The organism is Corynebacterium sp. MSK035 (assembly GCF_030232615.1).
GTDB classification, from domain to species: domain Bacteria; phylum Actinomycetota; class Actinomycetes; order Mycobacteriales; family Mycobacteriaceae; genus Corynebacterium; species Corynebacterium jeikeium_D.
On record NZ_JASPJP010000001.1, the window covers coordinates 57,672 to 115,342 of the forward strand.

Genomic DNA, 57,671 nt, shown 5'->3' on the forward strand with positions numbered 1-57,671 from the left:
CTCACGGACATCGGCGACAATGCCGTCCGGGTGAGTTTCGGCGCGTCCAGAAGCGGAGCCGAAGCGATCGGTCTTCCAGTGCATCAGGCAGATGGGCACATCGGCATCGGCGCAGACTGCGTACATGTTGGGGTCTGCGAGACCGCCGGAGACATCGTTGATGAACACCGCGCCCTCGGCGATTGCTGCCTCTGCGACACTTGCGCGCATAGTATCGACGCTGATCAGGTGCCCGTCTGCCGCGAGCTCACGGACCACCGGCACGACTCGGGCAATTTCCTCATCCTCGGAAACGCGGTGTGCGCCGGGGCGAGTGGACTCGCCACCGATGTCGAGAATATGTGCGCCTTCAGCGAGCAGCTCGTGCGCATGGGCAATCGCCGCGTCGAAGGTCTTGTACAGGCCGCCATCGGAAAAGCTGTCCTCGGTGACGTTGACAATGCCCATCACTTTGCAGAGCTGATTCTCGATACCCATCTCCGCCGGCTGTCCTGCCTGCGCTTGCAAGGGGGATTCAGTCACCTTGTTGTCCAGCCTTTCCAATCGACCATTTAACTGTTGCGTTAGCTCTTGCGGATGAGCGCCATTGCCTCTGCGCGCGAACGGGCATCCGTCTTGAAGCCACCGCGGACGGCTGAGGTCACCGTGCGCGCACCCGGTTTGCGGATACCGCGCATGGCCATGCAGAGATGCTCCGCTTCAATGACGACGATCGCCGAGGCCGGATCCAGCCGCTCCACCAAGGCATCCGCAACCTGACTGGTCAGACGTTCCTGCACCTGCGGGCGCTTCGCATAGCCATCGACCAGACGAGCGAGCTTGGACAAGCCCGTCACACGACCGTCCTTGCCCGGGATGTAACCAATGTGGGCAACGCCGAAGAACGGCACCAAATGGTGCTCACAGGTGGAGTAAATCGGGATGTCCTTCACCAAAACGAGTTCTTGATGATCCTCGTTGAAGGTCTTTGCCAGCACCTCAGACGGATCTTCAAACAGGCCCGCGAAAACCTCACGGTAGGCTCGCGCCACTCGCGCCGGTGTCTCCTTCAGGCCTTCCCTGTCGGGATCCTCACCGACGGCAATCAACAGTTCACGAACCGCAGCCTCGGCCCGCCCCTGATCGAATTCGCGCTCCATGATGTGTACTTATCGCTCCTCGTTGGTGTCCGGCTTGTCCTGCCAGGCGCTGTTGTCTTCGTTTCGCTTGACGACGCCGTCCTTATCCGAATCGTGCATCTGTGCCCCCTTGTCATCGGAATTGTCGGCGTTCTTCGGGTTTTCCGGACGTTCTGTGTGTTCCGGCTGCTCGTTATCCGGCAGGCGGAATCCGCGCAGCTCCTGCTGTTGTCCTGCCGACGGCATCACCGTAGTCGGGGTGGCATCGCTGCCAGAGTTGTCCTGGCGGTGACGTCCGCCCTGCCTGTCCCACGGCATCTTCGGAGGGGCAGGGATATTCGCGGGGCCGTTGCCACCGTTACTACCCGTACCGGTTGCCTTCGAGCCGAAGTCCGGCGCACCTGCCGGGTAGTTAGCAGTGCCCGGGTGCTGGCCACGCGCGTTGCCCTGGCCTTCCTGCGAACCCGGCTGGTTCTGCCCATCAGGGCGAGGAGTCGGCGCAGGCGCCGGTGCCGGTGCGGGAGCCGAACTGTGCGTGCTGCCGGTATCCTTCGGCGGCCAACCTGGAGCGGTCCAACCAGCCGGCGGTGGGGTGCCACCGTAAACCGGAACATTCGGTCGGTCCTGCTGGGCGCCCGGCAAACCCGGGACACTAGCATTACCGGCACCAGCGGAGCCTGCCGGCCCCTGACCATTGCCGTTGTTGCCCGCGTCCTGGTTCTCCGGTTCGCGGCGGCGCACCGGCGCGAAGATGTTGACACGCTTCGGCGGTTCCTCGCCGCGCTCGATTGCCAACTCCACCGGTGTCTTCACCGGCTCGCGGCCATCGGCCGGGTGCTTAGTGTCGCTATCGAAGAAGTTCAGGCGCTCACGGGGAACGACATCGGTGAAGATAACTTCCAGATCCGGACGACGCAGAGTCTCCTTCTCCAGCAGTTTCTCAGCCAGAACATCGAGAGTGTCGCGGTTTTCCTTCAAGATGGCGTAGGCCTCGTCATGAGCCTTATTGATCAGCAAACGAACCTGCTGATCAATGGTTGCTGCCACCTCCGGAGAGTAGTCCAAAGAGCCGCTGCCACCGCGGCCGACGAACGGGTCGCCCTGCTCCTCCCCGTACTTCACCGGGCCGAGCTCCGGCGACATGCCGTACTCGGTCACCATGGCGCGAGCAATCTTGGTGGCCTGCTCGATATCGGCAGAAGCACCGGTAGTCGGCAATCCGAACACCAGCTCCTCGGCAGCGCGACCACCCATGGCGAAGACCAGACGGGCAAAGAGCTCTGGCAGGTTATACATGCCCTTGTCGTCCTCGGGGACGGTCAGCGCATGTCCACCAGTGCGACCGCGAGCCAAGATGGTGACCTTGTAAACACGCTCAATGTCCTTCAGCGCCCACGCAGCCAGGGTGTGGCCACCCTCGTGGTAGGCGGTGACCTTCTTCTCCTGCTCGGAAATCACCTTGGAGGTACGGCGCGGACCGCCGATAACTCGGTCGACTGCCTCTTCCAGCGCATCCGCAGTAATGATGTTGCCGTTGACGCGAGCGGTCAGCAGCGCAGCTTCATTCAGCACGTTCTGCAGATCAGCACCGCTCATACCGGCGGTGCGCTTCGCCAGCGACGTCAGATCCGCATCCGGTCCAAGCGGCTTGTTCCGGGCGTGGACCTTCAGAATTGCCTCGCGGCCCTTCAGGTCTGGTGCGCCCACCGGAATCTGTCGGTCAAAACGGCCCGGACGCAGCAGCGCCGGGTCGAGAATATCCGGACGGTTGGTCGCAGCCATGATGATCACACCCTGACGATCACCAAAACCATCCATCTCCACCAGCAGCTGGTTCAGGGTTTGCTCACGCTCATCATGGCCGCCGCCCATACCGGCACCACGCTGGCGACCGACGGCGTCAATCTCGTCGATGAAGATAATGCACGGGCTGTTTTCCTTGGCCTGATTAAACAGGTCACGGACACGAGAGGCACCGACACCGACGAACATTTCAACGAAGTCCGAACCCGAGATGGTGTAGAAAGGCACTCCTGCCTCACCAGCGACGGCGCGGGCCAGCAAGGTCTTACCGGTACCGGGAGGACCGTAGAGCAGAACACCACGCGGAATCTTCGCGCCGAGCTCTTCGTAGCGAGCTGGGTGCTGCAGGAAATCCCTAATCTCGTCGAGCTCCTGGACGGCCTCATCGGCACCAGCAACATCCTCGAACGTATTGGTCGGGGTCTCCTTGTTCAGCAGCTTGGCGCGGTTGCCACCAAAGCCGAACATGCCGTTCTTGCCGCCTTGCATGCGGCTGAAGAAGTACATGATGACGAAGAAGAAGATCACCATCGGCAGCAGGAAGCCCAAGGTGGACATCAGGAAGGAATCCTGCGTGACCTTGGTATCGAACTTCTCCATACCCTTGGCGGCGGTGACCTTGTCAAAGACTTGGTCGGTCGCACGCGCTGGGTACTTGGTCATCACCTTCGTGACGTCCTCAGTACCTTCGACCTCCACGCCCTTCTTCAGGGTGAGGCGAATTCGCTGTTCACGATCGTCAATCTGAGCTTCCGTGACATTGCCCTTATCCAACTGGGTCAGGGCAACGGACGTATCCACCTCGCGGTATTCCCGGGAATCATCCGCCAGCTGAGTAATAGCAAAGAGGATAATCAGGATGATGCCGGCAACGGTGGCAAACCGGAACACCTTTTTCTTGTCCATACAGTGGGTTCGCTTTTCGCTCTCTACATCTATTAGTTGCTTTTATTAATTGTACGCATCAACGAGTTCTTCTCGAAGACACATCAATGACACAACGTGGGGCCAGGGCTCATGGCACCTGACCCCACAGTAGGCATAACGCATCGCAACCGAAAAAAGTTTCCAACTCCTACTTTTCACAGCTAGAAGACAGCTAGAACTGCGGGAGGGTAAGCGCGCAATGCCCGTCGTCAAGCATCGGCACTGTGCAATAAGCGCCGAAGACAGACCTAGCCCTGGTAAACGCGCGGGTGAAGCGTGCCGACGTACGGCAAATCGCGGTAGCGCTCGGCGTAATCCAGGCCGTAACCGATGACGAACTCGTTCGGAATGTCGAAGCCAACATCCGCAACATCCAGGCTGGTGCGCACAGCCTCTGGCTTACGCAACAGCGTAATGACCTCCAGGGAGCGCGGATTACGGTTGCGCAGGTTCTTCATCAACCAGGACAGGGTCAGGCCGGAGTCAATGATGTCCTCGACAATCACGACATCGCGTCCCTCAATATCGCGATCCAGGTCCTTCAAAATACGCACCACGCCTGACGACGAGGTGGAGTTTCCGTAACTGGAAACCGCCATGAACTCCATCTGGCTGGGAATGCTGAGCTGACGAGCAAAGTCAGTCAGGAAGAACACCGCACCCTTGAGCACTGCGACCAGAATCAGATCGCTGTCGGCATCCTTGTACTTCTCATTCACACGATGCGCCATCTCGGCAATGCGAGCATGCAGCTCCTCTTCGCCAATGAGAACTGCCTCTACCTCATCGCCGTAGGGGTTTGCGGGGACGTTGAAATCCTTCACATCATGCATCGCATTTCCTTTCCGCACTTCTATGGCGGCGTGTCGATGGAGCGTAACTGCCCCAGTGCAAGTTCAGGGTTATGGCAACCGATTGTTCTCAGCCGCCGGAAGTTGGATTGCGGCACCCTTCTTAAGGCACCGCGGGACGATTCATTACCAATTGTAGAGTGCCATCTTTTCGCTCAACGACCAACCTGGCATTTCTGTCAGCACCATCGCGACCGCGGGTCACCGGCACTTCGCCCTGGCCGTGATAGCGGTGCACGAGCGCCATCACCATGTCGATCTGTTTACTGCTGGGCTCCGCACCCGCCTGCCGCAACCAACGTGCGAGGACACGCACCGCGATGGCATCGTCAAGCTCAGCCACCCCTCGCACAGACAGGCTCCCGCTTGCCGACGCCTCTTCCTCCCCCAGCAGCGCATGCAGAGCCGAATCGGCGTGAGCGTCCAAAAAGTCATTGTCGACTGCTGCAATCGCCGCAGTCTTAGCGAGATTTTCCGCAACTCCCGGACCCAGCTCCTGCTCCAGCAGCGGCAAAATCGTCTTTCGAACCCGGACGCGGGCGTAATGGTCGTCATGGTTGTGCGGGTCGTGCCACACCTTCAAGCCCAGCTCTTCGCAGCAGAGCTGAGTATCTGAGCGTCGCACACCGAGCAGCGGGCGCAGAATCCGAGTCCCGTCAGACCACGTGAGGTTGTCGCGGATGGCGGACAGCGCTTGCGGACCGCCTCCCCTGGCCAGCCGCAGCAAAACTGTTTCCGCCTGGTCGTCCAAGGTGTGGGCGAGCATCAGCGCCGCACCTCGAGATTGGGCGACCTCCCGTAGCACTGCGTGTCGTGCCAAACGCGCCTCATATTCGGGACCACGGTCGGAATTGTTGTTGATATCGACCGCGATAACCTCGGCCGTAGCCCCCATCCCCCGAGCAATGTGGGCGGCGCGCTCGGCAACTTTTGCAGAGCCCTGCTGAAGCTGATGATTAACTACGACGGCGTGGACTTTGCGGCCGGCCAGCGCACCCTTGGGCCCGAGAGCTTCCGCACAGGCCCCGGCGGTCAGGGCCAGCGAATCCGCACCACCGGAAAGCCCAATGACGACACCGCTGCCCAATTCCTGCCCCACCTGCTGCACTATCGCGCGGACAGCTTGCCGAATGATGAGGAAATGAGGGCTGCGGTCCGGCCAAAAAGGTCTAGCCAACGCGCCCACCACTTGCGATGGTTTCCATCGCGGTAAGCAGAATTCGCTCCTGGGTCGGGCGCGCAATCAGTTGCACCGGCAACCCAGAGGTCGGTTCCACAACGATGCCAGCCGGGAATCCCAGGTAATTCCACGTCGAGACGTAGGGAGTGAAACGCAGATTGGACAGCAGGTTCACAATCCAGGGCATGCGATGCCACGCGCGGATTCGCGGTGGGTTCTTGGCCAGAGCCGGGGTAATCAAGATGGTGTCACCCGGTAGCTCACGCTCGATGCGAGCGCCATCGCGTGCCACTTGGCGGCCATTGATTGTGAAACGCAGCAAGCGACCAATGCCGGCGTGGACTCGATTGCGCCACTCCAGGTGATCAGGGCGCGGCTCGTCGCGAAGCTGATCCGCCACCCCCGCAGTCCAGCGCGCGAGCATCGGCAGTGGGTTCAGCGGGTACGGCATGTTCTTTTCCGAGACGGCAAAGCCCTTGTCCGCGAATACTCTCGCCGCCTGTTGCGCCGCATCGACGTACTCCGGTGCAGCCTTCAAACCGAATACGGGCGCAGTGGTGTCCACGCTGACTGCGAAGTTTTCAGGCAGGGTCTTCGCCGGGTCCTCCGCATCCACTATGCCATTTGTGAGGATCTTGGTGATCAGGCGCAAGTCATCGTTATTGACTGTGAGCACCCCTTGGACAGACATTCCGTACCAGTCATTGCCGCCCACGCGCCCCGGCATTGTTCCCGGGGTCGCCTTCAGAGTCGATAGCCCGCAGCACGCTGCAGGGATACGAAGTGACCCCATGCCGTCGTTGCCCTGCGCAAACGGAACCATCCCAGCGGCGACAGCCGCTGCGGATCCACCGGAGGACCCACCGGGAGTGTGCCCCGGCAGAATCGGATTGTCGACGGCCAGTCCCGGCAGCGTCGTCGTCCCCCACGTACAGAACTGCGGATTCACCGTAGTTCCCACCGCGATTGCACCGGCGCTAGTCAACTGCTGGACAAACGGGTTCTCTAGAGCGGTGTTTTCCTTCAGCGCAAATGGCACACCTGCGAGCGGCAACTCCGAGAGTTTCTCGCTTTGCTCGAGTTCCCGCGCAGCCTGCAGAGCCCTATCCGTCCACACTTCACGGAAGGCATGAATCCCTCCATCCAGTCTGGCGATAGCGTCGAGACTGCGCTGCACGCTGTCCACCGGGCTTAGCTTTCCCTCGCGAACCTGTGCGGCAATCTCGTGAACGGTTGGCAAGTTCCTAATCGCGGAAGTGTGAGAGGCCATTGCGGATTCATCTCCTCAAATTATTTTCAGTGGCAAATGAATCTCAGTTTAGATATCCGCAAGGGCGCTCGCTGCCTTATCGGACGCAGCTCTTGCCGGCAACAGGCTCGCCTCGTTGGAAATCAGTGCGAACGTCAGTACCTGTCCCGACTTCGTCACCACATATCCCGCCAACGCCGAGGCTTTATTCAGCGTGCCTGTCTTCGCACGGACGATGCCCGCCCCGGACTGACCAGCAAAGCGCGTCGCCAGAGTGCCGGACACCGCCGCCACTGGCAAGCTATCCAACAGTGGGCGCAACCGCAACGCAGTGCTTTCCGACGACTCCTGCGACTCCGCCAGTCCCCCCTGCTCGGCCGATTCCACCGGACCCGCGGCCGAATTGAGCACCTCGGAGAGATGCTGCGGAGAAATACGGTTATCCGTGCTCAGGCCGCTGGAGTCCGACAGCACCGCGCCATCGAGAGGAAAACCGTGCTCCGAGAGAGCGTCACGCACGGCACGTGCGGCCCCCTCAAAGGTCGGCGGCAGGCCGCGAGAGATAGCCACCTCACGGGCAATGGACTCGGCGAGCACGTTGTCACTGTAGTTCATCATCTCGTGCACACGGGTAACCAGCGGGGCCGACTGCACGAGCGCGACGGGGTCTGGATCCAGAGGCAGTGACTGACCATCCTTGGCCGCATCCCTCAGGCTGCCTCCGTTTTCCGCACCAAGCGCCTGGGCCAGTGCATCAGCGGCATCCGCGGCGGGCGTGGCGCTGCGCTGCGATTCTTCATTCGTCGGATCGATACGACCGGCGTCCATCATCACCGACTCCACCGGTGCGATGTAGCCGTCCTCCAGCCCCGCACGCTCCCAGGTCTCGTGGAAACTCTCGGTGAATAGAGAGTTGTCGAGATAAACCTTGCCGACCCCCTCCGGAATGACCACGGAAATCTTTTTCGCCAACTCAGCGATTGAAGCCGAGTCCTGGAAGAACCCTTCCCCGTCCTTGCTTAAGGTGGGGTCACCCCCGCCGTGCAAAACGATGTCATTAGTGCCCGTGACCCGGGAGACACGGGTGGAAACCCGATGATCTTCACCTAAGTCCAACAGTGCGGCAGACGCAGTGAGAATCTTCATGCTGGACGCCGGCATGGCCACCGCGGTGTCATTGATCCCCCACAGCTTCTGGCCGGTCGTAGCATCGCTAACAATTCCATGCAGCTCACCGAAGGCTGGATCGGCCGCAGCAGCGTCCATGATGGCGCTGACTTTTTGGGCCAGAGCGCCGTCGTCAAGCGAAGACTGCGCCGCCGTCACAGGAGCAGAGACATGACTGACCACGGGCGGTGCATCGACAACAATCTGACGATTGTTATTGACGACAACCGCTACGCCGCTGCCCGCTGCGATAACGAGAACACCGGCGATGGCACCGCCGATTTTCAGTCCGCGCGATTTCTTGGATGTGCCGGATTTTACGGAACTGGGCGATTTTTGCGTGCCCTTAGCGGCGGTTTTGGAGCTGTCAGAGTCGGTACTACCCACGGTCACAAACACCTTCTTCCTGGAAACAAAACCTCACTTAAGGTGCACAAATAAACGGTTTTGAGCGGGTTTCGCATAAGATAGCCGTCAGAGAAGTGTACACCGATTATAAGGAGTCATCGCCGTGAGCGTTGAGGTCACTATTGAGATCCCGAAGGGTCAGCGCAACAAGTACGAAGTCGACCACGAGACCGGCAAGGTCTACCTCGACCGCTACCTGTTCACCCCAATGGCCTACCCGGCCGACTACGGCTTCATCGATGAAACCCTCGGCGAAGATGGCGACCCGTTGGACGCTCTCGTGATCCTGCCGGAGCCGGTTTTCCCGGGCGTTATTGTCAAGGCTCGTCCGCTCGGCGTTTTCAAGATGACCGACGAGGCCGGCGGCGACGACAAGCTGCTGTGCGTCCTGGATGATGTCCGCTTCGACCACTACCAGGACATCGATGATGTTTCCCAGTTCACCAAGGACGAGATTGAGCACTTCTTCGTCCACTACAAGGACCTGGAGCCGGGCAAGGAAGTTTCCGGTTCGGGCTGGGGCGACAAGGCTGAGGCTGAGCGCATCCTGACTGAGGCTATCGAGCGCCACAAGTAAGAGCCACAAGTAAGAATTGCGCTAGCCAACCTCCCTTCCTGGGGCTCGCACCTTTGACGCAGTTCCTGTGATTCAGCGCTACGGCCGTCGGAGTTTTCCTCCGGCGGCCTTTGTGCTTCCGGCGATAAGGCCAGATTGCGTATAGTGCGCACTATGGAAACCGTAAACGTATCTGAAGTACCCGAAGACGCACAGATCATTGATGTCCGCTCACAGATGGAGTGGGATGACGGCCACGCCACCGGCGCCGTTCACATCCCCATGGAAGAGATTCCGTCCCGCTACGGCGAGCTAGATTTGGATTCCGACATTTACCTGATGTGCCGCTCCGGTGGACGTGCCGCTCAGGTTTCTTCCTGGTTGGAGAAGAACGGTATCGACACCATCGTCATCACCGGCGGCATGATCGACTGGGAGCACTTCGGCCGCCCAATGGAGAAGGCCAACTAAATCAACTACAACTGCCCTGCCTACCTGCAGGGCAGTTTTTCTTTTATCTACCCACCCCAAAGCACCGACCTTCTAACAATCCGCAGGCAAACAGGGACATTATTAGTTGGCCATGTCCCATTATTGATGGTTCCCCAGATTGTCTAGTATGGGAAGTATGTCTGATTCATCCGTACTTTCCTCGGCGGACTCAGCCGACACCAGCGGTGGTGTGGCACCCGACGTAGACGCGAAGGTGCCTGCTGTCGACGCACAGAGCAGCACCAAGGCGAAGAAGGCTCGCAAGGGAGCGAAAGCGAAAAACAAGGCCAGCGCTAAGTCCAAGTGCAAGCCCGGCTCCGCAAGCGAACTCGCCGTCACACCGGCCGCCCTGCGCAAATCCGCGTCCTGGTGCCTGGCACAGCTCGATGCGGCTGTCCGCGCCAGTGTCAACGCGGCTCTGGGCCGCACTCAGATTGAGTCGATTTCCATCCGCGGGTATTGGGTTCTGGAGGCTATCGCCGATGGCGGCGACATGGCTCAAACCGAGCTGAGCGCGCTGCTCGGCATGGACCGCTCTGACATGGTTCGCCTGATTGACTCTCTGGAGTCGGCAAATCTAGTCGAACGCACCCGAGACTCCAAGGATCGACGCCGCCAGCTCATCGCGCTGACAGAAACGGGCAACACCACCCGCGCATCTCTGCGACGCTCACTCCGCAGAGCCGAACGCGCCGCCGTCGCCGAATGCGCACCCGAGGTACGCGCGCTGCTTGCATCGCTTGCCGACGACTCCGCTGCAAGCCCCGAAACCGATGCCGGCGCGAAGAACCCCGAGACCACTACCCCAGAGGTCACGGCCACTGAGACAGACACCAAGGACATGGCGGAGAATAAGACGCAGGCGACGTCGTCAAGCGATGCCCCGCGTCCTAAACGTAAGAAGTCGAAGAAGAAAAAGCGCAAGAAGAAGAATAAGAAGGGGTCTTCTAAGTGACAACCACTGAAGCGAAGTTCCTACGCGCTACGGAACAGCCGCTTGAGCGCACACTCATTGACATTGTCCGGGCGACCGCGCGAAGGTTCCCCGAGGCTGAGGCCATCGATGACGGCGAGGTTGTCGTCACGTATGCGGAGTTGATCAACGAGATTGATTCCACAGCTACGTGGCTCTACGAACAGGGCATCCGTCGCGGCGACCGCATTGGTGTGCGGATGCCGTCGGGAAGCCGCGAGCTCTACCTGGCAATCTTGTCCATCATGGCCGCCGGAGCCGCCTACGTTCCGGTGGATGCGGATGACCCCGACGAGCGTGCAGAAATGGTCTTCGGCGAGGCCGGTATCGCCGGTTACTTCGATGCTGAAGGCCTGCATTTGGCTGGCTCCACGGCACGTAATCGCCCCCGCCCGCTGGACTCCGATGCCGACTCCGACGAGGAAGAGACGGAACCGACACCGCCGAGCGCACGCGAGATCATCTCGCAGGAGCCCACTCCGGACGACGACTGCTGGATTATTTTCACCTCTGGCTCCACCGGCAAGCCCAAGGGCGTGGCGGTCACCCACCGCAGCGCCGCCGCTTTTGTCGATGCGGAGGCCCGCTGGTTCTTGGCGAACCACCCGGAAGGACCGCTCGGCCCGGATGACCGCGTTCTCGCCGGCTTGTCCGTCGCCTTCGACGCCTCCTGTGAGGAAATGTGGCTGGCCTGGCGAAATGGAGCTTGCCTGGTGCCAGCCCCGCGTTCACTGGTGCGCTCCGGCGTGGACCTGGGGCCATGGTTGATTTCCCGCCACATCACCGCTGTTTCCACGGTGCCGACACTGGCCGGCCTGTGGCCTGCCGAGGCGCTCGACAGCGTGCGCCTGCTCATCGTTGGCGGCGAGGCCTGCCCGCAAGAGCTGGTCGAGCGTCTGTCCACCCCAGAGCGCGAAATGTGGAACACCTACGGCCCCACCGAGGCCACCGTCGTGGCCTCCGGCATCGAGCTGAAGCCCGGCAAGCCCGTAACCATCGGTTTTCCTCTGGACGGCTGGGACCTCACCGTCATCGACGAAGAGGGCAACCCCGTCCCACCGGGCACCAAGGGCGAGCTGGTCATCGGCGGCGTGGGACTCGCACGCTATCTGGATCCGGAGAAGGACGCCGAGAAGTACGCACCGCTGCCAGCCCTCGGCTGGGAGCGTGCGTATCGCACCGGCGACCACGTCATCATGGACGAGGCCGGACTGTACTTCACCGGCCGCGTCGACGATCAGGTGAAAATCGGCGGTCGGCGAATTGAGCTCGGCGAGGTCGAGGCGCACCTGGCTGCCCTCCCCGGCGCTACTCAGGCGACTGTCGTGGTGCAGAAGACCGGTGCTGGCGATTCCATCCTGGTCGGCTACGTCGGCGCCGGTGGCGACGCCGCAGCCATGGACTATGACAAGTGCATGGACACTCTCCGCGATGCCATGCCAGCCGCGATGGTGCCACGCCTGCACATCATGGATGAGCTGCCGGTTCGTACCTCCGGCAAGGTCGACAAGGCGGCGTTGCCGTGGCCCCTGCCTGCGCGTGCGGGTGAGGGCGACGTCGACAAGCTGAGCCCTGTGGAGAAGTGGCTGTCCGACATCTGGGCGGACGTGCTGTCCGTACCTGCGCCCGGCGCGGCCTCGGACTTCTTCGCCCTGGGCGGCACGTCCTTGGCGGCGGCGAGCGTCATTGCGCGCATTCGCCAGCGCGCCCCACAGGTCGCCGTGCGCGATCTCTACGACCACCCGCGCCTGGGAAATCTCGCTGAAGAGCTGGTCGCGCGCGGTTTCATCAGCGACGACATGCTTGCCGACGACACCAGCGACCCCACCGCTCACCTGGAAAAGGTGCCCGAGCCGACGCCTGTCTCCCGTAAGACCCGTTGGGCCCAGGTGGGCCTCATGGTGCCATTGCAGTGGGCACGTGGCATGCGCTGGGTAACGTGGCTTGCGATTATCAACTGGGTTATCGGCGGACCGCTGGCGCTACCAGGCTGGTTGGTGGCCGTACTGGCCGTGCTGTTCCTGACCCCGCTGGGGGTCATGCCCATCAACGCGGCGACGACACGCCTGCTCACGCGCAACATCACCGCGGGTGATTACCCGCGTGGCGGTTCGGTACACCTGCGGCTATGGGCGGCCGAACGCCTGGCGGAGAGCTCTGGCGCCCACTCTGTGGCGGGCGCTCCGTTCGTGCTGTGGTACGCCCGCATGCTGGGTGCCCGCATTGGTAAGGGTGTGAATCTGCACGCGCTGCCGCCGGTGACGGGTCTGGTCAAACTGGATGATTACTGCTCGATCGAGCCGGAGGTAGACCTGTCCGGATACTGGGTCGATGGCGATGTCGTCCACGTCGGCGAGGTCACTATTGGCAAGCACGCCCGCATCGGTGCCCGTTCAACGCTGCTGCCCGGCGCGCGTATTGGCAATGACGCTCACATCGAGGCGGGTTCCACCGTCACCGGCGAGAAGAAGGTCAAGGCTGGCGCGCGCTGGTCGGGTTCCCCGGCTCGCAAGGTCGGTCGGTCCAAGCACCGCTTCCCGGAGGAAGTTCCGCCGGCTCGCCGCCACTGGGTGGCTATCTACGGTCTCACCGCTGTCTTGCTGACATTGGTGCCGCTGTCCGCTGCGGTCGCGATGGCTGCTGTCATCGGTTGGGGCACGGGGCTTATCGACGGCACCACCGAGCTAGCCACCTCGAATCTCTGGTCAACGCTGGGCAGTGCCGTGCTGTGGACTATTCCCGCCACCTTCGTCGGTGTTGCGGTGTATGCCCTGCTGACGCTGATTCTCGTGCGCCTGTTCAGCATCGGTCTGAAGCCGGGAGTGTTCCCGGTGCGTTCGCGCGTGGGTTGGCAGTCCTGGGCGACAATTCGCCTGATGGACGCTGCCCGTCACGACCTATTTTTCATCTACGCCTCCATGCTGACGCCGCTGTGGCTGCGTGCACTGGGCGCCCAAATTGGTCACGACAGCGAAGTCTCCACCGCGATCGGTATTCCGAAGTTCTTGCACGTCAAGGACGAGTCCTTCTTGGCTGACGACACCATGGTCGGCAGCTACGAGCTCGGCGGTGGTTGGCTGCTGGTGGGCGACTCCCGCATCGGCAAGCGCGCCTTCCTGGGCAACTCCGGCATCACGCTTCCGGAACGCAAGCTGGCGAAGAACTCGCTGGTGGCCGTGCTGTCCTCTACCCCGAAGAAGACCAAGTCCGGCTCCAACTGGTGGGGTTCGCCGCCAGAGCGCATGCGCCGCGTGGGCACCGTCTCCAGCGATGAGTCAGCGCAGACCTACCGTCCGACTACGGGATTGAAGGTCGCCCGCGGCATTGTCGAAACGCTGCGCATCCTGGCGCCGATGGTCTCTCTCATGCTGGCAACAATCACGTTGTTGAGTCTGCAGGGAATTGGCATGTTCACCGCGGAGTTGGTCACTGCAGGTGGCGTCAACGCTGCCCTGCTCGGCCTGGTGGTCGCGTGGCTGCTCTCCCCTGCCGTGCTGCTGATTGTTGGTGTGCTGGGGCTGTTGGTCACGGTCGTGGCCAAGTGGGTGTGCGTCGGCAAGCACAAGCCCGGTGATCACCCATTGTGGAGCAAGTTCGTCTGGCTCAACGAGCTGCAGGATGCATTCGTCGAAATGGTCGCCGCGCCGTGGTACCTGAACCCGGCGATGGCCACCGGCGGTATCGCACGCGCGATGCGTCTGCTCGGCGCAAACGTCGGCCACGGCGTGTGGCTGGAGACGTACTGGCTGCCCGAGACCGACCTGGTCACCATCGCGCGGGGTGCCTCTGTCGGCCGCGGTTGTGTCGTTCAGACGCACCTGTTCACCGACCGTGTGATGACGCTCGACACCGTCCACATCGGACACGGCTCCGTGCTGGGACCGCACTCAGTCGCACTGCCGGCATCTGTGCTTGACGACGGCTGCCGCGTCGAACCCGGTTCTCTCGTCATGCGCGGTGACCATGTTCCTGCGCACACCTCCTGGCGAGGTAACCCAATTGAGCCAGTGGTGGCCAAGAAGTAGCCCGGATTGAGTGGGGGGCTTAGGTAGGAGCCTGGTAGGCACAACGGGCTGCAAATGTGAAACTGTGAGAGTTTATGACACTTTCAAGCCATTTTTCGGACAATTTTTGCTATAAACGCGGTCAGTAACTCCATTGGCCCGCTGCCAGCCATAACCGAGGTCACTAACTCGCATTGGGGCTAAGTAGGGCTAAGTAGCAAAAGGTGCCCACCCGGCGACACGCCGAGCGGACACACTTTTTGCTACTTAACCCACTATTTATTTTGCGGCTATGCAGTTCGCGACTTACTCTGCTAGCTGCAACCGAGCCTGCTGAGCTGCGGCTACCAATACTTTCAGTGAAGCCGTAACCTCTTCCCAACCTCGGGTCTTTAGACCACAGTCCGGATTAATCCACAGCAGGTTGGGGTCAACGCTTTCAAGCGCATCTTCCACGAGCTGGTTGACTTCTCCGTCCGTCGGCACGCGAGGCGAGTGGATGTCCCAGACACCTGGACCAATCCCGCGAACGTATCCCTCATCTTTCAGCGCTGCGAGCACCTGCATACCGTTGCGAGCTGCTTCGATGGACGTGACATCGGCGTTGAGATCATCGACGGTGTCGATAAGCTCATTGAAGTCCGAGTAGCACATATGCGTGTGAATCTGAATGTCGTCAGCCACACCAGAGGTAGCCAGACGGAAGGAACCTACGGCCCACTTCAGGTAGGCGGGCTGGTCCGCTTCATTCAGGGGCAGCAACTCGCGAATGGCTGGCTCATCGACCTGCACGATTTGCGCTCCAGCGGCCACGAGATCTGCAATCTCATCGCGCAAAACCAGCGCAACGTTATCCGCAGTGTCACCGATGGGCTGGTCATCACGGACAAACGACCATGCCAACATGGTCACCGGCCCGGTGAGCATTCCCTTGACGGGAAGGTCAGTCATGTTTGCCGCTGCCTTGTACCACTGCACCGTCATTGGCTCTGGCCTGGTGATATCACCGTAGAGAATCGGCGGCCGCACGCAGCGGGAACCATAGCTTTGGACCCAGCCATTGGCGGTCGCGAGGTAGCCGTCCAGCTGCTCCGAGAAGTACTGCACCATGTCATTGCGCTCAGGTTCGCCGTGAACGAGCACATCGAGTCCCAATTCTTCCTGCTGCTCAATGGAGCATCGAATTTCAGCGAGCATTGCTGATTCGTAGTCGACTGGGGTGAGCTCTCCCGCGCGCAACTGCGCACGTGCACGACGAATGCTATTGGTCTGCGGGAAGGAACCGATTGTGGTGGTCGGCAGCGGAGGCAGGTTAAGGGCCTCAGCCTGAGCCGCCTGGCGAGCTGCAAACGAGGAACGAGTCCGGTCGCTCTCCTCGATTGCTGCCAAAGCTTCACGAACTTCAGGCTTAACAATCCGCTTCGATTCTGCCCTTGATGCCAGTGCTGCCCGGGACTCCCTCAACGCCTTCAAATCCGCGGCATCGAGTTGGCGGTCATTCAACCTGGCATCAAGCGCCCTCGCCAAGAGGGTCACCTCGCCGATTTTCTCATCCCCGAAGGCCAGCCACTGCAGCACCTCGGCATCTTCTTCGCTCGGGTTTTCCGAGGCCAGGGAGTACGGGACGTGTAGCAGCGAACAGCTAGTCGACACCGCGATGGGGCCTCGGACTGCCAGCTTCTCCAGCGTCGCCAGGGCTGCATCCAAGTCGGTGCGCCACACATTACGCCCATCAACAATGCCCGCAACCAGCAGTTCCTTGCCGGTCCAATGCGGCAACTCAAAGCTACCTGCTACCAGGTCGCAACCAATGGCCTGCACGCCTGTGCCAGAAAGGGTTTCCAGCGCCTGATCACCATCACCAAAGTAGGTCTGCACCCACAACTTGGTATTCGCAGACTCCGCCACGCCGGCCAACTTCTCGTAGGCCTGACGAGTCCTAGCAAGAGTCACTTCATCGAGGTCAGTGACCAATACTGGCTCATCGAGCTGAATCCACTCAAAGCCCTTATCCCCCAGTTGAGCGATGATTTCCGCGTACGCATCGGTCAACTTTTCCAAAAGGCCAAGTGGGTTCGAATCATCGTCGGTACGCGACAGGCTCAAGTAGGTCACAGGACCAATCAAATGAGGGCGCAGCATGGTGGTGGCGCCATTGTTTAAGCTGCAGGAATCATCCAACCAGTCAGTGAGGTCAGAGGTAAATTCAGTATCGGCTGACAGCTCCGGAACAATGTAGTGGTAATTGGTGTCGAACCACTTGGTCATTGCGGATGCCGGTTGCGTCTTCGTACCGCGAGCGGCGGCGAAGTAGTGGTTGATCCATTCCGGTAGGTTGGAACCGTCCGTTTTCGGGACATTCTGGAAGCGGGCTGGAAGCACTCCGAGCAGCGCCGATGTATCCAGCATAGAGTCGTAGAACGAGCGCCCAATTGTCGGAACCGAGTCGATTCCTGCCTTCAGCGCTGCGCCAATGTAGCTATTGACAGTGTTGCGCGCCGTCGCGGCCAGCAGGCCGCCGGTCGCCGGGTCGCGCCAGTAGTTTTCCAGAGCTCTTTTGAGCTCACGATTACGCCCTATCCGCGGAATGCCCGCGAGGGTTGCGTGAATTGCCATGATCTCGTGATTTCCTCGTCAGTCGTGATCAGCATCGGGTATGAAATTGCACAACCGGCAGGCATTCGGACTTGTCATCACTGAAAAGATTGGTTATCAACGCGTCGGATAAACCAAAGCTCTGGCAGTGATGCTTACCGTTGCGGGACAGTTCCGGACTTGCACCGGGATTCCCCTGCATAACTCGAAGGCCTTATGCGCGCTAGGCTCAAAACACACCTTGCGCGGAAAACGTGCGATATGCAGCACTTTCCTTAATGAACACCTTCGAGGCGGCTGTGGATGTGAAGTATATCGCAATATACAAATATCTCATTCACTTAGCCCCCTCCCCGAGCCTTTGCTTTGATGCTCTCCTGCTGGGACCAAAGTGATTAAGCTCGTAGTCATAAAAGCTATTTATTCTACCTCTTTTCAAGGAGTGACCTCGAGTGACACAGGCTTCCGGACCTTCCCTGAGGGGCGCCAAGATTCCGTTCGATGGCCCGGTCCAGTCAGGCGTTGAACAGCCCGGCCAAGCACATCTCCGCCTCGTCGCATTCGATTTGAAGGACGGCATCGACGCAGCAGATTTGAAGGAACTGTTCTCCTCGCTTACCGACGTTGCCCGCCGCCTCACCCAAGGCCAGGACATCGAGGGGTATCTGGAACCGGAAATGGTTGCAGCCACTGCAAACCTGACTATCACAGCCGGTTTCGGTGAGCGCATCTTCGACGTCCTCGGCAAACCAGGGCGCAAGCCGGCTGGTCTGCACGATATCCCGTCATTCCAGCATGACATGCTCCGCCCTGAGTGGGGTCAGTCTGACTTCGCCCTGCAGTTGTGCGGTGATGACCTCGTCACCATTACGGCCGCGTCCCGTCTACTGGAGAAGAAAGCGGCTCCGTGGGCTCGCGTGAAGTGGTTCCAGAAAGGCTTTTCCTACGCCTGGGGTTCGCAACCACACGGCGCTACTCCCCGCAATCCGCTGGGTCAGCTTGACGGCACCGTCAACCCGTCCACTCCAGATGAATGGTCCGAACAGGTGTGGATCGACTCCAAGGACAAGGCGATTAACAACTCCTGCGTGATGGTTGTTCGCCGTATTGCGCTCGACTTGAACAATTGGGAGGAGCTCAGCACCGACGAACGCTCCATCGTTATCGGTCGTGACTTCCACACCGGCGCTCCTCTTTCCGGCGGTAACGACGAGTTCGATGAAGAGGACATGGACGCCGTCGATGACCAGGGCGAGTACCTCATCCACCGCCAGTCTCACTTGGCACTGTCCCGTGAGCAGGATGGCCAGCCTGACGACGCCCTGCGTCGCCGCGCCTATGCATACGAAGACCAGCCCGGTGAGCCAGCTTTCCCATTCGAAGGACCGAACGTTGGCCTGGTCTGGGTTGCATTCCAGAAGAACCCGGACAACCAGTTCAGCGCAATCCAGGCCCGTTTGGATCGCGGCGATTTGCTCAATGAGTGGAACCGCCATATCGGCTCCGCTGTGTACTGGATTGCTCCTGGAACCACCCCCGATTCCTACTGGGGCCAGGAGCTGATTGAGGGGTAAAGGCTGCAAGCTGGCAGGCTAAAGTCTGACGGACTAAAAAGCTGGCGGGCTGCAAATGTGAAACTGACCTAGTTTATGACACTTTCGGGCCAATTTTCTGGCCGTTTTTGACATAAACTCAGTCACTAACTCGCATCGCCCCGCCGCTGCCAGCCATAAGGGCATCGCCCCGGCGTCGTCACACGCCGCCGTCAGCCATAAGAAAACGCCCGCCGAGTGCCTGAGCACTCCTGCGGGCGTTTCTTCTAGACAAGAACTTTGTCAGTCACGGACCACCGAACTAGTCACCAATCTGGTCACGGCCACGCTTAACAATCTTCGGATCCGGAGTACCGACCAGCTCGTGGTCCTTCTCCGTGTACTCAAACTTGCTCAGCACATAACGCATCGCGTTGATGCGGGCACGCTTCTTGTCGTTGGACTTAATGGTAATCCACGGGGACTCATCGGTATCCGTGTAACGGAACTGCTCTTCCTTCGCGCGGGTGTAGTCACCCCAACGGTCCAGCGATGCGAGGTCCATCGGAGAGAGCTTCCACTGACGTACCGGGTCGACCTGGCGAATAGCGAAGCGAGTGCGCTGCTCCTTCTGGGTCACCGAGAACCACAGCTTGGTCAGCGAAATACCGGAGCCCAGAATCATGTTCTCCAGCATCGGAACCTCACGCAGGAACTCTGCATGCTGAGACTCAGTACAGAAACCCATCACGCGCTCAACGCCCGAACGGTTGTACCAAGAACGGTCGAAGAAGACGATTTCGCCAGCGCACGGAAAATGCTCAATATAGCGCTGGAAGTACCACGAGGTGGACTCACGCGGCGACGGCTTTTCCAGAGCCACAGTTCGAGCACCACGCGGATTCAGGTGCTCGTTAAAGCGCTTAATGGTACCGCCCTTACCAGCGGCGTCACGGCCTTCGAAGAGGATGATGTGCTTCTGACCAGTTTCCTTGGTCCAGTTCTGCCACTTCAGAAGCTCAATCTGCAGCTTCCTCTTAATAGACTCATATTCCTTACGAGTCATGCGCTCCTCGTACGGGTAGCCATCGCGCCAGGTATCAACCCGCTCACCGTCTGGAGTGACCAGTACCGGATCGTCCTCATCAGAATCATCGACGACGTAACCTTCGGTCTTCGCCAAATCGACGATGTGGAATTCCTCTTCATTCTTGTCAGCCATACCCCTTATCCTACTGAATTTCTCTGCCACGCGTCCCCCATGCGGGTGCCCTTACCTGCAATTTCCCAGCAGTTAACGTTCCGTCTTACCGAAATTGAGGGGTGGGATGCACGCAGCGACCGTCGATGAGCACTGCGCGTACAATAAATGCCATGTTGTTATCCGAAGCTCTTGCCGCACGATCCGAAGTTTCCGACCGGCTGGCTGAGATTAATCGCCGTCTTTCACTAGTAGCGCAGGTGCAGGAAGGCGATACGCCTGATGAAGATCCGCAAGCGCTTATTGCCGAAGCCGAGCGTCTGATGGCGCGCTTCGAATGGCTGGTGCGCTCGATTAACGCAACGAATTCCGCTACTGCCTTCGAGGACGGAACGCTTAGCGACGCACTTGCGAAGCGCGACCACCTGCTAACACGGCGGCGGTTCTACACCTCCGCAGCCGATCAGGGCTCGGGTCGGCGGGATCGATACTCAGCTTCGGAGATTCGCTATGTCGCCACTGTGGATATCCGGTCGCTGCGCCAGAAAGCCGACAAGGCGGCGAAGGAATACCGGGACTTGGATACCCGTATTCAGCAGGCGAACTGGTCAACCGAGCTTATCGAGGCCGCGGATAAGCCGGCCGAATAGCAAGCAGGGTTCGGTAGCGAGACCAGAAGAATTTCACACTTTGATAAGTCGGTAGTTGCATCCAGATTGTCGGCGAGCGCGACGGCCTGTCTCTGGCCTTAAAGGGACACCTAAAGATCTCACCTGTACTGAGGCAGCAGGATTAATAACAGACAGTCCTCGGCATTGCGTACATGGGTACAGATCATCGGTTATTTTTCACTACCAAGCGCTGAGGCATCTGATGCGACGAGGGTGGGTTCGGGGACTTAAACTTTCTCAAGTTACAGAGCAAAATCGCCGCTGAGGGACACCCCTCAGCGGCGACTTTTAAGGCTAACTCAAGCAGTTGGGACCTCTTTTAGAAGCCCATGCCGCCCATCTCGTCGCCACCCGGCATTGCCGGCATAGCCGGTTCCGGCTTGTCAGCGACAACAGCCTCGGTGGTCAGGAACAGAGCCGCAATGGAAGCGGCATTCTGCAGTGCGGAGCGGGTAACCTTCACCGGGTCGTTGATGCCAGCTTCCATCAGGTCGATGTACTCGCCGGTAGCAGCGTTCAGGCCTTCACCCTGCGGCAGGGAAGCAACCTTCTCGGTAACGACGCCGGCCTCGAAACCAGCGTTCAGAGCAATCTGGCGCAGCGGAGCTGCGAGAGCCGCACGCACGATGCGGACACCGGTTGCCTCGTCGCCGGCGAGACCCAGCTCGTCGTCAAGCACGTGCGAGACCTGCAGCAGTGCGGAACCGCCACCTGCGACGATGCCCTCTTCCACAGCAGCCTTTGCGTTACGGACGGCATCCTCAATGCGGTGCTTGCGCTCCTTGAGCTCGACCTCAGTTGCGGCGCCAGCCTTGATAACTGCAACACCGCCGGCGAGCTTAGCCAGGCGCTCCTGCAGCTTCTCCTTGTCGTAGTCGGAGTCAGAGTTCTCGATCTCAGCGCGGATCTGGTTGACGCGGCCCTCGATAGCGGACTGCTCACCAGCGCCCTCGACGATGGTGGTCTCGTCCTTGGTGACGACAACCTTGCGAGCGCGACCCAGCAGCGGCAGGTCAGCGGTCTCGAGCGACAGGCCGACCTCCTCGGAGATGACCTGGCCATCAGTCAGGATAGCCATGTCCTGCAGCATTGCCTTACGACGGTCACCGAAGCCCGGAGCCTTGACAGCGACAGACTTGAAGGTACCGCGAATCTTGTTGACGACCAGGGTGGACAAAGCCTCGCCCTCGACGTCCTCAGCAATGATCAGCAGCGGCTTGCCGGACTGCATGACCTTCTCCAGCAGCGGCAGCAGGTCCTTGATGTTGGAGATCTTGCCGGAAACCAGGAGGATGTACGGATCCTCCAGAACGGCCTCCTGGCGCTCCATGTCAGTGGCGAAGTAACCGGAGATGTAGCCCTTGTCGAAGCGCATACCCTCGGTCAGCTCCAGGTCGAGACCAAAGGTGTTGGCCTCTTCCACGGTAATGACGCCTTCCTTGCCGACCTTGTCCATAGCGGTGGCAATCAGCTCACCGATAGCCGGGTCAGCAGCGGAGATACCAGCGGTAGCAGCAATCTGCTCCTTGGTCTCAATGTCCTTAGCGGACTCCAGGAGCTTCTCGGTAACAGCCGTGACAGCCTTCTCGATGCCGCGCTTGATGCCCATCGGGTTGGAGCCAGCAGCAACGTTGCGCAGACCCTCGGAAACCAGAGCCTGAGCCAGAACGGTAGCGGTAGTAGTACCGTCACCAGCGACATCGTCGGTCTTCTTGGCAACTTCCTTGACCAGCTCAGCGCCGATCTTCTCGTAAGGATCCTCAAGTTCGATTTCACGTGCAATGGAGACACCGTCGTTGGTGATCAGCGGTGCGCCCCACTTGCGCTCGAGGACTACGTTGCGACCCTTCGGGCCCAGCGTAACCTTGACAGCGTCTGCCAGGGTGTTCAGACCCGTTTCGAGACCGCGGCGGGCCTCCTCGTCAAATGCAATCATCTTAGCCATGAGGTTTGAAGAATCCTCCGTCTATTTATGTGGCACTTACATTGGAAGTTGACCCAGGCGCCCGCGACGGCATGTGATTCGAGGGAAGCGCCGCCCTCTCCATCACCGGAGTCAACACTGTACTTTTTAACGACTTTGCAACACTTGTTTCAGCCTGCGCTGCAGTATGTGCTGCAGTTTGCTGCAACTCGCATACAACGCACACATACACAAGGTGTGAAGTTGTTTTTATTAGCACTCAATTCGAGCAAGTGCTAATTCACTTTTTTAGCACTCAACCCCATCGAGTGCAAGGTTAAGCGCCGCAACTCCCAACGCCAATACCACTCCCGACGTCACTCCCAACGCCATCGTGGTTGTGCGCCTACACTGTCGCACATGAGCATTATTAATAAGGAACTCACGGACGCCCTGCGAGACCACATCTCCAGCCAACGCGAGACCATCCGCACCCAGCTGACCGAGCTGGTGGCTTTCCCCTCCGTACACGGCACCGAAGAAACCAAACAGGCTTGCATTGACGCAGCTCAGGCGGTTACCGAGATGTACGCAGAGCTGGACATCGAACTGAAGGCGCACCACACCGTCGACGGCTCGATTGCTCTGTCGGGTTTCGTCCCCGGGTCGTCGGAAAGCGCGAAGACCGTACTGCTCTACTCCCATTACGACGTCCAGCCGGCGGGCGACGAATCCGCTTGGACCGCAGATCCATGGACGCTCGACGAGCGCGACGGTCGCTGGTACGGCCGCGGTACTGCCGACTGCAAGGGCAACGTGGTCATGCACCTAGCTGCGCTGCGCGCGCTGCGTGACGACGCGCTTGCAGGCCGCGTCGATATGCCAAACATCAAGCTCATCGTGGAAGGTTCCGAGGAGCGCGGATCGGCGGGCCTGAACAACCTCATCGCCACGCAGCCGGAGCTTTTCGACGCCGACGTTATCCTCATTGCGGATGTCGGCAATGCCGAGGTTGGCCAACCGACACTCGTAACCACTCTGCGCGGCACCGCCGATGTGGAAGTTCGCGTCAATGCGCTGGAACAGCCTGTTCACTCGGGCATGTTCGGCGGCGCGGCTCCGGATGCACTCGCGGCGCTGATTCGTATGCTCGACAGCCTGCGCGATGAAAATGGCTTTACCTCTATTGATGGCCTGGACTGCTCGCAACGCTGGGAGGGCCTGGACTACGCGCCAGAAACTTTCCGCGCCGATGCGGGTGTGCTTGACGGCGTAGACCTGATTAGCAACGAGGACACTTCCGTCTCCGACCTGACCTGGGCTCGTCCGTCTGTGATTGTGACCGGAATCGATTGTCCACCAGCGACCAATGCTGTCAATGCAATCTCATCGACCGCTATGGCGCACATCAACTTCCGCATCCCAGGCGGCGTCGACCCGGCCGAAGCACAGGACGCACTGGAAAATCACCTGCGCGCACATGCTCCGTGGGGCGTGAAGGTGACGGTTGAGCGCGACGAGTTGGCAAACCCATTCCGGGCCAATGTTGAGGGCAAGGTTGTGCAACTGGTTGCCGACAGCCTGTCGGCCGCCTACGGCAAGGAAACCGCAAGCATGGGCGAGGGCGCCTCGATCCCTCTGTGCGCCACTTTGCTGGAGGCCGTACCAGGTGCTGACATCGCGCTCTACGGCGTGGAAGAGCCACAGGCCCGCATTCACTCGGCCGACGAGTCGGTGGACCCGAACGAGATTCGCGACATCGCTATTGGCGAGGCAGTTTTCTTGGCTTCCGTCAACGGAATTTAAGTCAAAGCCAAAAATATTGGCTGAATGACTTGTGTCACATCTTTTTTCTGTAGTAAGGTTCGACCCATGCAGCAGAACATTCTTATTCGAGTAGCGAAGGCTACGAACCCCGGTGGAGGCCGACAGGACTGACCCCTCCACGCGGGGTCTCTGGCCGCAACTTATCGAAGCACTTGGTTGGTCCGCCACTCACAGCAAAGCAATTAAGCAAAGGACCAGAAAAGAATGTTTTCCACTCGCACCCAGAAGAACATGTCCACCTCGACGACCTTCACGGGCAAGCGCCCTTCGTTGGAGCACCAGGACAATGGCAATGTGCGAACTTATTCCGACGATCCGTTTAGGGCTCGCTTCGGACATCGCCTGCCTCGTGGCTTGAGGCAGGAAGCCCGTGGCATGAACTGGCAGAAGTTCAAGGACACTTACTCCCCCACTAACGGCCCAGTCCAAATCAAGAATTTCGAGGCAACCCGTGGCACCCTGGGCCGCTGGAACTTCAACGCTGATTTGTCGCTGACCGACAAGGACGGCCACACTCGCACTTTCACCCAGGAAATCACCGCTATGGGGCCGGTGTCGGCTTGCACTAATCTGCTGGCTGATGCAGGTTACCGCGTGGAAATCGTGGAATTCCACCAGTTCGAAATCTTCGAAGCTACCGCTACCTTTGTCTATGCAGGTCACAACAATGACCATGTGTGGACCATGGGCTTCGGCCAGACTCCGGAGGCTTCCGTGCTCTCCGCTTTGGTCTGCGCTGCTAACCGCCTGCATGGGTAGGACGCGGATGCTGCTCGTTTAGTAAACGGGGGGGGAATGCGACCGGGGAAGCCCAACGCATGTGGGCCTCGAGCATTCGCGTTTTAGCGCTTCAGCCCCGCGATCATGGTCTTCAAGTTGCTGCGCAGGAAATCCTCGTAGGTTCCCGCGACCGTGCCCGGCTTGCCGAGCTCATCGGAGTGCAGTGGCTCGTCGAAGATCGGAATCCCGGCCTCCTTCGAGACGGTCTTCATGGGGCGCGTATCCACGTTCGACTCCACGAACAGGTGCTTCGGGCGCTTGTCCTTCAGCTGGCGCACGAGGTGTCCGATCTGCGCGGGGGAGCCGTTTTCATCCGTGTCGATCTGCCAGATATACAGCTGCTCCATGCCGTAGGTGTCGACCATGTATTGGAAGGCATGTTCACTGGCCACGAGCACACGATCCTCCTTCGGCAGCGCACCGATCTGCTCGCGGTAGTCGGCGTCGATGCTCTCCAGCATGGCCTTGTACTCCGCCCCCTTCTCCTCGATGTGCTCGGCACGCTCGGGCAGGGCCTCGGCCAGCGCCGCGGTCACGTTCTCGGCCATCGCGATGCCGACGGTCGGGTCCAGGAAGGCGTGCGGGTTGATCTCCTGATTGCCCTTTTCGTCCTTGAGGTACTTCGGTTCCACGCCCTTGGTGGCCTCGACCATCTGGGAATCGTCCAGGCCCGCGGTGTTTTTCAGTTTCGCGAGCCAGCCGTGCTCACCGCCCTCGAGGTTCAGCCCGTTGTAGAACAGCAGGTCGGCGTCGCTCGTCGCATCCAGGTCCGCGGGCAGGGGGTCGTAGTCGTGCGGGTCCGTGCCGGTCGGCACGAGGTTATGGACGTCCACCGCCTCGCCGCCGATCTCCTCCACCAGGTCCGCCAGCAGCGTGAAGGTGGTGACGACGTTCAGCTGCTCACCGTCTGCCTTCTCCTCCGTCGAGAAGGTCACGGCCCCGAACACGAGGGCACCGCCCACCAGGAGGGCCAACAGCGCGGCCAGTGGCTTATTGCCCAGCGAGCGAGCAATCAGTCCCTTGCCTGGCGCGAAGAGGAAAGCCAGCAGGAACAGCGCGCTGGCGGTCAGCACGATCGTCACGCCGGAGGACACGTTGTAGCTATAGCTCAGGAACAGCCCCACTACGGAGCTGAGCGCCGAGATCGCCACTGAAAGCCCGATCATCACTCCCAGCCGGTTCGTCAGCAGGTACGCCGCCGACGCCGGAGTGATCAGCAGGGAGACCACCAGGATCACGCCCACCGTCTGCAGGGAAATGACCGTCACCAGCGTGAGCACCACCATCAGCCCGTAGTGGATTGCCCGCACGGGCACGCCAGCCGACTGCGCCATGACGGGGTCGAAGGTGCTGAGCTTGAGCTCCTTGTAAAAGACCAGCGTGAGAATCAGCACGGCAGCGGCAATACCGATCGAGAGGTTGCGGTCGGCGTCCTGAACGGTCAGGACGTTGCCGAAGAGGATCTCCGTCAGATCCGTCGCCGTCTGCGCTTTCGCCATGAGCAGCACGCCGATCGCGAAGAAGGTGGAAAAGACGATGCCGATCGCCGAATCGTTCTTCACAGTGGAGCGTTCGCTGATCAGCCCGATCGCCAGTGTGGCGAGTAGACCCGCGACCACCGCCCCGAGGAAGAGGTTCGTGCCGAGCAGGTAGGAGGCCGCGACCCCCGGTAGTACGGCGTGCGAGATGGCGTCGCCGATCAGGGCCATGCCGCGCAGCACGATGAAGCTGCCGACGATGCCGCAGGCCACGCCCACGATCACCGAGGTGATCAGCGCTTTTTGCAGGTAGCCGTGACTGAGTAGTGAGTCGAGGAACTCCGCGATCATGCTGTCTCCTCCTGGAGGGCTGCCTGCCGTGGCGTGGGGTGGGCTGGTGCTGACGGCTCGCGGATGACGAGCGCGCCGAAGGCCTTCTGCAGCACGTCGGGGACGAAGACCTCCTCGGTGGGACCCGCCGCGACGAGCTCGCCGTTGAGGACGATGAGGTCGTTGTAGTAGCCGCGCACCGTGTTCATGTCGTGGTGCACGACGACGACGTGCTTGCCCGCGTCCGCCATCTGCCGCAGCAGGGTCACGATCGTCTTCTCGCTGGGGACGTCGATGCCGACGAAGGGCTCGTCCAGGAAGATGTACTCCGCGTCCTGGACGATGGCGCGGGCAAAGAGGACGCGCTGGAACTGTCCGCCCGAGAGTTCGCTGATGTGGCGGTGGCGAAAGTCCCACATGTCGACGTCCTTGAGAGCCTGGGTGGCTGCTTCGCGTTCGGCCTTGCCGGGGCGGTGGAAAAGACCCAGGCGCGGGTAAGTGCCCATCAGGACGGTGTCGAAGACGCTGGTGGGGAAGTTGCGGTCGAGGTCAGAGCGCTGCTCGATATAAGCGATTGCGCGGCGCTGCTCGGCGGGGGCCTTGCCGTCGAGGGTGACGGGGTAGCCGGCAGGGGCGCCGGTGGGGCCTGTGCCGTGGACGTTGTGTTTGTCCAGGATCTGGAGCATCGCCTTCATGAGGGTGGATTTGCCTGAGCCGTTGGGGCCGATGATGCCGTGCATGCCGGGGGAGTCGAGGGTGAAGCTGATGTTCCGAATCGCGGTGTTCGCGCCGTAGCTCACGCTCAAGTTCTGGACGCTAATACTCATGGCAGCCAAGAATAGTGGTCAGTTCAATGAATCACCAAGTTCAATGTATTGACCTTTGGGGTGGGGTGGTGTTGGGGGGTGTCCCTATGTTTTTGTCAAGTGCCAGACCGATGTTGACGAGCACAGTCTTGGGAGTAGTTTCTTAGGCGTGCCTAGGAGCCGGCCAGCGTGTGCTGGTCGGCTTCGTCTTTGGGGCTTTATGCGGCGACGGGGCGTGGCGGGATTTCGCGGAAGAACTCCTTGTTTTTCAGCATCGCGTAGATGACATTGCATCGGCGTCGTGCCAGGCAGATGACTGCTGCGTTGTGGCGTTTTCCTTCAGCGCGTTTGCGTTCGTAATACCGCCGTGACGGTTCGTGGCTGCGGATAACTGCGAATGCGGAGTAGAACAAGGCGTTTTTCAGTCGTTTATTGCCTGACCGTGCCGGGAATTCACCTCTGATCGACGAACCGGATCGTCTAGTCACGGGTGCTATTCCAGCATAAGCAGCTAAGTGGCCAGCACTAGCGAAGTCGGAGCCATCACCGATCGCAAGAAGGATCTGCGCTGCGGTCTTGATGCCGACTCCGGGCATACTCATCAAGACCTCACAAAGAGGGAAATCAGCGAGCATCTCTTCAACCTGCTCAGCAATGGTGTTTCGTTGCTCTTTGAGGGCCTGGATGTTTGCAGCCAGTTGAGGAATTACTAACTCGGCGGCATCGCTTCCAGGCACGGTGACTGTTTGAGCTTTCAGCGCTGTAAAAATGTCGTCTACCAGCGGGGTGGGGTCTTTACGTGTGCGCTTGATCATCCAGTTCAACACTCGTTGGTATCCGGCTCTTTTTAGCCCCTGCGGCCCCTTGTAATGGATCAATAATTCCAGGATCGGCGTGCGAGTCAGGGTGCTACCAGCAAAAACTCGTTCCAGGCTGGGGTAGATCTGGGTGAGGACACTGCGAAGCCGATTGACAGTGCGAGTGCAATCGCGGGCGATGTCATCATCGAAGCCGGACAGCATCTTTAGGGCGGAGAGTACCTCATCATTGCGGTCGACGGCACGTAGCGTGTGGGGCATTGTGCGGGCGGTGTCGGCGATGATGAATGCGTCGCGTTTGTCTGTTTTTGCACGTCCCGGATAGAGATCTGCAGCTTTGCGCATCGCAAGACCTGGCAGGTATCCGACTTCGCAACCGCAGTCCCGGGCTACAGCAATCGGTAGTGCGCCGATGGTGTTGGGTTGGTCGACGATCACGAGCACGGTGCCAAGCTTCTGAAGCTGGTGAAAAACGCCTGCTAGTTCGGATTCGAGTTGAGGCAACGGTTTGTCGAAGACCTTGTTGCCATCACGGTCTAAGGCGCAGGCGTGGTGTTCAGATTTGCCGACGTCTAACCCAAGGAATATGTCGATGGAATGCTCCGGAGACATGATGAGCTCCTAGAAAACGAGATGGGTATGGCGTTGTTCCAGTCGCTGGTGTCATGACCTTCGTTGCAAGCACCCACGTTACAAAGAGACCTAGTTTAAAACTGGCCGTGTCCCTATCAGCTGTCATCGAAAGTCCTGGCACCCGGCGGCAACACCCCCCCCCGGATTATGGAAACTACAGGGCAGGTAAGCCATACCGGGACCAGCGACTATCCCCATTATCGGGGACACTCACAAGGTAACGGGGCAGTAATGGCACTGATTTGGGGCTTGAGCAGTCAGCCGCTCAAGCCCCAAAAAATGCCCAACTTCCGCCCCCCCCACAACTCACCCCCAAATTTTCACTTTCCCAGAAACAATTGACCGTTTTCACACACTCGGTTAACACCGCTTCAAATGCTTAAGTCCCTAAAACGGGGTTGCATGAACTGGCGTGTTCCAATCATTATGGAATAGTGACTTCTCTCCTGTGCATCCTGTTCGTTACGGCAGCGCTTGCACCATGGACGATTAAGTGGCTCGGAACCCGCGGGTTCCTCGTACTCAGCCTCCCGCTGGCAGGCGGTGCCATCTACACCGGCACCCATCTCGTTCGCTTAGCTCTAGACAATGGCAACGGGGAAACTTCCGCACTCACGCAACCCGCCGTCACGCATTTTTCGTGGATGCCCATTATCCACTTGGATGTAAACCTGCGATTAGGTCCTATTGAATCGCTCTTCGGCACGCTGGTTTTGACCATCGGCTTTCTCGTACTGGTGTACTGCTCCGGTTACTTCATCAACCCGCCACTCGGCAAACGTCGCCGCGTAGGTTCCTTCGCAGCCCAAATGATCGCCTTCGCTGCGGCGATGTACGGCCTGGTCATCAGCGACAGCATCATGCTGATGTTCGTCTTCTGGGAAATTACCTCGGTTCTGTCCTTCCTCCTGGTGGGCTACTACGCCGAGCGCGCCTCCTCCCGTCGCGCAGCAGGCCAGGCGCTCCTGGTCACGACGCTGGGTGGCCTCATCATGCTGGTCGGTATCGTTCTGATGGGAGTGACCACCGGTTTCTGGAACTTCTCCGAACTCACCGCGCCTGGCGCTCTGACAGCGGCACAGCTGGACTCCACGGCAGTATCCACGGCCGCAATCCTGCTGGTCGTTGGTGCGCTGTCGAAGTCCGCTATCGCGCCCTTCCACTTCTGGCTACCCGGTGCAATGGCCGCCCCTACCCCGGTTTCTTCCTTCCTGCATTCGGCAGCGATGGTCAAAGCCGGTGTGTTCCTGGTTGCCCGGCTCGCGCCGACCTTCAATGACACCAACGCGTGGCAGCCAATCATCATCCCGCTCGGCCTCTTGACCATGATCATGGCCGGCTGGATGGCCCTGCGCCAGAAGGATCTCAAGCTGATTATGGCGTATGGCACTGTCAGCCAGTTGGGATTCATCATCACAGTCGCGTCGATAGGCACGCGTGCGACGATGCTGGCAGCCCTGGCACTGACGCTCGGCCATGCCATGTTCAAGGCCGCGCTGTTTATGGTCGCGGGCACAATTGACAGGCTGACTGGTACGCGCGATATCCGTGAGCTCTCTGGGCTCGGTAGAAAGTCGCCGCAGTTGCTGGTGATTTCGATTCTCGCCGCTGCATCGATGATGGGTGTGCCGCCGTTCTTCGGCTTCGTCGCCAAGGAAGCTGCGCTGGAGGCCACGCTCAATGCTGATCCGCTGCATGGGATGCCGTCGGTGTTTACCACCATTGGCCTCGTCGTGGGTTCGATTCTGACCGTAGCGTACTCGCTGTACCTGCTGCGCGCCGCGTTTGCGACCAAGTCCAGCACCCACGCCAGCGGCGGTGGCACTTCCCCTGCCGTGGCAGAGATGGATTCCCCGACGTGGGATCAGATTGGCCCGGCTTGGCTGTTGGCGCTGGCAGGTTTGGTTTTCGGCCTGGTTCCCCGCGTCCTCGACTCGATTATCTCGCCCTACCTCACCAGCGCATTCCCGAATACGGAAGCAGAAACGCACCTGGCGCTCTGGCACGGATTCACCCTTCCGCTGGCACTGACGGCCACAATTCTACTCGTGGGTGCCATCATGCATTGGCAGCGTAATCTGGTGCGTCAGCTGCAGTTTGATCAGCCGGCTCTCGGTAGTGCCGATGCGCTTTACGACGGAATCCTGGACTTGGCCCGCCGTCTTTCTCTCCGTGTCACTGCTGCGACCCAGCGTGGTTCCCTCCCGTTGAATGAAGCGGTCATTTTGCTGACCCTCATCGTGCTGTCCATCGGTGCGTTGTTGCTCGGCGAGCGCGATGAGCTGCGAATGGAACTGTGGGACTCTGCTCCGCAGGGTGCAGTTGCGCTCATCATGATTATCGCGGCGCTGGCCGCTACCCGGCAGAAGAACAGGCTTTCCGGGGTCATCCTGGTAGGCGTGACAGGCTACGGCTTGGCCATTATTTTCGCCATGTACGGCGCTCCTGACTTGGCCCTGACGCAGCTGCTGGTCGAGACGGTCTCAATGATTATTTTCGTGTTGGTGTTGCGTACGCTCTCCCCGCGGGCACCGGCATCGAACCCGAGGTGGACACGACACCGTGCTTGGTTGGCCATTGCAGTCGGTGTCACGGTTCCCGTGTTGGCCGCCTACGCCATGGGCTCCCGTCGTACTGAGCCAATCTCGGGCGACATTCCGCCGCTGGCGCACGATATTGGACACGGCCAGAATGCAGTCAACGTACTGCTTGTCGACATCCGCGCCTGGGACACCTTCGGTGAAATCACCGTGCTGGTGATGGTGGCTCTGGGGATTACCTCACTGGTCTTCCGCACGCATACCATGCATATGCGTTCAAAGATTAAGCCGCAGCGGAATCGAGCTCGCCGCACCAACCGTTGGTTGAACACTCTCGATGAGTCCGGTGAAGCCGAGCGGTTGCGCTACCCGATCATGGTGCTGGTGGCATCGCGCGTGCTCTTCCCCGCCATGATGGTGGTTTCCTTCTATCTCTTTTTTGCCGGCCATAACGATGTCGGCGGTGGCTTCGCCGGTGGTCTCGTGGCTGCGCTGGCACTGACCATGCGTTATCTCATCGGTGGTCGTCGTGAGTTGGCGGCAACTCTGCCGATTCCTAACGAGATGCTTCTCGGCGGCGGTTTGCTGGTGTCGGCACTCAGCGCGTTGTGGCCACTGTTTGTGGGGTGGGCACCGCTAACTTCTACGTATGGCTCGCGGGAAATTCCGCTGCTCGGAGATGTCACTGTTGTCTCCCCGATGCTCTTTGACCTGGGCGTATACATGATCGTGGTTAGCACGATTGTCTACATCCTGCGCAGTTTGGGCGGTGGCATCGACGCTCAGATAAACCTTCGCGCTGAGCGTGATCGTTCACGTCGTGTGAATCGAGCCGCACTCGGCCAGTCCCGCCAGCTGCGCAGCAAGTTGGCGGCGGCTAAGCCCGCAGGTGTTAAGTCCGCAGGCGCTAATCCCGCAAGCGTTAAACCTGCCGGCACTAAACCCGCAGACTCTGCCAACACAGCCACCTCAGAGGCTTCAGAACCGACAGCCCCAGCTAGGACCGAAGGAAAGGACACACACCCGTGATTCTCAATTTTGTTCTGCTAGCAACTGTCGGCACGCTGATTGCTACAGGGGTGTACCTGTTCCTCGATCGTTCGTTGACCAGGATGCTCATGGGACTGTTGCTGATGGGCAACGGTATCAACCTGCTCATCCTGCTTGGCTCTGGTTCGCCGGGACGGCCACCAATTTGGGATAGGGAATCGCTGGTCAGCGATGCTCAGGCAGACTCACTGCCCCAGGCCTTTATCCTCACCGCAATTGTTATTTCCATGGGCATGACCGCATTCCTGTTGGCTCTGCTCTATCGCCAGCACCGCTACCGCATCGGCGATCACGTGCAAGATGACCACGAGGACCGCAGCCTGGCAATGCGTCGGGCCAGCGACCCATCAGCTGCTCCGGACCACGACAAGTCCGACGATCCCACCACCGGTCGTCCCACAGAGGCCGGCGATAGCTTCGGTCCGGCCAGTTTCGAAAAGCCCGTGACCCCGCCATCAAACTCCCCAGGAGGTGACGACGATGACGACTGAGCAAATAATTCTGGCACTAATTCCGCTGCCTATCATCGTCCCCGCCGCCACCGCCGCAATTGCTCTGCTGCTGGCACGTTTTCCCAAAGCACAGCAGGCGATCGCGCTAATCTCGCTCGGCAGCCTGCTGGGAGTCGCCAGCGCCTTGGTGTATCTCATCTACGCGCACGGCGTCCACACGGTCCAGGTGGGCGGCTGGGACGCACCAATCGGCATCACGCTCGTAGCCGACAACCTCGCAGTGTTGATGATCACCGTCTCTCAGCTGGTCCTCTTTGCCGTGATGTGGTTCGGCATCGGCCAGGGTATTAGCGATGGTGACGAAGATGAGCCGATCTCCGTCTTCGTTCCGACGTACATGCTGCTCAACATGGGCGTCTCCATGGCCTTCCTGGCCGGCGATCTGTTCAACATGTACGTCGGCTTCGAGGTTCTGCTCGTAGCCTCCTACGTGTTGCTCACGCTGGGGGCATCGTCGTCACGCATTCGCGCAGGCGTGTCGTATGTGATGGTCAACATGTTGTCCTCGATGGTGTTCCTGCTGGCGATTGGCCTGGTTTATCAAGCGGTCGGCACGGTGAACTTCGCACACATTTCCCTGCGCATGGAGGACATCCCCGATGGCACCCGCACCGCGATCTTCGCAGTGCTGCTCGTCGCCTTCGCAGTGAAGGCGGCGGTGTTCCCGCTGTCGGCGTGGTTGCCAGACTCCTACCCCACCGCACCGTCGATGGTTACCGCGGTCTTCGCGGGGCTGCTGACGAAGGTGGGTGTCTACGCGATCATCCGCACGCGCAGTGTCGTTTTCCCAGACGGCAGGCTTGACGACGTCCTGATGTGGGCTGGCCTAGCGACAATGCTCATGGGCATTCTCGGTGCCATGGCCCAAAATGACATTAAACGTCTCTTGTCTTTTACGCTGGTATCCCACATCGGATACATGATCTTCGGTATTGCCGTCGGCAATACGCTGGGACTCGGCGGCGCGATTTTCTACATCGTCCACCACATTCTGGTGCAGACGGCATTGTTCCTGGTGGTCGGGCTTATCGAGCGCCAGGCGGGCTCGTCCTCCCTGCGCAGCCTCGGTAGCCTGGCCAAGACGTCGCCGCTGCTGGCGTTGCTATACCTCGTGCCCGCGCTCAACCTCGGTGGTATCCCACCGTTCTCAGGCTTCCTGGGCAAGGTCATGCTCATCGAGGCCGGCGCACAGAACGGATCCGCCACCGCATGGATTCTGGTTGCGGGATCTATCATCACCAGCCTGCTGACCCTCTACACCATGATTCTCGTCTGGTCGAAGGCCTTCTGGCGCGACCGTTCCGACGCCCCCGAGGGCGACACCGTGCTTGCGCAGCCAGCCGCGCTCCGGGAAAGGACTCAGATGGTTGCTATCGCAGAGCGTGACGACGTCGGCAAGATGCCACTCGGCATGGTGATGCCGACGGCCCTGCTGGTGATTGCCTCTGTGGGGGTTACCGTTCTGGCCGGGCCACTGTCCAATGTGGCTACCGAAGCGGCAAGCAACGTCGCGAATGTTGATGAGTACCGCGCAGCGGTCCTCGGTATCGACTCGGCCGATGACAAGGGCCTGGAGCAGCTGGAAAACCCAGGCCGCACCAAGAGCCCATGGAAGTCGGATTCAGCGACCGAACGTGCCACCAGCACGCTGGAAGGAGCAGGTGAAAGCTGATGAGTAAAGCGCGCGCCAAGGTGGCTGCAAAGCGACCACCACGTATTTCAATCCTGCTCTTCTTATTCACAGTGATTATTTGGGTCATGCTGTGGGGCGAGGTGACATTTGCCAATGTGCTCTCGGGAATCCTTGTAGCCACGTTGCTGAACCTCGCCATGCCTATCCCGCCAAACAGCGCGCTGGATATCAACTTCGGTGGCATGGTGCGACTGTTCGGTTCTTGGACAATCGACTTCGTGAAGGCCTCTATCAGTGTCGCCTGGCTGGCCATCCGACGAGATGATCCGCCACCGACTGCCATTATCAAGGTCCCCATGCGGACCAATGACGATATTTCGCTCACGACTGCAATGGCACTAATTAATCTGCAGCCGGGCGGCATCATCGTGGACATCGATAAGCGAAAAAAGACGCTGACCATGCATCTTCTCGACGCTTCGTCGACAGGCAAGGTAGCTGAACAAATCAACCAGTTGACCCGAATCGAGCGACGGGTGATTCGCGCGTTTGAGAACCGCGATGTACATGAGCAACCGACTAAGCCAGGCTCTGGCGAAGAGCAGCCGAGCAGTGCGAAAAGCGGCGAGCAAGGCGAAACGAGCAGCGAAAAAGGGGAGAAAGGAGCAGCCGATGAACCCGGAAGTTTTTAACATTCTGCTCGGCGTAGCTGCTGCAGGCTATTTCATTGCGGTGATGATTACCCTCGGGCACATGATCGCAGGACCAAACTCGCTGGACCGCCTGGTGGCGCTGGAGTCCATGACTGCAATGTTGCAGGGCATGCTCGCTGCGTTCATGGCATGGAGTTTGGACACTTCGGTGGTCTACCCAATGCTCATCATTGCGCTGCTCGGTTTCCTGTCTTCGCTGGCAGTCGCCAAGTTCCGTGTTCCGGATGACGGAAAGCAGCCCGCGAAGGGCTCCCGAAAGGGTGTGGCGAAAGCAGCCGGAAAGGTCGCCACAAAGAAAACCGCACAGAAAGCAGCGCCTAAGGCAACACCGACAGCAGCTCCGAAAACAGTGAAGGGAGAGCCCAAATGATTCTCGTGGCAGACATTATCGCCATCGCACTCATTATCACCGGAATGCTACTGTGCGTTGCAGCGTCCGTGGGATTAATACGCTTCCGCGACACCATCAGTCGCATGCACGCATCCTCCAAGCCACAAACGCTGGGGCTAATTCTGACGCTGTCGGGTTCGCTTTTGCACGTCGCCACGCACGCGTCAGCTCACACAACTACTAGTAGTGACTTGGCTCTGTTGACCCTGATTATCCTGTTTGCTCTGGGTACATCGCCAATTGTTAGTAACCGCGTTGGCCACGAGGCGTTCAAAGAGAGGCTCGTCGACGAGGACAGCCTCGCCCGCGATGACAGCCGGGAATAACGAGAGGACACTCCCCGTCAAGATTGGACCCCGACCTGGAGCGGAACCGGGTTCGACCGGGGCCGCCCAGGGGGGGCGCCTTTCTTCAGTTAGTGGCTAGGTTTATGCACCCCAAAAGTGCTATAGGCCTAGTCACTAATTTTTGTCTGGGCACACACCGCTTAACGACGGCTAGTCGTCTACTTGCTCGTGGAAATCTGCAGGCGCTATCGGATGCCCGGCGCGCAGTTCCTGCACCGCAAGATCCACGGCGGCACGCCACGGGGTGTGGCCAATGCGCTCTTCGTTCGCCCGTACGTCGTCCTCGGTAGCCATGGAAGGCAGCGCCCCGGCCGCATCCGCCACAGTGCGCTGCCGCTCGTATGCCGCGCCCATTTCCACGATGTTGTTGACGAATTCCAGTTCGGCTCGGCAACCCAGTTCGTCGGCAAGCGGGGCGAGTTGAACCACAAGTTCACGGAGTTCGTCGCGAACCCACCGCTCGTCGGTATCGCGATTGACGATGACCAGCGCGTCCATGCCGTAGCGGGCGGCGCGCCACTTGTTTTCGGCGATGTGCCAGGACTGCAGCGACGGTAGCTCCTCGCCAGCCTCCCACATGCGGTCGTAGTAAACCGTCAGACAGTGCGTCAATGCCACGATAGCGGCGAGTTCCTGCAGGTTAGAGGTAGCGTCAGCGACACGAATCTCAATGGTGCCGTACTTTGATGCCGGGCGAATGTCCAAGTGCATCGAGCCGGTGTGATTGATGACGCCGGAGCGGGACTGGTCGTGCATGTAGGACTCCCACTCGGGCCACGTGTAAATCGCCGGCGGCTGACCAGCGGTGGGAAGCTGCTGGTAGAGCAGGCTTCGGTTGGAAGCGTAACCCATGTCCTCACCGTTCCAGGCCGGTGAGGAGGCAGACAGCGCCAACATGTGCGGCAGCTTCGTTGCCAGGGCCTGAATGATCGGCCAAACGCGTTCGGAGTCCTTAATGCCAACATGGACGTGGACTCCCCAGATGATCATCTGGTTACCCCACCACTGAGTGCGGTTGATGATTTCGGAGTAGTGCCCCTTAGCGCTGACCTGCTGAGCAGTACCGCGGGCGAACGGATGCGAGCCCGATGACCACACATCCACCCCAACGCGATCAGCGGCCTCGAGAACCATGTCCAGCTGGCTTTGGAGCTCCGCTACGGCACCGGGCACGTTCGTGTGCACACCGGTGACGAGCTCTACGGTGTTGGCGAGGAACTCTCGCTGGAGCCCATGTCCGGGATGCTCCGCATCGATGATGTCGAGCACCTCGGCGGCAGCGGGGGCGGTGTCGCGCGTTCGTCGGTCAACGAACGCCACTTCCCATTCCACTCCCAGTGATGGCTGCGCCGATCCGGAAAATTGCTCAGTCATACCGCTATTTTTTCACACTAGGAGTCGTTTTCCTCAGTTGGCTCCGTCCAGGTGACGGTTTTTGCGCAGGAGGCAAGGTCACCGTTGGAATCGACAAGCGCAACTGTGGTGAAACTGTCTTCATCCACCTTGGACGGAACGTTCCAGACATCTGCATTCCGTTTGTCATCGACGTGCACTTCGCCGATGACACCCAACCCTTCGGTTGCGGGGCTGCCGATGCCACTGCAGCCAGATGCACCGCGCGCCTGCACTGTGTACTTGCCCTTATCCAAGGTAGTGAACTGACCTTTTTCGTCGGAAAGGCCCATCCATCCCTTGGCGCTCATGACCTGTACAGTTGCCAGCATTTTCATTGATCCGTCGTCGTTTGTTCGGATGAAGTTATAGGCGCTGACTCGCTCGGTCAGCTTCGGTGCAGCCGGATCTACGCTCACTGGCGCAGTGCTTGTCGACGCGCCTGCGTTCCCGTCCTTGTCGCTGCTGGATTCAACCCCCGAGCAGGACACCAACAGTGTTGCAGCACAACCCAACGCGGTGGCGACAGCAACACGACGACGCTTTACGGCGAACATAAAAACCTCACAGACCTCACTGGCTACTAGCAGAATACTAGTACCCCTTTTTCAGCCGTGATCTGTTTGAGACTGCAAAATATGCAAAAGCCCCGCGTAGGCCATGAAATGTGTGGCTTACGCGGGACTTGGAAAGCTATGGGGCTTCGCACCACGGCGGCAGGTTTTGAGACTTAGGCCGCAAACCTTAGTGAGAGACCAAAGCCTGGTGGGCCGGGAGTCTAGTGAGCCGGGTCAGTGGCGACCACGACGATTCCCGCCGGAGCGTCCCGGAGGCGGTCATCGCGAGGTGCGGCTTCCCAACCGTTGTCATGCGCGATCTGCTCAGCGGCGGCCTTTTCCTCTTCGTTCCTCGGGTCGAAGTAGACGGTGGTCTTCTCCCACACACCCATCTTCTCTTCAGGAGCATTGCCGGTCTCGCCGGCGCCCCAGCCCTGCTCGCCCATCTGCTTGGACAGGTCATCGGCGAGGCCCACGACCTCAGAGTTATTCAGGACACTGACCTTGACAGTCTTGCGGTCAATCTGGGGCGCTTCGTTGGCCTCATCCTGTGCCGGCGGATTCTCAGCGGGAGGAACCGGTTTGCCTGGCTCATTTGCCGGTGGCGGCGGCGGAACCTCGCCGTCACCATCTCCAACAGCACCATCCTTTGCCGGATCACTGCCGTTGGCCGAGTCAGCAGGCGCACCAGAGTCAACCGGAGCGGATGCCGAGGTGTCATTCTGGCCGGTGTTCTCGGCATCGTCGCCACGTGTGCTGAGTGCATAGGCACCGTAGGCGACCAGGCACACGCCGATAGCGAGCAGCACGATAGCGAGAACGCGCATGTAGCGGCCATCACCGGCACCGTCGCCGATGTCGCCGTCATCAACACCATCAGCAGCTGCGGAATTGCTAGCAGCCCCAGCGCTGGCACCGGTCGAGGCGGCGGTGGCACCAGCAGCAGCTGCACCAGCGGCGGGAGCCGCAGATTTTGGCGCTGTGTGTTGAGCATCCGACGGCTCGGAGTACGCATGGGCGCCGCCAGCGGCGGGAGCCTCCGCGTAATCGCTGTACTCATCGAAGTCGTCGAAGTCGTCATCGAGTCGATGACGGCCCGGACGCGGCGAATTCTGAGGGTTTAGTTGGTCAGACACATCCCACATCCTATATGTTCTGCCGCCGAACCGTGAAGTGAAACTTGAACCTTATGCGTCTTGGTTGTCCCGCACGGCGCGCAGCCGATGAACCAACACGGGTTCGGCCGCTTCGGCTGCCGGAGAATCGAGAAGTCGCGAAAGTACCTGGTGGTAACGGATTGTGTTGTTGCCGAAGTCCTCGGCAAAGCGACGCCGAATTGCCTCCTGCCGCGCACCGGCCATACGCGGCCCACGGCGGGCAACTTTCAGCCATTCCTTCTCAAAATCCAGCATTTTCTGCGCCAAAATGGGCTCAATGCCGCCGGTATCGCCCGCGAGTCCGGGATGCTCGGATGAGTCAGGCCGCAGCTCAGTCTCAGGTTCGTGGCTGCCGCCTATGGGTTTCTTGCTCACCATTTTCCGCACCCCGCTTTCCTTCCCACTCGCCCTGATTTTCTATTCTGCACAACACTGCCTATGCAGATACTTAGCGAAGATACATGGTAAGGCCCAGCCGCCCAGCCCTACATACCACTTCCGACATCGCCCAACGTCTCCAAGACCCCTGACATCACCAGGCGATATAGAAAACATGGACGCCGAGTAGAATCAGCGACATGACTATCCGTCCCATTGTGATTGCCGGAGACCCCGTTCTCCACACTCCTACCCAGCCGGTAACCGAGGACATCTCCGAGCTGCGTGAGCTCATCGAGGACATGTACGAAACCATGGACCGCGCCCACGGTGTGGGGCTGGCTGCCAACCAGGTGGGCGTCGGCAAGCGTCTGTTCGTCTACAACTGCCCCGATGATGACGACGTCTGGCACCGCGGCTGCGTCATCAATCCGGTGCTGACCACCAGTGAAATCCCGAAGACCATGCCTAATGACGACGGTTCCGATGACGAAGGCTGCCTCTCTGTACCCGGCCTGTCCTTCCCCACCAACCGCGCGGAGAAGGCTGTCGTCACCGGCCTGGATGAAAACGGCGAAGAGGTCCGCATCGAGGCCACCGGTTTCCTCGCTCGCTGCATGCAGCACGAGGTCGGCCATCTAGATGGGTTCCTCTATACCGATTGCCTCACCGGTCGTTGGAAGCGCATGGCCAAGAAGGAAATCAAGCGCGCCGGTTGGACCGAGGGCGGCCTGACCTGGATGCCGGGCGTGGATCCGGATCCGTTCGGCCACGAGGATTAGATCGTGGCGGATAGGCAATTGGAGTCGTCGGCAAGCGAAAATGCAGCACAGAAGCTACCGATTTCCCGCTGGGGCGTCGGTGAAGTGGCGGTGGGACGTCGTGTCATTGTGCGGCGCGCGCTGACCGATGAAGAAGCATTGGCCAGCGGCAAGAAGACTACGGACGTCATTGGGCATGTGCTCAGCATGGATCCGTTCGTCGTGCGTCCGCAGGTTCGTGCTGGCGTGCGTGCCGACGAATCCGTGGCAGCGGTGGACTTTAGCGATAAGCACATTTTGATTGTGAAGGCCCTGCCGGATCATCCGGTGCGCAATTCGGATATTCGCGCCGTGGAAACTGCGACAGCGAAGGCCTTCCCGGGTATCGCGCATGTGGTGGAGTCGGGCTGGCTGCTGCGAGCCGGCGATGGCATTACGGAGCGTTCCAACTCCGCGCTGCCGCTCGAACCCGGAGCCAGCACTCAGCCGGTGCCGTTGGAGAAGATTAAGTCGTTTTACGATTCCCACGATTTGCCGGTGCGGATTGCGATTCCGGATAGAATCGCCAAACCTGCACAGGCGCTGGTCGCGGGGCCGGAGTGGACGGTCGGGCCGGACATTGTGGTTATGACGCGCTCACTCGATGGGGATTTGCCGCCTGCTGAATTGGCAGCTGAATCGCACAGCGCCGTACAGGTGCTTGATGAGCACAGCGCCGAACAGGTGCTCGATGAGCACAGCGTCGAGCTTGCAGACGTGCAGGTGGATATCGCTGATCAACCTGACGACGACTGGCTGGGGCTCTACCATTTCCGCGGTACCACGCTGTCCGAGCATGCACTACAGCTTCTGCGCAATGAAATTGATGGCCGCATGTGCTTCGGACGCCTGCAAGTGCCTGCCAACAATGCGCCTGAAGGCATACGCACGGTAGCCATTACGCGCGGCACGCTGACCGAATCGGACGACGGCCGTGTGTGGCTCGGGTTCTCCGCTGTGGAAGTCGCAGCCGATATGCGCCGCCGAGGACTTGGCACCCTACTGGGAATTCACATGATGCACTGGGGCGCACAACACGGGGCAGATTCTGCATATCTGCAGGTATTGGGCTCAAATGAGCCTGGCATTGCGCTATACCGGACACTCGGTTTTACCGAGCACCACCGGCACCGCTACGCGGAGCTGACAGGGGCTTAGGGGCCGGGGGTTACGTTTCGGCCCTGCGCTGCTCGCCCTGATCGCCCTACTTCCCGCGCTTAACCCTTTTAATCCGCTTCAGCTGCTTGCCCTGCTGCTCTTTGCCACCCATGCGATTGTCCATGCGGCGCTGCCCGCGCGGCAGCTCGCGCGTCTCCGGCTTTTCCACCACACGGGTATGGACCGAGAGTTCATGACGACCTCTCCCCAGCGGATCGCGGGACGCACCCATCGCAATCCAGCCAGCCAGGCCCGCAGAGACAAACCAACCGGCGACCGGAATCATCGACGGCAGAATCCAGGCATTGCGCACAAAACCATCGCGGGCTGAGACTGGCATCCCGTGTGCACCTTCGATTTTCATGCCCATGGCGTGTTTACCCGGCGACCCGTCGAAGATGGAGTCCCCCGCCACGCGGTAGAGGTAAAAACCACCGGGACCGAGGAAGAGGCTGATCAGCATCACCATTACGCCGCTGTCCGATGTCCCCACGATGCTAGTGAGAACTGCAATGGAGGCAATCAATGCAGTGTAGATGACAGAATCCACCAACAGCGCACCACCACGACGTGCCACTGAGCCATTGGCCAGATTGGGGTCAAAGCCCAGGTGTACTGCCATTTGAGCGGTCAGCGGCGCGACTTTGGGATTAGCACTGAGCTCACCGAAGGAAGACACCCCATAGCTAGCGGGGTACCCGCTTTCATAGCCGACCGGAATGTTTGCTACCGGATATGGCACTTCCTGATACGGCATTGCCGCATCGTACGCCGCATATGCGTCGTGTTCCCGATAAGCGTTCCTGCCACTACTACCCAGGTAATCCGTCGGACTGTACTCGCCGCCGTAACGGCGATCGTCCCAGTTAGCCAACCTCGAAACTCCCTTTCCTACCGGGCTTCCGCCCACCTTATCCGTTTTTGTCCGCCTATTTTGTCACTGCTTTGTTCAACGCATGAGGCCGCCGTTTCGTTCCCCTTTTACAATCGTTGATATGCGAATCTGTGTCTGGAACGTCAATTCGGCTCGAACTCGCCTCGACCGAATGGTGGAAATGCTGCGCCGGAATGACATTGATGTCCTGGCCGTCCAGGAAACCAAGTGCAAGGACGACCAATTCCCCACCGCTGCTTTTGAAGAGCTGGGATACCAAGTCGCCCACCACGGCCTGAATCAGTGGAATGGCGTTGCCATCATCTCCCGCGTCGGCCTTGAGGACATCCAGGCAGAGTTCCCCGGTCAGCCCGGTTTCAACAAGGACCCCGACGCAACTCCCGCATTGGAGGCCCGCCATATCGCCGCTACCTGCGGTGGCGTGCGCGTCCATAGCCTCTACATCCCGAACGGCCGCGACATCACCGACCCGCACTTCGAGTACAAGCTCGAATTTCTGGAGCGGCTCCGTCAGCACATCATCGCCACGCTTGACGACGACCCGGAGGCCACCTTCATGATGGGCGGCGACTTCAACATTGCCCCGACCGACGGCGATGTCTGGTCAATGGCAGCCTTCGCAGGGAAAACACACGTCACACCGCCTGAACGCGCAGCTTTCTATGCGCTGGAGCAGGCGGGCATGAAGGAAGTAACTCGCCAATTCACCCCAAACCAGTGGACCTACTGGGATTACAAGGCTGGCCGCTTTTTCAAGGATGAGGGCATGCGCATCGACTTCCAGCTCGCCTCCCCCGACCTCGCGGCAAAGGCGTCCGCCGGATTCATCGACATCGAAGAGCGTCAGGGCAAAGGCGCATCCGACCATGCTCCGGTGATTGTGGATTACGAAGTGTAGATAAACGGGCGGAAAAGCGCGTAGGCCTAGTTCCTACTAGGGGGTGTCGCTGGGGCCGTCGTAAAGCGGAGTCTTTGCTGCCAGCCCCTAAAATCAGGGGCAGAAATGGGCGATAAAGCACCCGCACAACACTTATGAGTCTAACTTTTTGTTCAATCTACAAATTTTCACCACAGAAAGTTATTTCGACGATATAAGGTGTTTATTCAGAACATCAATTCATTACGTCGGGAAGGAAGATCATGACTTCTGCACGCTCCCCTCAGCGCACCACTACCCCGGAGCCAGCGAGCGGCTTCCCCACCGCGGATGACTCGACTGAGTCCGATGAATCCCTGCGCGAAAGCGTGCAGAAGATTTCCATCGGCCTGTATGACTTCCTTGCATCGACTCGCCGCCTCGGTGAGCGCCCGAATGCCAGGATGGACATTTCCCAGTCGGAAATGGAAGTACTGCACTTTATTTCAACCCACCCGGGCTGCGGCGTATCCGACATTGCACGCCTGCGTTTCCTACGCCCGTCCAACGTTTCGGCAACAGTTCGCCGTCTACTCGACAACGGACTGATTGAACGCGAGAACAACGCAAAGGATCGCCGTGCGCAGAACCTCTATGTCTCCAGCGATGGCGAAACGCTGCTGGAGCAACTTATCGACCACTGGGGTGCGCTGGTGTACGAAATTGTGCGGACAATGTCGCAAAAGGACGTTCGTGCGCTAATTAAGGCACTGCCCTCGCTACTAAAGCTGGCGGAGCACTCGGAAAGCTATGTTGAGGAGCACCAGCGCCGCCAGGAGCCGTTCTAAAAGCGCGCCGCCAAGCCCTTCTTACTAGGTACGATGATGCTTATGGCTATTACTTTGAAGAAGGCAAAAGACGTAAAGACCGCTCCGCTCGTGGCCACTGGCCTCATCGGCGGCTGGCTCACCGCTCGCGAAACAGGCATTCGTCCGCTCGGTGGCGTCATCTTGGGTGCCGCCGGCGCATACGCAGCACGCACCTGGAATGCAAAGACCGGCGCCCTGGGTGCCGCCGGCCTAGTAGCCGCCTACCTCGGCGCTTTCGGCCTCTCACACCCGCTGGCTAAGAAGATTGGCGCATGGCCGTCTGTCCTGACCGTCACCGCGCTGGCCGCTGGCGCGGCAGCAGTTGCCGACTCCAAGTAGTCGACGCAGAGAGCGCCGGTAGGTGCGAAGCCGACACCTAGTCAAGGGCCTCCAGCAGTTTCTCGAGGTGCGCGCGCACCCGGGGCCACGATTCCACAAAAGGCGGCAGCAGATCGAGGCTGTCGACGTCGTCAAGCGGAACCCAGCGCAACTCTAGGGACTCCTCGTTCGGATTCGTCTCCAGCTCTTCGGCAGCTAGTGCGTAGACCGTGTGGTATTTCCAGCCGCCGGCGAGCTCGGGGCGATTCGGATCGGCTGGGAAGGGACCGGTGGTGACCTGCGTGTCGAGGATGCGAAGCTGATGCTCCAGCAGCCCAGTTTCCTCAGCCGTTTCACGCAGCGCGGTCGCCTCAGGAGCCTCATGAGAATCACAAGCCCCACCAGGAACACCCCACGTTAGGGGGAACGATGTCCAGTCAGCTCGATACTGCATAAGCACAGTGCGCTGAGGGCTCACAATCAGCAGCCCTGCAGCTCCGAAGCGTCCCCAGCAGCGCGTACCGTTGGGGCCGGCTGCCCAACCATTTCCATCCTGAAGCATGTCTCCACCCTACGCCAGATACCCTTGTGTTTTCCGTCACAAGCCCGAGCGACTAAGATTTGCAAGGAACTAACGTTGCTCTGAGCGGAGAGATCGTCGCGGGCGACTTCGGTCACGTCGGAAGGACACGTGCACATGGGTGAAACCACTTCAAGTGCGCCTCATTCCCGTGCCCACGACAAAAACCGAAACCCATTCCACCGCAAGAATCGTGCTCCACGCCGAACTCGTTTCAGCGGTCGCACCACTCCTGGTGGCGAAAGCTTAGACACACACACTGCGGCTCAGGCGGCAAAGGAATCGAAAGATACTCCCGACACCACCCCGGCTACCGAGAGTGCGGCACCATCAACTGCTCTGGAAACTACAGAGTCCTCGGCTAATGCCCCAGCAACGGCCACAACCCCAACAGTCCTAACAGACTCTCCGCGTGATACCGACCTGCGCGTGGATGCCCTGGAAATTGGCCCGCGCAACCGGAGATTGACACGTTTTCTCGGTGAGCGTCTCTACGACAAGCTCGGCCCGTCGGCCACGTATGTGCGCCGGTCAGCGTCATTTTTGATGACGTCACCGGGCCGATTGACCACAGTCGCCCTCATCCTCATCGTCGCTATTCTGGCCGCCGGCCTATCCATGTGGCAAACAACCTCGCAACGCCAGCAGCAGCTCACCCGAATTTCGCAGCTGAGCGAGCCGATGGCCAATGCCTCGCAGAATCTCTATGCCTCGCTGACGATTGCCGATGCGTCGGCCAACACCGCCTTTTCCCGCGGCACACTCAACAGCAGCCAGGACTTGGTCAGCAACTTCGACGATGTCATCGCACAAGCATCCATGTCCGCTACCCGCGCAGCTACGGGCATTGAAAACGTCGATGCCCCAGAGATGAAGAATATCGCGACTGTACAGCGGCTGTTGCCGGTCTACACCGGCATGGTCGAGACAGCTCGCGCGAATGCGCGCCAGGGCAATCCCGTCAGTGTCGCGTACCTCGCCTCTGCCTCAAACTTGATGCAGGTCCAGATTCTGCCAGCTGCAAAATCGCTCTACGAACGCACCAGTACCACCACTAATGATGAGCAGCGCCAACTATCGAAGCCACCTCTTTTCCCGATGTCGGGCCTGGCAGCGGCAATTTTGATGCTGCTAATCACACAGTGGTGGCTGACTCGCCGCACCGGTCGACTATTCAACGTCGGCCTGTTTGGTGCAACCATGCTGATGGCCATCGCACTTGTCGGTGTGGGAATTGCCACCACTCAGCCGTGGCAGTCCAACTCTCTCTTCGGAGAGCAGCGCCCGGATGTTCATGCCCTAACCCAAGTACGCATTGATGCCCAGCAGCTACGCGCCAGCGAAACCCTCGGCTTAGTGCGCCGTCAGCCCGCGGATGCGGAGTCCTTCTCGCAGTCGGTGCGCACCCTGGTCGGCGAGCTGGAAAGAGTGGACGCCAATGCGCCGGACGACGATGTCAGAGCCGCCATCCACGGTATCTACAGCTGGGAGTCCGGTCACAACCTGATGATGGAGCACTTGAGTTCAGGCGACTACGCCGGTGCGGTTCGCATCGCGACCGATGTGGATAATGCCAGCTCGTCGGCGGCTGCGTTCAACCAGGTCGATGAGTCGCTACAGAATTCCATCGCCGAGTCCCGCCTGACCGCCCGTGAGAACCTCGACCAATCCCGTCGCGCTATCGCGGCACTGTCCCTCGCCACGGTTACACTGACCGTCATCGCGGCAGTTCTGGTTGTTTTCGGCTTCCGACACCGGCTTCTGGAGTACCTATGATCGTTCCGTTCTCCCCATCGCTCCGCGGTCTCGCCGGCTGGCGGCGCAGAGCCATCCTTGGTGCACTCACCGTCGCGGGCCTCACCGTCAGTGCCTGCGCGACCGATTCGCTTGCCGACGATCCCTACTCGCGCACAATCCTGGAGGCCACCGGTGACTTTCCCCTGCCACCGGGCGCGTTCTACGACAAAGCCTCCTCGAGGAAGCCTGCGGCAGAAGCCAACACCCCAGATCTGTCCACACTCGCCCCCGATGACCAAACACCGGAAGAGCGAATCCCGGAGATTTACCAGCGCGGCCGCATCATCGTTGGTGTTGACCAATCATTGAACCTGCTCAGCTTCCGCGACTTCAGCAGCGGAGAGCTCTCGGGGTTTGAAGTATCCCTGGCACAAGAGATTGCCCGGGACATCTTTGACAATCCCGATGCTGTCGAGTTTCGGTTCGTCGACAGCAACGAACGCACTGCCGCACTCGAAGACGGCACTGTCGATGTCGTTTTGCGCACTATGACGGTCACCGATGCCCGGCGCGAAAGGGTGCTGTTCTCCACACCGTATTTGACAGCACGAGCTGGAGTTCTAGTCTCTTCGCCGGGTGGCGATGCTTCCCCCGAGGACGTCGAGGACGGTCGCATCTGCGTTTCCCGGGGATCCACTACCGAGGATTTGATTCGACGGCTCTCGCCGAACAATACGCTGCTGTTGGTCGGTAACTGGTCGGACTGCCTCATTTCACTTCAAAACAGCCAGGCAGAGATTGTCGTTGCCGATGACACCATCCTCGCTGGTATCAACGACCAAGATCCGGCTACCGCCATTGTCCAGCGGGGCTTGAACGAGGAAAGCTACGCGGCCGGTGTATCCAAGGGGAACCCAGGCCTAGTTCGCCAAATCAACGCGACCCTGGAGCGTATGGCCAGCGATGGCACCTGGCAGTCCCTCTACGACACTTGGTTCGGCCCCTTCCTGCCAAGCGGTACACAGCCATCGCCACAGTACGGCGACGATGAAGACATACTTGGAATCTCCCCCACACCGGAAGCTGCTCCAGAAGGCGAGGTGGATAACCGATGAGCGACGAAAACCAGTTCTCCGAACAAGCCCAGCAATCCGAGCAAGCCCAGCATCCCCAGTACACGCCGGAGCCCCAGGAGGATGCTCACGCAGAGGCAGAGGCAGCTGCCACTCAGGCCGTCGCCTTCGACCCATTCGCCGATGAAGACGACGAACAAGAGCCCGGCACTGCCGCTGTCGCCTTCGACCCTTTTGCGGACGATGATGACGATGACGAAGAGTTCGATATCGCCGAATTGTTGGGGCGCGGAGGCTCGTCGTCAAGCGTGACGACCCAACCCGGCACCCAGGCACCAGATCCGTCGATGGCCTCGCACCGGAAAGCGTTGGAGGGCTTTCGCCGGAAGCGATCGACTGCGCACCGTGGACGCACCGTCGCCGACGGCATGGTGCACCTGCCGTACATCACAACGCAGGATCCGCGCGATGCAGTAATGAGTGATGAGAAGATTCGCGCGACGAATAAGCCGGCGCCGAGCCTGAAAGCCGGCGATATCGTGGCGGATCAGTACGAAATTGTGGGCCCGATTGCCCACGGCGGTCTCGGCTGGATTTATCTGGCGATTGACCACAATGTCTCGGATCGCTGGGTCGTGCTCAAGGGCATGATGGCAGCGAAAAATGAGAAGGATTTCGCCGTAGTCCAGGCAGAACGCGAGTTCCTCGCGGAAATCTCGCATCCGGGAATTGTGAAAATCATCAACTTCATCGATGAGACGGACGCCAACAGCGCCACCGGCTTCATTGTGATGGAGTACGTCGGCGGCCCGTCGTTACGCAAACAGCGACGGAGCTACCCAGACGGCGTCATGCCCTGTGACCTGGCAATTGGCTACATCCTGGAGCTGCTACCGGCGCTGGATTACCTGCACTCGCGCGGCGTTGTCTACAACGATTTGAAGCCGGACAACGTGCTACTCACAGAGGATCACGTCACGCTTATCGACGTCGGCGCGGTCACCGGCATCGGCGCCTACGGCCATATCTACGGCACGCCCGGTTTCCAGGCGCCGGAGATTGCCACGACGGGACCGACGATTGCCAGCGATATCTACACAGTCGGCCGCACGCTGGCCTCGCTGATTCTGAAGTTGCCGGCGACCAACGGCGTCTACGACCCGGGGCTACCCTCACCTGTCGAAGAGCCTCTATTCCGCCGTTTTTACTCGCTCTACCGCTTTCTACTGCGCGCTTGCCACGAAGATCCGGAGGCTCGCTTCGGTTCTGCCGAAGAGATGAGTGTGCAGCTCATCGGCGTATTGCGCGAGATTCTGGCGGTGCGCGACGGCGTGCAATTCCCACAGGCGGTGTCGAATTTCTCGCCGCAGCGTTCCACGTACGGCACCAAGCACCTGGTGTTCCGCACCGACCAGCTTGTCGACGGCATCACCCGCGGCGTGGAAATCACTCCGCAAGAAGTGACCTTCGCGCTGCCTGTGCCACTGATTAACCCGACAGATCCGGGTGCGCGCATCCTGAGTGCCTCGTCGTTTACGGAACCCAACGAACTAATCGAAACACTGACCAACGCGCTGTCCGAACCCGAGTATGGTTCTTCGGTGGAAATTCCGCTGGGCATCGTGCGTGCGAAACTGGACCTCGGATTAATTGATGAGGCCCGCGACAGCCTCTGCGATGTCTCTGAACGCTTGCAGCGCGATTGGCGTTACCACTGGTACGAGGGCGTGACTTATTTGCTTCTCGACCAATTCAACGATGCCCTCACCTCGTTCCACCACGTGCTGACAATGCTGCCCGGCGAGCCCGCGCCAAAGCTGGCGCTGGCCGCAACTCTCGAGTTGATTCAACAGCGCTTGGGCATCGCCAACGCATCTCTCCTCGAGCCCTCTGTCGCCCGCGCCGCCGCGAACTTGAGCAGCGCGCTGGATAATGTCGCTGCCGATACGCCCGAAATCTTCTCCCCCGCCTGGGCCAGCGAGTCCCTGTCGCCTCAGACGATTCGTTTCAACACCCTGCGTCTCTACGCCGTCGTGTGGGCGGCCAACCCGACGACGGTATCCTCCGCCTTCGGGCTAGCTCGTCAGCTGGCCTCTGAGCGCCAACACGAAATGGCTATCTCCCAGCTTGACCGCGTTCCCGGTAACTCCCGCCACCATCGCATGGCACGTTTGACGACGATTCTGATGCTCACCTCCGGGATGCCCTCCGAGTTGACCGAATCGAGAATTCGCCGTGCTGCGCGTCGCCTGGTGGAGCTACCAACAAATGAACCGCGCATGCCGCAGCTGCGCATCGCCGTGATGGCGTCCGCGCTGAACTGGTTGCGCAGCTCGAACCTCGACCATGCAGCTAGCTCCAATGGTCTTTTCGATGCGCCCTTTACCGTGGCCGGCCTGCGTGAAGGATTGGAAAAAGACTTACGGATGCTGGCACGCTCTTCGCAGTTTCCGCGACACCGCTACAACTTGGTGGATATCGCAAATCTCATTCGGCCACGGACTTGGCGTTAGCTCTCTAACAGCTCCTTACCGAACCTGGTTAAACATGCTGTTGTGGGCCTGAGCGCCACCCCAGAATTGGTGAATAAAGAGAGAATTGCCTTTCGTGGTTTAAGATATCCTCTATGTTTGCCTCTTCGAAATCCTCTCTCCGCAGCGCTAAGCGCGTCATTATCAGCGCTGCAGCCCTCACCACCGCCTTTGGTATTGGGGCCGGCACTGCCGTTGCCCTGCCGGTTTCTCCAGACCTGCAGTCGCTTAGCCAGAGTGTTCGGGACCTCAAGCTGCCGGAGATCTCGACTCTGAATTCGGGCGACCTTGCCCCTGAGCTCTCTGAGGTACTGGATTCCTCTTCGGTGAAGCTGCCGGATTCGGTCGTCGCTCTGATTAATGAAAACTTCAAGTTCGCTGAAAACAACAAGCAGGTGGCGGACAAGGTCAAAACTCAGCTGCTGAACGCCATCGACAGCCTGCCGTTGCCAGCCGCACAGAAGGCCGAAGCCACCCGCGTTGTCAACGAGATTTTCGGTTTGCTGGGGGGCCAGGACGAGCCGTCGCAGCCTGAGCCGGCGCCTGCCCCTGCTCCACAGCCTGAGCAGAAGCCACGCCCTGAACCACGCCCAGAGCCAAACAACCCGTGCCCGCCGAGCGCCCGCGCATGCGTTGACCTGGCTAACCAGAAGACCTGGCTGCAGGAAAATGGCAACATCACCTACGGTCCGGTGCCAATGTCCTCCGGTATGCCGGGTTACGAAACCACCCGCGGCCACCTGAGCGTTACCCGCAAGGTCCGCGATGAGTGGTCCCGTCCTTACAACGGTCCGATGCCGTTCTCGGTGTACTTCACCAACGACGGTGAGGCTTTCCACGAGGGCTCTGTTAATCAGATGTCCCACGGCTGCATCCACCTGAACCACGATGATGCTGTGAAGTACTTCGATACCCTGCAGGTCGGCGACGGCGTCTACATCTGGTAGTTAGCTGCGCTGATGCGTTGAAACGATGACCGGGTGACTGAGCCTGTTGAGGCATAGGCGCAGTTTCCCCAGCGGCGAAAATGAGCTCGCCCCACTAGATTCTTCCAGTTTGGAAGGCAGTGGGAGCGAGCTCGTTTTTGTTGGGTCACAGCTGCGGATTCAACAGATGGGGCATCTAGAAGCCGTCGATTACGGAGGGTTACAGGGGTCCTGCCTACTCGTCAGTGCCCCTGTCCAAAAACTACTCCACGAAGCTCATTGCGTAACGGGCAATGGCCAGTTCCTCGTTGGTCGGTACCACGAAGACCTTGACCTTCGAGTCCTCCGCCGAAATCAGACGCGGGCCGTCATTCGGCTGGGAGTTGAGCTCATCATCAATCTTGATACCGAAGTTCTCAAGCTCAGCCATAGAATCACGGCGGATACCGACATGGTTCTCACCGACACCTGCGGTGAAGGTGATGGCATCGAGGCGGCCGAGAATCAGCATGTAAGAGCCGATGTAGCGGCGCAGCTGGTGGACATACATCTGGTACGCAGCCCAAGCATCCGGGTCGTGGTCATCCATGCGCTCTTGCAGGACTCGGAAGTCATTGACACCAGAGACACCCTTCAGACCGGACTGGCGGTTGCACAGATTGTCGATCTCGTCGATGCTCATGCCGTTGCGGTAGAGGTGGAAGATGACGCCCGGGTCAATGTCACCGGTACGGGTGCCCATCATCAGACCAGCCAGCGGGGTCAGCCCCATCGAGGTATCCACCGCCTGGCCACCTCGGATAGCCGCACACGACGCACCATTACCCAGGTGCAGCGTAATCTGGTTGATTTCCTCTGCCGGCTTATTCAGAAGGTCCGGCACCTGCTTGGAAACAAACTCATGCGAGGTGCCGTGGAAGCCGTAACGACGGATATCAAACTTCGATGCGACCTCTGCGTTGAGCGGGTACAGAGCAGCAGCTGGCGGCATGGTGTGGAAGAAACCAGTGTCGAAGACGGCGACGTGAGGCACGTCCGGAAGCAGCTTGCGAGACTCTTCGATGCCTACGATATTGGCCGGGTTGTGCAGCGGCGCCAGCGGAATAAGGTCGCGGATCATGCCGACGATTTCGTCGGTAATCAGCTCCGGTCCAGAGAACAGGCGACCACCGTGAACGACGCGGTGACCGACGGCCGCAATATCCACCGACTCCGGACCAACACCGTGCTCATCCATCAGCTCGAACGCGCGGTCAAGACCACTGGCGTGGTCAGCGATCGGCTCAGTGATTTCAATCTTCTGTCCGGAGAACTTCAGATTAATAATGCCGTCTTCTTCACCAATGCGCTCCACCAGACCGGAGACATACGGCGGCTGCGTTGAGTCCTTCTCCGGATCTACCAGCTGAAACTTGATAGAGGAGGAACCGGAGTTCAAAACAAGTACGTGACGGGACATAATAATTAGTTTCCTCCAGCCTGAATAGCGGTAATTGCAACCGTGTTGATGATGTCCGGCACCGTGGCGCCACGGGAAAGGTCGTTGACCGGCTTGTTCAAGCCCTGCAGAATCGGGCCGATTGCCAATGCACCACCACAGCGCTGGGCAATCTTGTAACCGATGTTACCGGCGTCCAGATCCGGGAACACGAAAACAGTTGCCTTACCCGCAACGGAGGAATCCGGCATCTTCTTCGCAGCCACAGACGGGTCAATAGCAGCATCGAACTGCAGCGGACCATCGACAGCGAGCTCCGGAGCCAGCTCCTTGGCCTTGGCCAGACCCGCCTTCACACGATCAACATCCTCACCTGTGCCGGATGCTCCAGTGGAGTAGCTCAGCATGGCGACGCGGGCATCGATGCCGAAGGAAGCTGCAGTCTCGGCGGATACTACCGCGATTTCACCCAGCTGTTCCGGAGCAGGCTTCGGCAGCACCGCACAGTCCGCAAAACCCCACAGCGAGTTGTCCATAACCATGAGGAACAGTGACGACACCGTGGAAGCCGACGGCTTGGTCTTAATGATTTGCAAGGACGGACGAATGGTGTGCGCAGTTGTGTGGGCTGCACCGGACACCATGCCGTCGACAAGCCCGTTGTGAATCATCATCGTCGCGAAGTAGGAGATGTCCTGCATCGTCTCACGGGCCTGCTCCAGCGTGACCCCCTTGGCCTTGCGCATCTCTGCGAACTGCTCCGCGAACTGCTCAACATATTCGGAGGTCTGCGGGTTCCAGAGATGGGCGGCGTCGATGTCAAAACCCAGTTCGGCGGCGCGCGCCTTCATCGCATCCGGGTCGCCGAGGATAGTGAGCTCACAGATGTCCTCGCGCAGGAGGTAATCAGCGGCCTCAAGAATGCGGTCATCGTCCCCCTCTGGCAGCACAATGTGACGCTTATCAGCCTTGGCGCGCTGCAATAGCCACCACTGGAAACGCTGTGGAGTCATCACTGCGGTGACCTCGCGGCTTACGACCTTGCGCAGCCCCTCAGCATCGTCAACGGCAACAACGGGAACGTCGAGCTCGAGAGTCTTAGCAGCCTTAGCTGCCTCCTCCCCTGTAAGGACAACTGCGAGTACCTCGCTGTGACGCTGAGCTGCACTGCTGAGAGCCAAACGAACGCGAGCCTTTGCGGCCTCTGTGTGGCAGCCCTCGCCACCAGCGACAACGATGACACCGGCGCCGGCGACGGTGGCAATGCGGAAGTCAAAATCGAGGTTGCCGGAGCCGGTCAGAACAGCCGCCCCCTCGTTGGCAGCGCGATCAGCTTCAACAGCACTGACGATGGTGTCAAGCGCGGATTCCGGATCCACAACAACCTGATCCACGGTGGCGCCGTGCGCCCCACCGACAGTGTGGAGGCAACGTGCCCCACCCAGTGCCTCAGACAATGCCGTAATGACATCTTGCAGATTGTCTGCGCGGTCCACTGAAGTAATCAGGACTGCGGAGTTGTTGGTGGACGCTTGGGCGTTCTTATCGCTCACCGACGTTCCTTTCTCGCACTGCGCTTAATCGTTGACTTATTTAAACGTTGACTTGGCTCGAGCCGTTGGACTGCCGGAGGCTCAAGATCATGCTGAGCTTCTAATCCTGCTGAATCTAATCCCGCTGAGTCCCAAATCATTATTTTCATCTTATTGTGAGTCACCTTACATCTCACGGCGGACTCAAACCTCTTTGGTTACCCCTGGTAGCCACACTTTTCCCCACAGATTCCAACAATTTTCCCGCATAATCGCGGCTTTTATGCGGTTTTTCTAGTGAACTAGCCCAGATTCCCACATCGAACGTGACTAAGGTCACATTTAGTTTTGTATGCCTCCAAAAGCATCTCACCGATGATGTGATGCTCGCCTCTCGATTTTTCGTAAGTTATCGCTACGATTGGGGGCGCTACCATTGGGAATGTCGAATAAACCGATAGCTCACCAATAACTCCTTTCCCCCACGAGGTCACCGCTGGCAGCTACTTACGCCGCGGCCTCGTGGCCGTCGTAAAGCATTAGAGAAAGAAGGACACACTTCATGAATCGCCCGCTCCGCGTTGCCGTAATTGGCTCTGGCCCGGCCGGTGTTTATGCTTCCGATGCACTGATGAAATCCAGTACTGACGTGGAAGTCGATCTGTTTGAAAAGATGCCGGCTCCATTCGGTCTAATCCGCTACGGCGTCGCCCCCGACCACCCACGCATCAAGGGCATCATCATGGCCTTGCACCGCGTGATGGAAAAGCCGGAGCTGCGCCTATTTTCCAACGTTGAGTTCGGCAAGGACATCACACTCGACGAATTAAAGGAGCATTACGACGCCGTCATCTTCGCCACCGGTGCCGTCGGCGACCGCGCACTGCCAACGCCGGGAGCGGACCTGCCGGAGCACTTCGGCGCAGGCGAATTCGTGGGCTTCTACGACGGCAATCCACTCTTTGAGCGCACCTGGGACCTTTCGGCGGAGTCCGTGGCCGTCGTCGGTGTCGGCAACGTCGCGCTGGATGTCTCTCGAATCCTGGCGAAGACCGGTGAGGAACTGCACGTCACAGAGATTCCGGACAATGTCTACGAGGTTCTGAAGACAAATAAGGCCAAGGAAGTCCACGTCTTCGGCCGCCGCGGCCCGGCACAGGCAAAGTTCACTCCGCTGGAGCTCAAGGAGCTCGACTACTCACCGAACGTCGAGGTCGTTGTCGATCCGCGCGATATTGATTACGACTCCGCATCCGAGATTATGCGTCGCAACTCCAAGATCACTGACCAGGTCTGCACCATCCTGGAGAACTACGCCATCCGTGAGCCAAAGAACGCACCGCACAAGCTCTACATTCACTTCTTCGAGTCGCCAGTGGAAATCCTCAGCGAGGAGGGTACCGACGGCCAGCAGCATGTGACAGGCTTGCGCACTCAGCGCATGGAATACGACGGTGCTGGCGGGCTGCGGCCGACCGGCGAGACCACCGACTGGAAGGTCGGCGCTGTCTACTCCGCCGTGGGCTACCGCTCTGATGCGCTGCCGGGTATCCCGTTCGACAACGTGAAGAATGTCATTTCCAACGTCGGTGGTCGAGTCATCGAATCCGACAACACCGAGGATGAAGCAGCCGAGGCCATCACTGGCCTCTACACCACCGGTTGGGTTCGCCGCGGACCGGTCGGCCTGATTGGTAATACCAAGGGCGATGCCAATGAGGCCGTAGCCAATCTGCTGGCCGATGCCGCTGAGGGCAAGAAATTCAACCCGTCGAAGCCGGAGTTGTCCGCTGTCAACGAGCTGCTGGAGTCCAAGGGTATCGACTACCTGGACTGGGAAGGTTGGCACAAGCTCGATGCTGCCGAACGCACCGCCGGCGAGGCCGAGGGTCGCGAACGCAAGAAGTACGTCGAGTGGGATGAGATGGTCACCCACTCCAAGGGCGAGTAACGGCGAGTAACTAGGACGGATAAAAAGCGTCGGCTACGCCACTACCTTCACGTCCGTGTACGCGGCGCGCGAGTCCCAGCGGCAGCACACAATCGGCGCCAACAGCTCGGCCAATGGCTCACCAAAAGCCACCTGACCAGCACCGTCGGCAGCGCCTGCATCGATGACTCGATCCCACAATAGGCCCGGCGCGGTAAACAGCGGCACCACTACGAGTCCGCGTCCGCGCTTGGCCGCGCGCTCCTGCGCCGCGGCCACAGCATCGGCTCCCTTGATTTTCTCAGGACCGACCACGAATGCCGCGCTCACATGTCCCGGCAGCATCCCGCCAAGGTTTGCCGCAAACTGGTGCACCGCCGCATTGGCATCCTCATCAGAGGAGCCGACCCCCATCACCAGCGCATCGACCGGCCAGGAAAAAGATGCATTCTCCGCCGCTTCGATGATTCGCTTTACGACGGCGCGCTTCGTGCCGTCGCCAAGCCCGAGTCCTTCAGCCACTGTGATGTCAACACCATGCCGATCGCAGAGTCGAACCTGCTCGGGAACGTCGACTCGCGAGTGGAACGCATCGGTGAACAGCAGCGGTACGGCCAGTGCCTGAGTCTCGCCGGCAGCGGCGAGCTCGGCACAGACGGTATCCAGTGAGGGCTCGTCGAGGTCCAGCCAGGCGAGGCGAATCTGAGAGGGCGCATCCAGACGGGTGAGCGGCATCTTCTCGCGCACGAGCGCGACCACGTCTTCGAGCACCGGTTTGGTCTCTGAGTGCCGAGAACCGTGCGCAAGCAGAATCAGTGCGGTCATCGATGGTCTCCTCAGGCTCGCTAGCTGTGCTTTCTGGTTTCTCTACCTGGCAGCTCTACTGGGCAGCGCCACGCACGAGGCCTGCGGTGAGGGTGTCACCGGTGCCCGGCTCGATGAGCAGGAATGCACCGACACGGCCACCGACGCGGTAGGCATCGACCGGCAGCGGCTGTGCGACCTCGACGGTGATCTCCGCGACGTCGTTGACTGCAAGCTGATCAGCCACACCGG

The 57,671-nt window shown here is 59.7% G+C and carries 47 protein-coding genes and 1 riboswitch (2 of these 48 cut by a window edge); of the genes, 24 read left to right on the forward strand and 23 right to left on the reverse strand.

Translation table 11 applies throughout. The features are described 5' to 3' along the window. The 7 genes from folP to dacB all read right to left on the reverse strand — a co-directional run. Window positions 1–477: the 5' portion of a dihydropteroate synthase gene (folP, locus tag QP978_RS00280; RefSeq protein ID WP_016421487.1), read on the reverse strand. Its footprint begins 465 nt before the window's first position; only the first 477 of its 942 coding nucleotides appear in the window; its start codon is at window positions 475–477; its stop codon lies beyond the left edge, outside the window. Window positions 478–563: 86 nt separating this feature from the next. Then, on the reverse strand, window positions 564–1,139 hold the full coding sequence (gene folE / locus QP978_RS00285) for a GTP cyclohydrolase I FolE (RefSeq protein ID WP_016421488.1): 576 nt from the start codon (window positions 1,137–1,139) through the stop codon (window positions 564–566). 9 nt (window positions 1,140–1,148) lie between these two features. Next, a complete protein-coding gene (gene ftsH / locus QP978_RS00290; RefSeq protein WP_048731751.1) occupies window positions 1,149–3,827 on the reverse strand; it encodes an ATP-dependent zinc metalloprotease FtsH in 2,679 nt (892 codons plus the stop codon). Between the two features lie 269 nt (window positions 3,828–4,096). Further along, entirely contained in the window at window positions 4,097–4,681 is a 585-nt protein-coding gene (hpt, locus tag QP978_RS00295; RefSeq protein ID WP_005510094.1) for a hypoxanthine phosphoribosyltransferase, read from the reverse strand. A 121-nt stretch (window positions 4,682–4,802) separates the two neighbouring features. Further along, window positions 4,803–5,876 carry a tRNA lysidine(34) synthetase TilS gene (gene tilS, locus QP978_RS00300; RefSeq protein ID WP_224783774.1) on the reverse strand — a complete coding sequence of 358 codons (1,074 nt, stop codon included), beginning with the start codon at window positions 5,874–5,876 and terminating at the stop codon, window positions 4,803–4,805. Then, window positions 5,869–7,149 carry an amidase family protein gene (locus QP978_RS00305; protein ID WP_016421492.1) on the reverse strand — a complete coding sequence of 427 codons (1,281 nt, stop codon included), beginning with the start codon at window positions 7,147–7,149 and terminating at the stop codon, window positions 5,869–5,871. Before QP978_RS00305 ends, tilS begins: the two co-directional genes overlap by 8 nt. Window positions 7,150–7,197: 48 nt before the next feature. Then, entirely contained in the window at window positions 7,198–8,682 is a 1,485-nt protein-coding gene (dacB, locus tag QP978_RS00310) for a D-alanyl-D-alanine carboxypeptidase/D-alanyl-D-alanine endopeptidase (RefSeq protein WP_284856715.1), read from the reverse strand. Window positions 8,683–8,806: 124 nt separating this feature from the next. Here dacB and QP978_RS00315 point away from each other — a divergent pair, with 124 nt between their 5' ends. The 4 genes from QP978_RS00315 (at window position 8,807) to QP978_RS00330 (ending at window position 14,749) form a co-directional block, all read left to right on the forward strand. Next, window positions 8,807–9,280 (forward strand): inorganic diphosphatase, encoded by a 474-nt coding sequence (locus tag QP978_RS00315; protein WP_049194061.1) that lies wholly within the window; start codon window positions 8,807–8,809, stop codon window positions 9,278–9,280. Between the two features lie 153 nt (window positions 9,281–9,433). After that, a complete protein-coding gene (locus tag QP978_RS00320; protein WP_016421494.1) occupies window positions 9,434–9,730 on the forward strand; it encodes a rhodanese-like domain-containing protein in 297 nt (98 codons plus the stop codon). A 157-nt stretch (window positions 9,731–9,887) separates the two neighbouring features. Next, window positions 9,888–10,706 carry a MarR family winged helix-turn-helix transcriptional regulator gene (locus QP978_RS00325; protein WP_070437796.1) on the forward strand — a complete coding sequence of 273 codons (819 nt, stop codon included), beginning with the start codon at window positions 9,888–9,890 and terminating at the stop codon, window positions 10,704–10,706. Continuing rightward, a complete protein-coding gene (locus QP978_RS00330; RefSeq protein WP_070653279.1) occupies window positions 10,703–14,749 on the forward strand; it encodes a Pls/PosA family non-ribosomal peptide synthetase in 4,047 nt (1,348 codons plus the stop codon). The genes QP978_RS00325 and QP978_RS00330 overlap by 4 nt, the downstream gene beginning before the upstream one ends. 285 nt (window positions 14,750–15,034) lie before the next feature. On the opposite strand, the gene metE is transcribed toward QP978_RS00330, so the two are convergent. After that, the gene (gene metE, locus QP978_RS00335; protein ID WP_070429770.1) at window positions 15,035–17,344 is read right to left on the reverse strand and encodes a 5-methyltetrahydropteroyltriglutamate--homocysteine S-methyltransferase; all 2,310 of its coding nucleotides are present in this window, start codon (window positions 17,342–17,344) and stop codon (window positions 15,035–15,037) included. Window positions 17,345–17,383: 39 nt separating this feature from the next. Then, a riboswitch (cobalamin riboswitch) is annotated at window positions 17,384–17,582 on the reverse strand. Between the two features lie 193 nt (window positions 17,583–17,775). Between metE and QP978_RS00340 the strand changes: the two genes are divergently transcribed. After that, complete coding sequence (locus tag QP978_RS00340) at window positions 17,776–18,897, forward strand: Dyp-type peroxidase (RefSeq protein ID WP_284856716.1); 1,122 nt, start codon at window positions 17,776–17,778, stop codon at window positions 18,895–18,897. 280 nt (window positions 18,898–19,177) lie between these two features. Here the strand turns inward: QP978_RS00340 and ppk2 are convergent, their stop codons facing one another. Next, window positions 19,178–20,077: a polyphosphate kinase 2 gene (gene ppk2, locus QP978_RS00345; RefSeq protein ID WP_005510168.1), complete on the reverse strand. Its 900-nt coding sequence runs from the start codon at window positions 20,075–20,077 to the stop codon at window positions 19,178–19,180. Between the two features lie 152 nt (window positions 20,078–20,229). Between ppk2 and QP978_RS00350 the strand changes: the two genes are divergently transcribed. Further along, a complete protein-coding gene (locus tag QP978_RS00350) occupies window positions 20,230–20,706 on the forward strand; it encodes a DIP1984 family protein (protein ID WP_070437789.1) in 477 nt (158 codons plus the stop codon). Between the two features lie 340 nt (window positions 20,707–21,046). Here the strand turns inward: QP978_RS00350 and groL are convergent, their stop codons facing one another. Beyond that, window positions 21,047–22,672, reverse strand: a complete 1,626-nt coding sequence (groL, locus tag QP978_RS00355) for a chaperonin GroEL (RefSeq protein ID WP_147719461.1) — start codon at window positions 22,670–22,672, stop codon at window positions 21,047–21,049. A 378-nt stretch (window positions 22,673–23,050) separates the two neighbouring features. Here groL and QP978_RS00360 point away from each other — a divergent pair, with 378 nt between their 5' ends. Beyond that, window positions 23,051–24,436, forward strand: a complete 1,386-nt coding sequence (locus tag QP978_RS00360; RefSeq protein ID WP_070605355.1) for a dipeptidase — start codon at window positions 23,051–23,053, stop codon at window positions 24,434–24,436. Window positions 24,437–24,661: 225 nt separating this feature from the next. Further along, complete coding sequence (locus tag QP978_RS00365; protein ID WP_038626681.1) at window positions 24,662–25,216, forward strand: 2-isopropylmalate synthase; 555 nt, start codon at window positions 24,662–24,664, stop codon at window positions 25,214–25,216. Window positions 25,217–25,299: 83 nt separating this feature from the next. Here QP978_RS00365 and QP978_RS00370 read toward each other — a convergent pair whose 3' ends face one another. From QP978_RS00370 to QP978_RS00380, 3 genes are all read right to left on the reverse strand, one after another. Next, entirely contained in the window at window positions 25,300–27,066 is a 1,767-nt protein-coding gene (locus QP978_RS00370) for a metal ABC transporter solute-binding protein, Zn/Mn family (protein ID WP_222865187.1), read from the reverse strand. Further along, entirely contained in the window at window positions 27,063–27,872 is an 810-nt protein-coding gene (locus tag QP978_RS00375) for a metal ABC transporter ATP-binding protein (RefSeq protein ID WP_035006260.1), read from the reverse strand. The genes QP978_RS00370 and QP978_RS00375 overlap by 4 nt, the downstream gene beginning before the upstream one ends. Window positions 27,873–28,069: 197 nt before the next feature. Further along, window positions 28,070–29,281, reverse strand: a complete 1,212-nt coding sequence (locus tag QP978_RS00380; protein ID WP_011273191.1) for an IS110 family RNA-guided transposase — start codon at window positions 29,279–29,281, stop codon at window positions 28,070–28,072. Between the two features lie 452 nt (window positions 29,282–29,733). On the opposite strand from QP978_RS00380, the gene QP978_RS00385 reads away from it, so the two are divergent. Genes QP978_RS00385 through QP978_RS00410 form a run of 6 tightly spaced genes read left to right on the forward strand, consistent with a single transcriptional unit; the run spans window position 29,734 to window position 36,467 of the window. Then, window positions 29,734–32,871, forward strand: a complete 3,138-nt coding sequence (locus tag QP978_RS00385) for a Na+/H+ antiporter subunit A (RefSeq protein ID WP_049193803.1) — start codon at window positions 29,734–29,736, stop codon at window positions 32,869–32,871. Continuing rightward, window positions 32,868–33,383: a Na(+)/H(+) antiporter subunit C gene (locus QP978_RS00390; RefSeq protein WP_048760372.1), complete on the forward strand. Its 516-nt coding sequence runs from the start codon at window positions 32,868–32,870 to the stop codon at window positions 33,381–33,383. The genes QP978_RS00385 and QP978_RS00390 overlap by 4 nt, the downstream gene beginning before the upstream one ends. Beyond that, a complete protein-coding gene (locus QP978_RS00395) occupies window positions 33,373–35,076 on the forward strand; it encodes a Na+/H+ antiporter subunit D (RefSeq protein ID WP_049193797.1) in 1,704 nt (567 codons plus the stop codon). Before QP978_RS00390 ends, QP978_RS00395 begins: the two co-directional genes overlap by 11 nt. Then, entirely contained in the window at window positions 35,076–35,729 is a 654-nt protein-coding gene (locus QP978_RS00400) for a Na+/H+ antiporter subunit E (RefSeq protein WP_049193796.1), read from the forward strand. The genes QP978_RS00395 and QP978_RS00400 overlap by 1 nt, the downstream gene beginning before the upstream one ends. Continuing rightward, window positions 35,710–36,120: a monovalent cation/H+ antiporter complex subunit F gene (locus QP978_RS00405; protein ID WP_049193795.1), complete on the forward strand. Its 411-nt coding sequence runs from the start codon at window positions 35,710–35,712 to the stop codon at window positions 36,118–36,120. Before QP978_RS00400 ends, QP978_RS00405 begins: the two co-directional genes overlap by 20 nt. Further along, a complete protein-coding gene (locus QP978_RS00410; protein WP_038626688.1) occupies window positions 36,117–36,467 on the forward strand; it encodes a monovalent cation/H(+) antiporter subunit G in 351 nt (116 codons plus the stop codon). Before QP978_RS00405 ends, QP978_RS00410 begins: the two co-directional genes overlap by 4 nt. A 171-nt stretch (window positions 36,468–36,638) precedes the next feature. On the opposite strand, the gene QP978_RS00415 is transcribed toward QP978_RS00410, so the two are convergent. From QP978_RS00415 to QP978_RS00430, 4 genes are all read right to left on the reverse strand, one after another. After that, a complete protein-coding gene (locus QP978_RS00415; protein ID WP_049193794.1) occupies window positions 36,639–37,862 on the reverse strand; it encodes a glutamate--cysteine ligase in 1,224 nt (407 codons plus the stop codon). 17 nt (window positions 37,863–37,879) lie between these two features. Further along, entirely contained in the window at window positions 37,880–38,437 is a 558-nt protein-coding gene (locus tag QP978_RS00420) for a hypothetical protein (protein WP_049169906.1), read from the reverse strand. A 221-nt stretch (window positions 38,438–38,658) separates the two neighbouring features. Beyond that, window positions 38,659–39,573 (reverse strand): LytR C-terminal domain-containing protein, encoded by a 915-nt coding sequence (locus tag QP978_RS00425; RefSeq protein ID WP_049169916.1) that lies wholly within the window; start codon window positions 39,571–39,573, stop codon window positions 38,659–38,661. Between the two features lie 51 nt (window positions 39,574–39,624). Next, window positions 39,625–39,972 carry a DUF3263 domain-containing protein gene (locus QP978_RS00430; RefSeq protein ID WP_016421513.1) on the reverse strand — a complete coding sequence of 116 codons (348 nt, stop codon included), beginning with the start codon at window positions 39,970–39,972 and terminating at the stop codon, window positions 39,625–39,627. Between the two features lie 200 nt (window positions 39,973–40,172). On the opposite strand from QP978_RS00430, the gene QP978_RS00435 reads away from it, so the two are divergent. Beyond that, window positions 40,173–40,754 (forward strand): peptide deformylase, encoded by a 582-nt coding sequence (locus QP978_RS00435; protein ID WP_049169904.1) that lies wholly within the window; start codon window positions 40,173–40,175, stop codon window positions 40,752–40,754. Between the two features lie 3 nt (window positions 40,755–40,757). After that, on the forward strand, window positions 40,758–41,930 hold the full coding sequence (locus tag QP978_RS00440) for an N-acetylglutamate synthase, CG3035 family (protein ID WP_049169902.1): 1,173 nt from the start codon (window positions 40,758–40,760) through the stop codon (window positions 41,928–41,930). 46 nt (window positions 41,931–41,976) lie between these two features. Here QP978_RS00440 and QP978_RS00445 read toward each other — a convergent pair whose 3' ends face one another. Further along, the gene (locus tag QP978_RS00445; protein WP_284856717.1) at window positions 41,977–42,804 is read right to left on the reverse strand and encodes an RDD family protein; all 828 of its coding nucleotides are present in this window, start codon (window positions 42,802–42,804) and stop codon (window positions 41,977–41,979) included. Window positions 42,805–42,925: 121 nt separating this feature from the next. Here QP978_RS00445 and QP978_RS00450 point away from each other — a divergent pair, with 121 nt between their 5' ends. The 3 genes from QP978_RS00450 (at window position 42,926) to QP978_RS00460 (ending at window position 44,889) form a co-directional block, all read left to right on the forward strand. Continuing rightward, a complete protein-coding gene (locus tag QP978_RS00450) occupies window positions 42,926–43,723 on the forward strand; it encodes an exodeoxyribonuclease III (RefSeq protein ID WP_038626705.1) in 798 nt (265 codons plus the stop codon). A 242-nt stretch (window positions 43,724–43,965) separates the two neighbouring features. Beyond that, a complete protein-coding gene (locus tag QP978_RS00455; RefSeq protein ID WP_016421518.1) occupies window positions 43,966–44,529 on the forward strand; it encodes a MarR family winged helix-turn-helix transcriptional regulator in 564 nt (187 codons plus the stop codon). Between the two features lie 42 nt (window positions 44,530–44,571). Beyond that, complete coding sequence (locus QP978_RS00460) at window positions 44,572–44,889, forward strand: hypothetical protein (RefSeq protein ID WP_172954624.1); 318 nt, start codon at window positions 44,572–44,574, stop codon at window positions 44,887–44,889. 37 nt (window positions 44,890–44,926) lie between these two features. Here QP978_RS00460 and QP978_RS00465 read toward each other — a convergent pair whose 3' ends face one another. Continuing rightward, window positions 44,927–45,430: an NUDIX domain-containing protein gene (locus QP978_RS00465; protein WP_049169897.1), complete on the reverse strand. Its 504-nt coding sequence runs from the start codon at window positions 45,428–45,430 to the stop codon at window positions 44,927–44,929. Window positions 45,431–45,565: 135 nt separating this feature from the next. Here QP978_RS00465 and QP978_RS00470 point away from each other — a divergent pair, with 135 nt between their 5' ends. From QP978_RS00470 to QP978_RS00485, 4 genes are all read left to right on the forward strand, one after another. Next, entirely contained in the window at window positions 45,566–47,224 is a 1,659-nt protein-coding gene (locus tag QP978_RS00470) for a GlnX family signal transduction membrane protein (RefSeq protein ID WP_049169894.1), read from the forward strand. Next, window positions 47,221–48,300: a glutamate ABC transporter substrate-binding protein gene (locus QP978_RS00475; RefSeq protein WP_049169891.1), complete on the forward strand. Its 1,080-nt coding sequence runs from the start codon at window positions 47,221–47,223 to the stop codon at window positions 48,298–48,300. The genes QP978_RS00470 and QP978_RS00475 overlap by 4 nt, the downstream gene beginning before the upstream one ends. Further along, the gene (locus tag QP978_RS00480) at window positions 48,297–50,771 is read left to right on the forward strand and encodes a serine/threonine protein kinase (protein ID WP_284856718.1); all 2,475 of its coding nucleotides are present in this window, start codon (window positions 48,297–48,299) and stop codon (window positions 50,769–50,771) included. The genes QP978_RS00475 and QP978_RS00480 overlap by 4 nt, the downstream gene beginning before the upstream one ends. Before the next feature lie 113 nt (window positions 50,772–50,884). Then, window positions 50,885–51,736, forward strand: a complete 852-nt coding sequence (locus QP978_RS00485) for a L,D-transpeptidase (protein ID WP_016421524.1) — start codon at window positions 50,885–50,887, stop codon at window positions 51,734–51,736. Window positions 51,737–51,977: 241 nt separating this feature from the next. Here QP978_RS00485 and QP978_RS00490 read toward each other — a convergent pair whose 3' ends face one another. Together QP978_RS00490 and pta are read right to left on the reverse strand one after the other, a co-directional pair. Further along, window positions 51,978–53,174, reverse strand: a complete 1,197-nt coding sequence (locus tag QP978_RS00490) for an acetate kinase (protein ID WP_069358955.1) — start codon at window positions 53,172–53,174, stop codon at window positions 51,978–51,980. Between the two features lie 5 nt (window positions 53,175–53,179). Next, complete coding sequence (pta, locus tag QP978_RS00495) at window positions 53,180–54,505, reverse strand: phosphate acetyltransferase (RefSeq protein ID WP_272715183.1); 1,326 nt, start codon at window positions 54,503–54,505, stop codon at window positions 53,180–53,182. 742 nt (window positions 54,506–55,247) lie between these two features. Here pta and QP978_RS00500 point away from each other — a divergent pair. Beyond that, complete coding sequence (locus QP978_RS00500; protein ID WP_049169886.1) at window positions 55,248–56,636, forward strand: FAD-dependent oxidoreductase; 1,389 nt, start codon at window positions 55,248–55,250, stop codon at window positions 56,634–56,636. Window positions 56,637–56,669: 33 nt separating this feature from the next. On the opposite strand, the gene QP978_RS00505 is transcribed toward QP978_RS00500, so the two are convergent. Then, window positions 56,670–57,440: a sirohydrochlorin chelatase gene (locus QP978_RS00505; RefSeq protein ID WP_049169883.1), complete on the reverse strand. Its 771-nt coding sequence runs from the start codon at window positions 57,438–57,440 to the stop codon at window positions 56,670–56,672. Between the two features lie 55 nt (window positions 57,441–57,495). Then, on the reverse strand, window positions 57,496–57,671 hold the 3' end of the coding sequence (locus QP978_RS00510) for a sulfate adenylyltransferase subunit 1 (protein ID WP_049189478.1). The gene runs 1,126 nt beyond the window's last position; only the last 176 of its 1,302 coding nucleotides appear in the window; the start codon falls outside the window, past its right edge; its stop codon occupies window positions 57,496–57,498.

Excerpts from the sequence above, each read along its gene's own strand:
- QP978_RS00485 (WP_016421524.1), top strand. The coding sequence starts at position 50,885 with ATGTTTGCCTCTTCGAAATCCTCTCTCCGCAGCGCTAAGCGCGTCATT.
- QP978_RS00430 (WP_016421513.1), bottom strand. The coding sequence starts at position 39,972 with ATGGTGAGCAAGAAACCCATAGGCGGCAGCCACGAACCTGAGACTGAG.
- QP978_RS00350 (WP_070437789.1), top strand. The coding sequence starts at position 20,230 with ATGTTGTTATCCGAAGCTCTTGCCGCACGATCCGAAGTTTCCGACCGG.
- metE (WP_070429770.1), bottom strand. The coding sequence starts at position 17,344 with ATGGCAATTCACGCAACCCTCGCGGGCATTCCGCGGATAGGGCGTAAT.
- QP978_RS00470 (WP_049169894.1), top strand. The coding sequence starts at position 45,566 with ATGGGTGAAACCACTTCAAGTGCGCCTCATTCCCGTGCCCACGACAAA.
- QP978_RS00365 (WP_038626681.1), top strand. The coding sequence starts at position 24,662 with ATGTTTTCCACTCGCACCCAGAAGAACATGTCCACCTCGACGACCTTC.
- QP978_RS00490 (WP_069358955.1), bottom strand. The coding sequence starts at position 53,174 with ATGTCCCGTCACGTACTTGTTTTGAACTCCGGTTCCTCCTCTATCAAG.
- ftsH (WP_048731751.1), bottom strand. The coding sequence starts at position 3,827 with ATGGACAAGAAAAAGGTGTTCCGGTTTGCCACCGTTGCCGGCATCATC.
- QP978_RS00405 (WP_049193795.1), top strand. The coding sequence starts at position 35,710 with ATGAACCCGGAAGTTTTTAACATTCTGCTCGGCGTAGCTGCTGCAGGC.
- QP978_RS00325 (WP_070437796.1), top strand. The coding sequence starts at position 9,888 with ATGTCTGATTCATCCGTACTTTCCTCGGCGGACTCAGCCGACACCAGC.
- QP978_RS00360 (WP_070605355.1), top strand. The coding sequence starts at position 23,051 with ATGAGCATTATTAATAAGGAACTCACGGACGCCCTGCGAGACCACATC.
- QP978_RS00305 (WP_016421492.1), bottom strand. The coding sequence starts at position 7,149 with ATGGCCTCTCACACTTCCGCGATTAGGAACTTGCCAACCGTTCACGAG.
- QP978_RS00480 (WP_284856718.1), top strand. The coding sequence starts at position 48,297 with ATGAGCGACGAAAACCAGTTCTCCGAACAAGCCCAGCAATCCGAGCAA.
- QP978_RS00465 (WP_049169897.1), bottom strand. The coding sequence starts at position 45,430 with ATGCTTCAGGATGGAAATGGTTGGGCAGCCGGCCCCAACGGTACGCGC.
- QP978_RS00400 (WP_049193796.1), top strand. The coding sequence starts at position 35,076 with ATGAGTAAAGCGCGCGCCAAGGTGGCTGCAAAGCGACCACCACGTATT.
- ppk2 (WP_005510168.1), bottom strand. The coding sequence starts at position 20,077 with ATGGCTGACAAGAATGAAGAGGAATTCCACATCGTCGATTTGGCGAAG.
- QP978_RS00500 (WP_049169886.1), top strand. The coding sequence starts at position 55,248 with ATGAATCGCCCGCTCCGCGTTGCCGTAATTGGCTCTGGCCCGGCCGGT.
- folE (WP_016421488.1), bottom strand. The coding sequence starts at position 1,139 with ATGGAGCGCGAATTCGATCAGGGGCGGGCCGAGGCTGCGGTTCGTGAA.
- QP978_RS00420 (WP_049169906.1), bottom strand. The coding sequence starts at position 38,437 with ATGTTCGCCGTAAAGCGTCGTCGTGTTGCTGTCGCCACCGCGTTGGGT.
- QP978_RS00380 (WP_011273191.1), bottom strand. The coding sequence starts at position 29,281 with ATGTCTCCGGAGCATTCCATCGACATATTCCTTGGGTTAGACGTCGGC.
- QP978_RS00460 (WP_172954624.1), top strand. The coding sequence starts at position 44,572 with ATGGCTATTACTTTGAAGAAGGCAAAAGACGTAAAGACCGCTCCGCTC.
- QP978_RS00435 (WP_049169904.1), top strand. The coding sequence starts at position 40,173 with ATGACTATCCGTCCCATTGTGATTGCCGGAGACCCCGTTCTCCACACT.
- QP978_RS00395 (WP_049193797.1), top strand. The coding sequence starts at position 33,373 with ATGACGACTGAGCAAATAATTCTGGCACTAATTCCGCTGCCTATCATC.
- QP978_RS00410 (WP_038626688.1), top strand. The coding sequence starts at position 36,117 with ATGATTCTCGTGGCAGACATTATCGCCATCGCACTCATTATCACCGGA.
- QP978_RS00455 (WP_016421518.1), top strand. The coding sequence starts at position 43,966 with ATGACTTCTGCACGCTCCCCTCAGCGCACCACTACCCCGGAGCCAGCG.
- QP978_RS00415 (WP_049193794.1), bottom strand. The coding sequence starts at position 37,862 with ATGACTGAGCAATTTTCCGGATCGGCGCAGCCATCACTGGGAGTGGAA.
- QP978_RS00475 (WP_049169891.1), top strand. The coding sequence starts at position 47,221 with ATGATCGTTCCGTTCTCCCCATCGCTCCGCGGTCTCGCCGGCTGGCGG.
- QP978_RS00375 (WP_035006260.1), bottom strand. The coding sequence starts at position 27,872 with ATGAGTATTAGCGTCCAGAACTTGAGCGTGAGCTACGGCGCGAACACC.
- QP978_RS00320 (WP_016421494.1), top strand. The coding sequence starts at position 9,434 with ATGGAAACCGTAAACGTATCTGAAGTACCCGAAGACGCACAGATCATT.
- hpt (WP_005510094.1), bottom strand. The coding sequence starts at position 4,681 with ATGCATGATGTGAAGGATTTCAACGTCCCCGCAAACCCCTACGGCGAT.
- QP978_RS00505 (WP_049169883.1), bottom strand. The coding sequence starts at position 57,440 with ATGACCGCACTGATTCTGCTTGCGCACGGTTCTCGGCACTCAGAGACC.
- groL (WP_147719461.1), bottom strand. The coding sequence starts at position 22,672 with ATGGCTAAGATGATTGCATTTGACGAGGAGGCCCGCCGCGGTCTCGAA.
- QP978_RS00450 (WP_038626705.1), top strand. The coding sequence starts at position 42,926 with ATGCGAATCTGTGTCTGGAACGTCAATTCGGCTCGAACTCGCCTCGAC.
- QP978_RS00370 (WP_222865187.1), bottom strand. The coding sequence starts at position 27,066 with ATGATCGCGGAGTTCCTCGACTCACTACTCAGTCACGGCTACCTGCAA.